The 56,911-nt window shown below is 42.7% G+C and carries 58 protein-coding genes, 1 tRNA gene and 1 other RNA gene (1 of these 60 cut by a window edge); 44 read left to right on the forward strand and 16 right to left on the reverse strand.

Annotated features, from left to right (window positions below; translation table 11 throughout):
- Window positions 1-142: 142 nt before the first annotated feature.
- Window positions 143-676 carry a hypothetical protein gene (locus tag ADG03_RS06155; RefSeq protein ID WP_003004327.1) on the reverse strand — a complete coding sequence of 178 codons (534 nt, stop codon included), beginning with the start codon at window positions 674-676 and terminating at the stop codon, window positions 143-145.
- A gap of 215 nt (window positions 677-891) precedes the next feature.
- Between ADG03_RS06155 and ADG03_RS06160 the strand changes: the two genes are divergently transcribed.
- From ADG03_RS06160 to ADG03_RS06170, 3 genes are all read left to right on the forward strand, one after another.
- Entirely contained in the window at window positions 892-1,422 is a 531-nt protein-coding gene (locus tag ADG03_RS06160) for a hypothetical protein (protein WP_024056220.1), read from the forward strand.
- A gap of 209 nt (window positions 1,423-1,631) precedes the next feature.
- Entirely contained in the window at window positions 1,632-2,219 is a 588-nt protein-coding gene (locus tag ADG03_RS06165; RefSeq protein ID WP_003004721.1) for a type IV toxin-antitoxin system AbiEi family antitoxin domain-containing protein, read from the forward strand.
- Window positions 2,212-3,033 (forward strand): nucleotidyl transferase AbiEii/AbiGii toxin family protein, encoded by an 822-nt coding sequence (locus ADG03_RS06170; protein WP_003004480.1) that lies wholly within the window; start codon window positions 2,212-2,214, stop codon window positions 3,031-3,033. Before ADG03_RS06165 ends, ADG03_RS06170 begins: the two co-directional genes overlap by 8 nt.
- 547 nt (window positions 3,034-3,580) lie before the next feature.
- Here ADG03_RS06170 and ADG03_RS06175 read toward each other — a convergent pair.
- Both ADG03_RS06175 and ADG03_RS06180 read right to left on the reverse strand, forming a co-directional pair.
- Window positions 3,581-4,096, reverse strand: coding sequence for an HdeD family acid-resistance protein (locus ADG03_RS06175; RefSeq protein WP_003004261.1), 516 nt, complete (start codon window positions 4,094-4,096; stop codon window positions 3,581-3,583).
- 218 nt (window positions 4,097-4,314) lie between these two features.
- Window positions 4,315-4,827, reverse strand: coding sequence for a helix-turn-helix domain-containing protein (locus ADG03_RS06180; protein ID WP_049473123.1), 513 nt, complete (start codon window positions 4,825-4,827; stop codon window positions 4,315-4,317).
- Between the two features lie 208 nt (window positions 4,828-5,035).
- Between ADG03_RS06180 and ADG03_RS11980 the strand changes: the two genes are divergently transcribed.
- The 4 genes from ADG03_RS11980 to ADG03_RS06195 are packed head-to-tail and all read left to right on the forward strand — an operon-like array spanning window position 5,036 to window position 7,582.
- Window positions 5,036-5,218 (forward strand): hypothetical protein, encoded by a 183-nt coding sequence (locus tag ADG03_RS11980; protein WP_080976925.1) that lies wholly within the window; start codon window positions 5,036-5,038, stop codon window positions 5,216-5,218.
- Between the two features lie 45 nt (window positions 5,219-5,263).
- Entirely contained in the window at window positions 5,264-6,241 is a 978-nt protein-coding gene (locus tag ADG03_RS06185; protein ID WP_049473122.1) for a replication initiation protein, read from the forward strand.
- 11 nt (window positions 6,242-6,252) lie between these two features.
- A complete protein-coding gene (locus tag ADG03_RS06190) occupies window positions 6,253-6,441 on the forward strand; it encodes a DUF3173 domain-containing protein (protein ID WP_002903611.1) in 189 nt (62 codons plus the stop codon).
- A 1-nt stretch (window position 6,442) separates the two neighbouring features.
- On the forward strand, window positions 6,443-7,582 hold the full coding sequence (locus ADG03_RS06195; protein WP_049473121.1) for a site-specific integrase: 1,140 nt from the start codon (window positions 6,443-6,445) through the stop codon (window positions 7,580-7,582).
- Between the two features lie 86 nt (window positions 7,583-7,668).
- Here ADG03_RS06195 and ADG03_RS06200 read toward each other — a convergent pair.
- The 3 genes from ADG03_RS06200 to ADG03_RS06205 form a co-directional block, all read right to left on the reverse strand.
- Window positions 7,669-7,741, reverse strand: a tRNA-Lys gene (locus ADG03_RS06200).
- 5 nt (window positions 7,742-7,746) lie between these two features.
- Window positions 7,747-7,939, reverse strand: a non-coding RNA gene (ssrS, locus tag ADG03_RS11085) — 6S RNA.
- Window positions 7,940-8,005: 66 nt separating this feature from the next.
- Window positions 8,006-9,277 (reverse strand): replication-associated recombination protein A, encoded by a 1,272-nt coding sequence (locus tag ADG03_RS06205; protein ID WP_049473120.1) that lies wholly within the window; start codon window positions 9,275-9,277, stop codon window positions 8,006-8,008.
- Window positions 9,278-9,391: 114 nt separating this feature from the next.
- On the opposite strand from ADG03_RS06205, the gene ADG03_RS06210 reads away from it, so the two are divergent.
- The 8 genes from ADG03_RS06210 to dtd all read left to right on the forward strand — a co-directional run bounded on the left by ADG03_RS06210 (window position 9,392) and on the right by dtd (window position 16,516).
- Complete coding sequence (locus ADG03_RS06210; RefSeq protein ID WP_049473119.1) at window positions 9,392-9,862, forward strand: DUF3013 family protein; 471 nt, start codon at window positions 9,392-9,394, stop codon at window positions 9,860-9,862.
- Between the two features lie 53 nt (window positions 9,863-9,915).
- A complete protein-coding gene (locus tag ADG03_RS06215) occupies window positions 9,916-10,458 on the forward strand; it encodes a hypothetical protein (protein ID WP_031574862.1) in 543 nt (180 codons plus the stop codon).
- A 49-nt stretch (window positions 10,459-10,507) separates the two neighbouring features.
- Window positions 10,508-10,942: an NUDIX hydrolase gene (locus ADG03_RS06220; protein WP_031574864.1), complete on the forward strand. Its 435-nt coding sequence runs from the start codon at window positions 10,508-10,510 to the stop codon at window positions 10,940-10,942.
- Window positions 10,939-11,412: a GNAT family N-acetyltransferase gene (locus ADG03_RS06225; protein ID WP_031574866.1), complete on the forward strand. Its 474-nt coding sequence runs from the start codon at window positions 10,939-10,941 to the stop codon at window positions 11,410-11,412. The genes ADG03_RS06220 and ADG03_RS06225 overlap by 4 nt, the downstream gene beginning before the upstream one ends.
- A 137-nt stretch (window positions 11,413-11,549) precedes the next feature.
- Entirely contained in the window at window positions 11,550-12,500 is a 951-nt protein-coding gene (gene prmA / locus ADG03_RS06230; RefSeq protein WP_152902933.1) for a 50S ribosomal protein L11 methyltransferase, read from the forward strand.
- A gap of 1 nt (window position 12,501) precedes the next feature.
- Window positions 12,502-13,245 carry a 16S rRNA (uracil(1498)-N(3))-methyltransferase gene (locus ADG03_RS06235; protein ID WP_049473118.1) on the forward strand — a complete coding sequence of 248 codons (744 nt, stop codon included), beginning with the start codon at window positions 12,502-12,504 and terminating at the stop codon, window positions 13,243-13,245.
- A 161-nt stretch (window positions 13,246-13,406) separates the two neighbouring features.
- Entirely contained in the window at window positions 13,407-15,626 is a 2,220-nt protein-coding gene (locus tag ADG03_RS06240) for a RelA/SpoT family protein (protein WP_049473117.1), read from the forward strand.
- Window positions 15,627-16,072: 446 nt separating this feature from the next.
- A complete protein-coding gene (gene dtd, locus ADG03_RS06245) occupies window positions 16,073-16,516 on the forward strand; it encodes a D-aminoacyl-tRNA deacylase (protein ID WP_049473116.1) in 444 nt (147 codons plus the stop codon).
- Between the two features lie 21 nt (window positions 16,517-16,537).
- Here dtd and ADG03_RS06250 read toward each other — a convergent pair whose 3' ends face one another.
- Window positions 16,538-17,191 (reverse strand): metal-dependent transcriptional regulator, encoded by a 654-nt coding sequence (locus ADG03_RS06250; RefSeq protein ID WP_049473115.1) that lies wholly within the window; start codon window positions 17,189-17,191, stop codon window positions 16,538-16,540.
- Window positions 17,192-17,315: 124 nt separating this feature from the next.
- Between ADG03_RS06250 and ADG03_RS06255 the strand changes: the two genes are divergently transcribed.
- Window positions 17,316-18,341 carry a DUF3114 domain-containing protein gene (locus ADG03_RS06255; RefSeq protein ID WP_049473114.1) on the forward strand — a complete coding sequence of 342 codons (1,026 nt, stop codon included), beginning with the start codon at window positions 17,316-17,318 and terminating at the stop codon, window positions 18,339-18,341.
- Window positions 18,342-18,623: 282 nt separating this feature from the next.
- Here the strand turns inward: ADG03_RS06255 and tpx are convergent, their stop codons facing one another.
- From tpx to ADG03_RS06275, 4 genes are all read right to left on the reverse strand, one after another.
- Complete coding sequence (gene tpx, locus ADG03_RS06260) at window positions 18,624-19,118, reverse strand: thiol peroxidase (RefSeq protein ID WP_049473113.1); 495 nt, start codon at window positions 19,116-19,118, stop codon at window positions 18,624-18,626.
- A gap of 79 nt (window positions 19,119-19,197) precedes the next feature.
- The gene (fimA, locus tag ADG03_RS06265; RefSeq protein ID WP_049473112.1) at window positions 19,198-20,127 is read right to left on the reverse strand and encodes a metal ABC transporter substrate-binding lipoprotein/fibrin-binding adhesin FimA; all 930 of its coding nucleotides are present in this window, start codon (window positions 20,125-20,127) and stop codon (window positions 19,198-19,200) included.
- A gap of 11 nt (window positions 20,128-20,138) precedes the next feature.
- Window positions 20,139-20,981, reverse strand: a complete 843-nt coding sequence (locus tag ADG03_RS06270) for a metal ABC transporter permease (RefSeq protein WP_049473111.1) — start codon at window positions 20,979-20,981, stop codon at window positions 20,139-20,141.
- Window positions 20,978-21,700, reverse strand: coding sequence for a metal ABC transporter ATP-binding protein (locus ADG03_RS06275; protein ID WP_049473110.1), 723 nt, complete (start codon window positions 21,698-21,700; stop codon window positions 20,978-20,980). Before ADG03_RS06275 ends, ADG03_RS06270 begins: the two co-directional genes overlap by 4 nt.
- A 148-nt stretch (window positions 21,701-21,848) precedes the next feature.
- On the opposite strand from ADG03_RS06275, the gene ADG03_RS06280 reads away from it, so the two are divergent.
- Window positions 21,849-23,744, forward strand: coding sequence for a M13 family metallopeptidase (locus tag ADG03_RS06280; RefSeq protein ID WP_049473109.1), 1,896 nt, complete (start codon window positions 21,849-21,851; stop codon window positions 23,742-23,744).
- A 305-nt stretch (window positions 23,745-24,049) separates the two neighbouring features.
- Here ADG03_RS06280 and ADG03_RS06285 read toward each other — a convergent pair whose 3' ends face one another.
- Entirely contained in the window at window positions 24,050-25,372 is a 1,323-nt protein-coding gene (locus ADG03_RS06285; RefSeq protein ID WP_053090707.1) for a DUF1958 domain-containing protein, read from the reverse strand.
- Window positions 25,373-25,537: 165 nt separating this feature from the next.
- On the opposite strand from ADG03_RS06285, the gene ADG03_RS06290 reads away from it, so the two are divergent.
- From ADG03_RS06290 to ADG03_RS06300, 3 genes are all read left to right on the forward strand, one after another.
- On the forward strand, window positions 25,538-27,514 hold the full coding sequence (locus tag ADG03_RS06290; protein ID WP_049473107.1) for a peptide ABC transporter substrate-binding protein: 1,977 nt from the start codon (window positions 25,538-25,540) through the stop codon (window positions 27,512-27,514).
- A 123-nt stretch (window positions 27,515-27,637) separates the two neighbouring features.
- A complete protein-coding gene (gene leuS, locus ADG03_RS06295; RefSeq protein WP_049473106.1) occupies window positions 27,638-30,139 on the forward strand; it encodes a leucine--tRNA ligase in 2,502 nt (833 codons plus the stop codon).
- Window positions 30,140-30,315: 176 nt separating this feature from the next.
- Entirely contained in the window at window positions 30,316-30,729 is a 414-nt protein-coding gene (locus ADG03_RS06300) for a YjdF family protein (protein ID WP_049473105.1), read from the forward strand.
- Between the two features lie 55 nt (window positions 30,730-30,784).
- Here the strand turns inward: ADG03_RS06300 and ADG03_RS06305 are convergent, their stop codons facing one another.
- Genes ADG03_RS06305 through cbiM form a run of 3 tightly spaced genes read right to left on the reverse strand, consistent with a single transcriptional unit; the run spans window position 30,785 to window position 33,287 of the window.
- Entirely contained in the window at window positions 30,785-31,510 is a 726-nt protein-coding gene (locus ADG03_RS06305; RefSeq protein WP_049473104.1) for an energy-coupling factor ABC transporter ATP-binding protein, read from the reverse strand.
- Window positions 31,511-31,522: 12 nt separating this feature from the next.
- Window positions 31,523-32,311 carry an energy-coupling factor transporter transmembrane component T gene (locus ADG03_RS06310; protein WP_049473103.1) on the reverse strand — a complete coding sequence of 263 codons (789 nt, stop codon included), beginning with the start codon at window positions 32,309-32,311 and terminating at the stop codon, window positions 31,523-31,525.
- The gene (gene cbiM, locus ADG03_RS06315; RefSeq protein WP_049473102.1) at window positions 32,304-33,287 is read right to left on the reverse strand and encodes a cobalt transporter CbiM; all 984 of its coding nucleotides are present in this window, start codon (window positions 33,285-33,287) and stop codon (window positions 32,304-32,306) included. The genes ADG03_RS06310 and cbiM overlap by 8 nt, the downstream gene beginning before the upstream one ends.
- A 292-nt stretch (window positions 33,288-33,579) precedes the next feature.
- Between cbiM and ADG03_RS06320 the strand changes: the two genes are divergently transcribed.
- From ADG03_RS06320 to glmS, 7 genes are all read left to right on the forward strand, one after another.
- On the forward strand, window positions 33,580-34,029 hold the full coding sequence (locus ADG03_RS06320; RefSeq protein ID WP_049473101.1) for a MarR family winged helix-turn-helix transcriptional regulator: 450 nt from the start codon (window positions 33,580-33,582) through the stop codon (window positions 34,027-34,029).
- A gap of 17 nt (window positions 34,030-34,046) precedes the next feature.
- Window positions 34,047-34,898: an SDR family oxidoreductase gene (locus ADG03_RS06325; RefSeq protein ID WP_049473125.1), complete on the forward strand. Its 852-nt coding sequence runs from the start codon at window positions 34,047-34,049 to the stop codon at window positions 34,896-34,898.
- Window positions 34,895-35,623 (forward strand): ABC transporter ATP-binding protein, encoded by a 729-nt coding sequence (locus ADG03_RS06330; RefSeq protein WP_049473100.1) that lies wholly within the window; start codon window positions 34,895-34,897, stop codon window positions 35,621-35,623. The genes ADG03_RS06325 and ADG03_RS06330 overlap by 4 nt, the downstream gene beginning before the upstream one ends.
- Window positions 35,616-37,136, forward strand: a complete 1,521-nt coding sequence (locus ADG03_RS06335; RefSeq protein WP_049473099.1) for an ABC transporter permease/substrate-binding protein — start codon at window positions 35,616-35,618, stop codon at window positions 37,134-37,136. Before ADG03_RS06330 ends, ADG03_RS06335 begins: the two co-directional genes overlap by 8 nt.
- Before the next feature lie 177 nt (window positions 37,137-37,313).
- Window positions 37,314-38,009: a gamma-glutamyl-gamma-aminobutyrate hydrolase family protein gene (locus tag ADG03_RS06340; protein WP_192832143.1), complete on the forward strand. Its 696-nt coding sequence runs from the start codon at window positions 37,314-37,316 to the stop codon at window positions 38,007-38,009.
- Between the two features lie 134 nt (window positions 38,010-38,143).
- Complete coding sequence (locus ADG03_RS06345; RefSeq protein ID WP_049473097.1) at window positions 38,144-39,529, forward strand: glycoside hydrolase family 1 protein; 1,386 nt, start codon at window positions 38,144-38,146, stop codon at window positions 39,527-39,529.
- A gap of 373 nt (window positions 39,530-39,902) precedes the next feature.
- Window positions 39,903-41,711, forward strand: a complete 1,809-nt coding sequence (gene glmS, locus ADG03_RS06350) for a glutamine--fructose-6-phosphate transaminase (isomerizing) (protein ID WP_049473096.1) — start codon at window positions 39,903-39,905, stop codon at window positions 41,709-41,711.
- Between the two features lie 57 nt (window positions 41,712-41,768).
- Here the strand turns inward: glmS and ADG03_RS06355 are convergent, their stop codons facing one another.
- Window positions 41,769-42,626, reverse strand: a complete 858-nt coding sequence (locus ADG03_RS06355) for a 5'-nucleotidase, lipoprotein e(P4) family (RefSeq protein ID WP_049473095.1) — start codon at window positions 42,624-42,626, stop codon at window positions 41,769-41,771.
- 436 nt (window positions 42,627-43,062) lie between these two features.
- Between ADG03_RS06355 and ADG03_RS06360 the strand changes: the two genes are divergently transcribed.
- The 17 genes from ADG03_RS06360 to ADG03_RS06440 all read left to right on the forward strand — a co-directional run.
- A complete protein-coding gene (locus ADG03_RS06360) occupies window positions 43,063-44,064 on the forward strand; it encodes a uroporphyrinogen decarboxylase family protein (protein WP_049473094.1) in 1,002 nt (333 codons plus the stop codon).
- A 17-nt stretch (window positions 44,065-44,081) separates the two neighbouring features.
- Window positions 44,082-44,282, forward strand: coding sequence for a hypothetical protein (locus tag ADG03_RS06365; RefSeq protein ID WP_049473093.1), 201 nt, complete (start codon window positions 44,082-44,084; stop codon window positions 44,280-44,282).
- A 99-nt stretch (window positions 44,283-44,381) separates the two neighbouring features.
- Complete coding sequence (locus tag ADG03_RS06370) at window positions 44,382-45,383, forward strand: uroporphyrinogen decarboxylase family protein (RefSeq protein WP_049473092.1); 1,002 nt, start codon at window positions 44,382-44,384, stop codon at window positions 45,381-45,383.
- Between the two features lie 27 nt (window positions 45,384-45,410).
- A complete protein-coding gene (locus ADG03_RS06375; RefSeq protein WP_049473091.1) occupies window positions 45,411-46,289 on the forward strand; it encodes a transporter substrate-binding domain-containing protein in 879 nt (292 codons plus the stop codon).
- 66 nt (window positions 46,290-46,355) lie between these two features.
- Window positions 46,356-47,048: an amino acid ABC transporter permease gene (locus ADG03_RS06380; protein WP_049473090.1), complete on the forward strand. Its 693-nt coding sequence runs from the start codon at window positions 46,356-46,358 to the stop codon at window positions 47,046-47,048.
- Between the two features lie 3 nt (window positions 47,049-47,051).
- The gene (locus tag ADG03_RS06385; RefSeq protein ID WP_003013778.1) at window positions 47,052-47,738 is read left to right on the forward strand and encodes an amino acid ABC transporter permease; all 687 of its coding nucleotides are present in this window, start codon (window positions 47,052-47,054) and stop codon (window positions 47,736-47,738) included.
- Window positions 47,739-47,757: 19 nt separating this feature from the next.
- Window positions 47,758-48,522 carry an amino acid ABC transporter ATP-binding protein gene (locus tag ADG03_RS06390; protein WP_003016067.1) on the forward strand — a complete coding sequence of 255 codons (765 nt, stop codon included), beginning with the start codon at window positions 47,758-47,760 and terminating at the stop codon, window positions 48,520-48,522.
- Window positions 48,523-48,630: 108 nt separating this feature from the next.
- Window positions 48,631-49,029 carry a DUF1310 family protein gene (locus ADG03_RS06395; protein ID WP_049473089.1) on the forward strand — a complete coding sequence of 133 codons (399 nt, stop codon included), beginning with the start codon at window positions 48,631-48,633 and terminating at the stop codon, window positions 49,027-49,029.
- A 191-nt stretch (window positions 49,030-49,220) separates the two neighbouring features.
- The gene (locus ADG03_RS06400) at window positions 49,221-49,607 is read left to right on the forward strand and encodes a DUF1310 family protein (protein WP_049473088.1); all 387 of its coding nucleotides are present in this window, start codon (window positions 49,221-49,223) and stop codon (window positions 49,605-49,607) included.
- Window positions 49,608-49,609: 2 nt separating this feature from the next.
- Window positions 49,610-51,211 (forward strand): alpha/beta hydrolase family protein, encoded by a 1,602-nt coding sequence (locus ADG03_RS06405; RefSeq protein ID WP_049473087.1) that lies wholly within the window; start codon window positions 49,610-49,612, stop codon window positions 51,209-51,211.
- Window positions 51,190-51,570 (forward strand): type III secretion protein, encoded by a 381-nt coding sequence (locus tag ADG03_RS06410; protein ID WP_049473086.1) that lies wholly within the window; start codon window positions 51,190-51,192, stop codon window positions 51,568-51,570. Before ADG03_RS06405 ends, ADG03_RS06410 begins: the two co-directional genes overlap by 22 nt.
- 18 nt (window positions 51,571-51,588) lie before the next feature.
- The gene (locus ADG03_RS06415) at window positions 51,589-51,888 is read left to right on the forward strand and encodes a hypothetical protein (protein WP_049473085.1); all 300 of its coding nucleotides are present in this window, start codon (window positions 51,589-51,591) and stop codon (window positions 51,886-51,888) included.
- Between the two features lie 356 nt (window positions 51,889-52,244).
- Window positions 52,245-54,374, forward strand: coding sequence for an AAA family ATPase (locus ADG03_RS06420; RefSeq protein ID WP_049473084.1), 2,130 nt, complete (start codon window positions 52,245-52,247; stop codon window positions 54,372-54,374).
- Between the two features lie 225 nt (window positions 54,375-54,599).
- Entirely contained in the window at window positions 54,600-54,845 is a 246-nt protein-coding gene (locus ADG03_RS06425; protein ID WP_003009969.1) for a hypothetical protein, read from the forward strand.
- Window positions 54,846-55,001: 156 nt separating this feature from the next.
- Complete coding sequence (gene yajC / locus ADG03_RS06430) at window positions 55,002-55,328, forward strand: preprotein translocase subunit YajC (protein WP_003004444.1); 327 nt, start codon at window positions 55,002-55,004, stop codon at window positions 55,326-55,328.
- A 154-nt stretch (window positions 55,329-55,482) separates the two neighbouring features.
- The gene (locus tag ADG03_RS06435) at window positions 55,483-56,232 is read left to right on the forward strand and encodes an isoprenyl transferase (protein WP_003009971.1); all 750 of its coding nucleotides are present in this window, start codon (window positions 55,483-55,485) and stop codon (window positions 56,230-56,232) included.
- A gap of 9 nt (window positions 56,233-56,241) precedes the next feature.
- Window positions 56,242-56,911, forward strand: partial view of a phosphatidate cytidylyltransferase gene (locus ADG03_RS06440; protein WP_023919527.1) — the 5' portion only. It continues 134 nt past the right edge of the window; only the first 670 of its 804 coding nucleotides appear in the window; the start codon lies at window positions 56,242-56,244; its stop codon lies beyond the right edge, outside the window.

The following is a 56,911-nucleotide window of genomic DNA, read 5'->3' on the forward strand; positions in this document are numbered from 1 at the left end:
CGAAATCGAATTCTAACGAATTACCGATTTCTGTCCCACTCTCTTTTCTTTGCTATAAAACGGTTATTCGGTATTCGTTCGTCAAATACTTGGAAAGATCTTGCTATTCTAAAATTCTAATGGAGGGCTTTTTTATTACATGCTAATAGAAAAAATCAATGCCGTAGTTTTCTTTTAGATAGGTCGCTAACTCGGCTTTTTCTTCCTCTCTAAATCGACAGAGGCTAAGGGCGAGACGCAATTTCAAGGTGCTTGTATTGATGATGATGTTTGATTTAGAAATATTTTCTAACTGGGTGACTTCTCTGAGGTTAAAATCTAAATAGCAAGCCTTGCTGTTGACATGATCAGGGTCGCTAACATCCACTTCGACATAAGATGCTCGCAACAATTCTTCTTTTGGAATGAAGATTTCTTTTGAGAAGAAAAGCCCAGGGTAGACATAAATACCTTCAAAGGTGAATTCAAAGGAGACTCTGTGGCTAGTTAGTCTTTTGATGCCTGCAATTGTTGCGTAGATAGCAGCGAAAAAGAGAATGGTTGAAATCACAGTGGGAAGATTTAGTTGAGAAAAGTCGATCAATCCATGAGCGGGAGAAAAGAAAAATTGAAAGGATACACCCGCCGCAAAGATTAGATAACCGACACCAACAAATTTTGAATAATAGATTTTCATTTTGGACTCCTTACATTTCAAATGCATGAAAACTTGGAATTTCAAGTACCCTTATCATAGCGGATTCGGTGAAGAGCTGTCAAATGTTTGGTAGGGTTCTTGTGATTAGATCATTTCAGGTTATGGTATACTAGATGGAAAGTGTGGCTAGGAGTGAAATGAAAAGCTGCTGTAGAAATCATAACCGGGTCAATGCTGGTAAGAAAGGAAGACAAATGGTAACACCCCTGATATTTATTATTTCTCTCGTCTTGCTTTTGCGTCGTTTTACAAGCAAACGTTCACGAAAGATCATTGGATTCTTATATGCTTCATTTGCAGTCTGGTTTGTTTATTCGATCCTTACTTATGGAAGCTACACCCTCCAGCCTGGTCAAAGTGTTCAATTGAGAGTTTATCCCAATACGGATCAGCTAGAATATAGGTCGGAACTCCAGTTTAAAAAATTTGATGATGCTAAGTTAAAATTGTCCGGTCGAAAAGGTTGGGGGATGAAAGATAGTCACATAGTCTATAATGTTGAAAAGCAAACAATAACGGAGCTCATTTTTTTAAAAGACAAAACAGAGCGTAAAGACTTACCAAATGATAAAAGTAAGAGTTTCTATTTAGAAAACGATGGAATAGTGATTCAAGGGGAAGTAGAGGAAGTATTTGGGGTGACGGAACGAAAGCCCTACAACATCACCATCACCAATGTAGACGATAAACCAGCCCACTTTGAAGCGCGAGTGGTGGACCGGTGAACTGTGAACTGGACCTCCATCTACTCCAGCCGCTTCAGTCCAAAGAATTGGGACGATGTGACCGTCAAGGATATTTGGAGAGAGGATTTTGGAAAGTGATGTCGGAGCTATTTGTCCGGCATCTTTTTATGAATAATCGTTATTGTTACTTTTGTGCGTGTGATATGATATAATAAAAGCACAGAAGTAACAACAATAGGAATGCTGAAATGATTCAAAAACAAATACAGGAAATGCTAGATCATCAGTCTATTATTAGAACATCTGATGTAGTTAAAAAAGGGATCCCAAAGCCTTACCTAAATCGAATGGTGGAAAATGGTCAACTCATAAAGGTTGCCAGAGGGATTTATATCACCGATTGGTCTCAGTATGATGAGTATGCCATTTTCCAACTCCAACATCAAAAAGTGATTTATTCTTATCTATCAGCATTGTATCTCCATGGGCTGATAGATGTTATCCCTAAATACAAAGAAGTGACGGTCTATACAGGTTATAATCCTCATCGATTTCCTAAGGAGGTAAAAAGGCATTTCATCCAGAAAGAATTGTATGAAGTCGGTGTGACAAAGCTACAAACGTCCTTCGGAAATGAAGTAAGGGTATATGATTTGGAGAGATCGATATGCGATCTCATTCGCGAGCGACAAAAGATAGATGTGGAAATATTTTCGACTTCTTTAAAGAGATATATTCAATCTTCAAAAAAAGATCTACGAAAACTCTACAAATATGCGCGAGAGTTTCATGTGCTCGAAAACGTCCAATCATTGATGGAGGTCTTATATGAATAAAGATAGATTGATTGCTCTGTGCCATAAAATTTCAAACGAAAAACAGGTAGATTTCAATGTTGTGCTAACTTATTATTTTCTAGAAACGATACTTGCAAAGATAGCATCTAGTCCGTATAGTCATAACTTTGTATTCAAGGGAGGATTTCTTTTATCCAATATTATTGGTGTTGAAAGTCGAACAACTTCTGATATGGATTTTATTTTAGAACAATTTAAGATGGACAAATCTCTACTAGAAAGTACTTTAAAGGAAATCCTAACTGATGATTTGGTTCATTATGAAATTACTAAGATAAGTGAAATTAAAGATGAAGATCCTTATGGTGGTTATCGAATCCATATTTTATGTCGGCTTGATAATATACGTCAGACAATTCCTTTAGATATTGCGACTGGTGATCCTATTACTCCCAAATCCGTTTCCTATCGTTATCATAGTCTCTTTCAAGAGATTGACTATGAGATCGTGGCCTATAATTTGGAGACAATATTGGCTGAAAAATTAGAAACGATTTATCGAAGATCTTTCTTTAACACTCGAAGCAAGGATTTTTATGATGTGTATGTAATTTATAGTATGGAAAAAAGCCGATTGGATAGTAAAAAGCTTCGATCAGCTTGCGAGGCAACATTTTCCTATCGTCAGACAACGTTAGATGTAGTAGATTTTCAAAATATGATTGATGAGATGAAGGATGATATAACATTGGCGCGTCATTGGGAAAATTATCAGTCTCATTACCCTTATGCAACTTCTATTTCTTTCAGGGATGTTTTGGAAGTTGTTCAACAGCTATTGTTAGAATTATGATACCTAATATAGACTTTCATTAACAAACTACCTCCGAGGTGGTTTTGAGATTATAACGATGTGTTAGATAAAAGCGAGCTTTGTCATGAAGCTCGCTTATTTGTATTCATAAAAAAGTGAGCTAGGTACTCTTAAGACAAGCAAAAAAGCCTTGGTTATCAAGGCTTTTACTGTTGGAGTTTGATGCCCCCTACATGGATTTGTAAGAACTTTTCATATTGAAAATAAACAAAAATGTTGAAATATAGCTGATTTTAGGGAAATACTTTTAGGTATTTTCAATGTCAGGATTTAAAAATGGGGCAAAAGCGGGGCAAAAACGAATGACTCGTATTTTGTTTGAAAACCTATAATACCTAATGATTATGCTATTCTAGATATATAGTTTTGTTATAAATAAATGTCAGTGCGAGATCAAATTGGAGAATAAAATGGAAAAACAAATTTCTACGTAGAATGGAATGCGAAAAAGTGATAATTAAAGAGACGAAAAAGCTGAGAATATGATTTCCCAGCTTTTTTGAATGCGATAGAAATAGCAACTAGACTATTTACGAAAGGCCTCAATAATGTAGGTGAAGCCAGTAACTAAAAATGAAAAGGCAATGACATAAACGACAAAGACACCTGTAGCCACTGGATTGAACAGAATCACTAGACCTAGTAAAAATTCAAGCAAGGCTACCCACATGATATTGCTACCAATAATAGGGAAAATCAATCTTAGACGATTGCCTTTAAAGAAAGCAATAATGGCTTCTACAATTAACCAAATTCCTACAATGGTCGGAATGACGACCGGCAGGGTCACAAAGCCATAAGCAACGAGGTAAAGAGCTAAGAGAAGACTAACAAATCCTTGGAAAAGATAAACAGGTGAGCGAAGCTCTTTTGGTGCAGAGAAATAGCCTAAAATAGCTGCTATAGAAGAAACCAGTAAACCAAATGAAATCCACCAGCTGTAAGCAACAAGATTAGCTACTGGGTTTGTAAATAGGAAAAGTCCTAAAAGGACAAAAACAACTCCTGCAAGGAATAGCAGTAAACGATTAGAAAATTTCATTTCAATACCCCCTATATAGTATAGTTTGCTAATAAAACTATTGTACTTATTTTTATAGAAAATGTCAATAAAATAAATAAACAATTTGGAAGTTTCAGTCTGACTTACAAAAAGAAAAGGAGTTTTCACTCCTTTTCACAGATTGAAGACAAAGTCCTTATAAAAGTGTCTTCTAAAGATTTTAACTTCAATCTGAAGCGAGGTTATCCTCGCTTTTTCTATTTATCAAACAATTCCTTATTTTCAATTAAGAGTTCTAGTGGGGATTTATCTCTTGCTACAATAAAACCAGGTTCATATTGGTTATGAAATGTTCTTTTCTGAGAAGTTGGATCAATATACAACTCATCTCCATCTTCTGTGTATAGCTGGTTGCCTCTTGTTAGGTAAAGTAAATCCTCTAAGTACTGTCCATCAGTTTGTAGAAAATGTTCGATGTATTTGACAGCCTTTAAGATCTCACTTACTTTATCAGAGTATTCATTCGATTCAAGAACACTCTTTTCTAATTCAATCTCCTTACTCGTTCCAAAAAGTTGAGTTGGAGTTGCATTAAAATATTCTGCTATCTTATCTAAATTTGCAAAGGTGGGGTAGCTTTTTTGTTTTTCGTAGTCAGAGATGGATTGTTTACCGATTCCTAAATCTTCCGCAAGTTGAGTTTGACTCACTCCTTTTTCTATGCGTAGTCGTGCCAAATTGGGTCCAAAATTTTGAATAATAAAGGTCATGATGAACTCCTGTTTTTTATTTTAAACTTATTCTATCACCTATAAACTTACAAATCAAGTTTTTAATTGACTTCCAAAAATATTTTTTGTAAAATATATTTATAACTTAAAAATAAGTTATAAATAATACAAAATAGTTCATCTGTTTAGGAATAGTGAGTGAGGAGGAAGTTGAAGACGAGACTATGACTTATGACTATTCGAAGCCTTGGAGCTAGAAATTGTGTGGACAAGGACAAGGGACGAGCCTGACGGGAAGTCAGGCGAAGTCCTGCAGACTGCCGTCCAGACAATTTCTAGCCAAGCAAAAACTGGCTATTCTAACAGCCAGCAAAAAGGTACACTTAGGACAACGTCCAAAGAACGACGGAACGAGCAAACGTTGATTTGACGGTGTTTCTGAGACCTAAAAAATCTAAAAGAAGGGGGGACAATTTTGTTGGTTTCTATACAAGATTTAAGAAGCATTCAAGAACGATGTGAAATAGGAGAATTAGTACAGAGGTTAGATGTCAGTATTGATAGATTAACGGTTATCTGGGATACAGACACGGGTTCCCTAAGACGAATTTTCAAAAATCTGAAACAGGCAATAAGTACAAGAGTTGACTCATTTGAAATACATGATAACGTGCGAGATGATGTCTTTACTTTAGCTAAAGATTTTAATGAGTATGATTCAATCAATATTATATTTTTTCAATTATCCACTTATGGAGGTGAACAATTGATTCGGATTGATTTCAATCCTAACACTTTAAAAGAATTTGATGGAATGAAAGTATGGAGGCAATTAATGTACTTTGCCAGATTGAATTCATTGACGGTACGTTTGTCTCGTTTTGATTTGGCATTTGACATTCTCAACAGGCCTGAGATCGTTAATTTGCAACATATTAAAGGTGGTGTTACCCATAAGGTCTTCTATGGTCGAGGGGGCGAATTAGAGACGAAATATTGGGGTTCTAGCGGTAGCAATGTACAAGTTAGGTTATATGATAAGAATAAAGAAATCATTGCTCACAAGCGTGAAGAGAAGCTAGATTTGGCTGTAAATCCGTTTTGGTGGAGACTAGAGTTCCAACTCAGAACCAAAGCGATTGGTGAGGAGATGGTCCAAGATATTATGAGTAGACTTGATAATTTCGGATTTTATAAGCTAGAACATATTCGAGTGGAGCAAAGAGCATTTACAATTATCTTTCTCAACAATCCTGAACTGTTGTCATTGGCTTTTCCAAATTTAAAATCAGATAGCATCAAAAAGAAAAAAACAAGAGTCCGCAAACTATTGAGAGAAGAAACGAACCAATTTGCGGAAGAATTAAAAGAAGTATTAATACAGAATCTCCCTAAATTAAATACAGAATTACAACTGCTTGTAGGCGAGTTTCTGAATTTAGAAAATCAATAAGGAGGATAACTATGGATCATAATTTAATTAGTAACAAAGAATTAATTGAAATGGGCTATCGCCCTCACACTGCAAATGATATTATCCATCAGGCAAGAGAATTACTTGTATCACGAGGTTATACATTTTATAATCGTAAACGTTTGATGGTTGTTCCAAAAAGTGTTGTAAATGAGATTCTAGGAACAGAGGTGGCGTAATATGGCAAGTGTTCGTTATCGAAAGCGAGGAGATAGTAACTTATGGACCTATGAAATTCGTAACGAAGGAAAAACTGTTGCTCATAATAGCGGTTTTAAAACAAAAAAACTTGCAGAGTCAGAAGCTGAGCCGATTCTGCAAGAACTTCGTTTAGGGAAAAGAATTTCTAGAGATATTTCTCTTGTCGATCTCTATCAAGAATGGCTTGAACTAAAAATTCTACCGAGTAGTAGGTCGGAAGAGACAAAGAAAAAATATCTTCTCCGTAAAAACACAATTGAAAGATTATTTGGAAATAAAAAAGTCACTCAAATTCGTGCGAGTGAATACCAAAGAATAATGAATAAGTATGGGCAAACAGTTGGTAGAAATTTTCTTGGTAGATTGAATACTGGAGTTCATCAGAGCATCCAAATGGCAATTGCAGACAAAGTTCTAATAGATGATTTTACACAACATGTCGAGTTATTTTCATCCAAAGAACAACAGGTGACAGAAGAGAAATATTTACATACAGAAAAGGACTATCTGGATTTACTTTTAGCAGTAAAGAGAAAATTTGATTACCAACGTTCAATTGTTCCTTATATCGTCTATTTTCTATTAAAAACAGGCATGAGGTTTGGAGAGTTAATAGCGTTAACTTGGAATGAAGTTGATTTTGACAGAGGACTACTAAAAACATATAGGAGGTTTAATACCCTTTCTCATAAATTTGTCCCTCCAAAAAACAAAACGTCTATTCGGATGGTACCGATAGATGAAGAATGCATTAAGATATTACAAGTCCTAAAAATTGAACAGGAGAAGGCTAATAAAGAGCTAGGAATCAAGAATAGGTATAAAATGATTTTCCAGCATTATGGATATATTCACTTGGTACCAGATATTGCAAGTGTCAATAAAGCTTTGAGTGTTCTCTTAAATGAGTTGGACATTTATCCAATTATCACGACAAAAGGAGCACGTCACACCTATGGAAGCTACCTCTGGCACAAAGGGTTTGACCTTGGAGTTATTGCAAAAATTCTAGGGCATAGAGATATTTCAATGTTGGTAGAAGTATATGGACACACTTTAGAAGAGAAAATTTTTGAGGAATTTAATCAAATCAGAGATATCTGGAAAGATTGCTCATAAAAAAATGTGGGGCAAACGATGGGGCAAATGCTCTTAAGACAAGCAAAAAAGCCTTGGTTATCAAGGCTTTTACTGTTGAAGTTTGATGCCCCCTACAGGGCTCGAACCTGTGACCCATAGATTAAGAGTCTACTGCTCTACCAACTGAGCTAAGGAGGCAAATATAAAAAGCTGTATTGGTGCCGAAACTTCACGATTTGTATTGAACCCGCGCAATTAAGCAGGTGGGCAACTCGCTCTGACTTAGCTGCTTCCGCGTGAAACGGCCTGCATACTGCCAGAAGTCTTTTGTTTCCCTAATAATACAAAAAATAGTCGGTCAACACTTAAGTGTGAGTTCGTACACCACAGCGTTTCTATATGTATATGATACCACATTTTGGAAATATTTCAAGAAAAAATCTCATTTTTTTGAAACCGATGTCACTTTTTCTTAAATTGATCAATCTTCTCCTTGGTGGCTCCGAGAGCACGCTCGTACTTGCCATTTTCATTGGGAATAAAGTAGGAAGCGTGTTTGAGCTTTTCTGGCAGGTAGTCTTGCTTGACCCAGTTGCCAGGGTAGTTGTGGGGATATTTATAGTTTTGCGCATTTCCCAGTTCCTTGCTTCCGGAATAATGACCATCGCGGAGGTGGCGAGGAATGGGAAGGTTGCCAGAACTTCTAAGATCAGCTAGCGCCTTGTCCATGGCAACGTAGGCTGAGTTGGACTTAGGCGAAAGGGCTAGATCGATGACGATGTTGGCGATGAGAATGCGGGCCTCAGGAAAGCCGATGCGCTCCGCTGCCTGAAGGGCTGTTACGGTATGGATCTGCGCATCTGGATTGGCCAGGCCGATATCCTCATAGGCGATGACGGTCAAGCGACGAGCTAGGCTGGGTAGATCTCCAGCTTCGATCAAACGAGCGGCGTAGTGAAGACTGGCATCGACATCCGAACCACGGATAGACTTTTGCAGGGCAGAGAGCACATCGTAGTGGCCGTCTCCATCTTTATCCATGGTGATGTAACTGCGCTGGAGGCTGTTTTCCATGATCTCTAGCGTAATATGACGGATGCCTTCCGCATTTTCAGAGGTCGACAGCACAGCCAGATCGAGAGAATTAAAGGCGGAACGAAGATCTCCATTGGTCGAGGTAGCGATGAAATCCAAAGCGTCCTCATCGAGCACGACTGGAAAATCAAAGCCACGCTCGGGATCATCTAGCGCCGTTTTTAGAGCTTGCTTGACCTCCTCCGTCGTCAACGGTTCCAGCTCAAAGATTTGTACGCGGCTACGAATAGCGGGTGTGACAGAGAAAAAGGGATTTTCAGTCGTTGCACCGATCATGATGACTAGACCGCTTTCGAGCAAAGGCAGGAGAAAATCTTGCTTGGTTTTATCAAGGCGATGGATTTCGTCCAAAAGCAGGACCAAACCACCAGAAAATTTGGCCTCCTCTGCGATTTCTTGGAGGCGTTTTTTACTGTCAACCGTTGCATTAAAGGTCCGAAAGGCATACTTGGTCGTTCCTGCGATCGCAGAAGCAATACTGGTCTTTCCGATGCCCGGAGGTCCATAGAGAATCATAGAGGACAGACGGTTGGCTTCGACCATGCGACGAATGATTTTGCCTTCTCCAACCAGGTGCTGTTGACCGATGACTTGATCGATCGTCCGTGGTCGCATACGGAGTGCGAGATTGTCAGGCATTTCCTTCTCCTTTCTAGCTTTGTCTCCTTTCAAAGAGGCAGTTTTTATGGTAAGATTGTAGTAACTATTGTAACATATTCCGCTCTAAGAGTGGGAAATTAGAAAGAGGACGCTATGTCTAAATACGGATTTTTGGATGTTTTAGAAGAGGAGATGGACAAGGTTTTTCCCTTTGATTTTGAGATCAATTGGGATAAGAAAAACCACGCGGTAGAAGTGGCTTTTCTCTTGGAAGCGCAGAATACGGGAGGGGTTGCACTGGTTGATGAAGATGGCGAAGAGTCTGATGAGGATATTTTCTTTGAAGAAGCCGTGCTCTTCTACAATCCTGCCAAGTCTTATGTGGAAGAAGATGCCTATTTAACAGCGATTCCTTATGAGCCTAAAAAAGGCTTGTCTCGTGAATTTCTAGCTTATTTTGCGACTTTCCTCCGAGATACAGCTGAGCTGGCCTTGGATGAGCTCATGGATTTCTTGGCAGACGAAGAAGCAGAGAGCTTTGAGATCGTCTGGAACCAAGAAGTTTTTGAAGAAGGCAAAGTTGGCCTAGAAGAAAGCACCTTTTATCCCTATCCGAGATATTAGAAAAGATTCTAAGTGTTTTTTTGAATACTGGATTCAAGGAGAAGGGGAAAACTATGCTAGAAAAAGTCAAACAGTTTTTCAGGAGAAGGTCAGATAAATCTGAGCAATCAGTTTGCATTCTGCCCCGCAATCGCTTTGCGAATTTAGATTTTGAGCGAGTATTGAAGTCAGGAACTCGTTGTTGTGTTGATGAAGATGGGCACTATGTTGAGGATGGTAAAATCACATTATTTGAATTTTCTATAGACTTTGCAGAATTTGAGTTCATAGGTGATTTCAAAATTGAGGAGGAAGATCAGTTTAAGCAACTATTAGCTCGTTTGAATAGTTTTGACAATGCCATTCAGTCCCATTTGGAAAGCGAGTTGCAACAACCCATCCCTCAGTATGCTAAGGATCTAGGCTATACTCAGAAGAGGTGGGAGAAAACCTTTTACTTCCATCCTTGGATATTAAGTTTTGAGGAAAACCCGCCTAATCTTCGCTATGTTGCAGATTATGTAAATGATGAGTTTACGGTTTATTTTGCTAAAAAACATGGCAGATGGCAAGCATACTGGGATGCAGAGTGCCAAAAAGTAATCGAAGAAAGCTAGCTCGTATTTTCCTAGAGAGTAATTGTTATCATAGAAAAGAGTAAATATCATGGAATTATTGGATAGCAGAATGGATTTCCAAGGTTGCAAGATTGCCTTGATTTGTGGGGATAAGGTCTTGACTATCTTACGTGATGACAAGGACGATATCCCTTGTCCCAACATGTGGGAGTTGCCAGGTGGTGGTCGTGAAGGAAACGAAAGCCCTTTCGAGTGCGCAGCGCGTGAAGTTTATGAGGAATTGGGAATTCATTTAGATGAAGACTGTCTGCTTTGGAGCAAGATTTATCCTAGCGTAATCTTTAAAGACAAGCAATCGGTCTTTATGGTTGGTCAGCTAAGACAAGAACAATTTGACAATATTACCTTTGGGAATGAAGGACAGGCCTATAAACTGATGCCTATTGAGGAATTTTTGAAGTCTAAACAGGCAGTGCCTCAGCTACAGGGGAGATTGAGGGATTATTTGGAGGAAGGTTTATGATAACACTTGTTCGAGCGGGAGCAGAGGATTTAGAAACTATTATTGCAATTCAGAGAGCTAGCTTTAAGGCTGTTTATGAAAAATACCATGATGAATATGACCCTTATCTCGAGGACCGTGAACGAATCAAATGGAAACTGGCAGAGCGTCCCAATAGCTATTACTACTTTGTAAAAAAAGATGAAGAAAACATCGGATTTTTACGAGTTCAGACCAATGAAGAGTTAACGGAAGCTTGGTTAGGGACCGCAGCGATTTTGCCTCCGTATCAGGGAAAAGGGTATGGTTCTGAGGGACTGAGATTGCTAGAAGAGGAATTGTCAACCATCACACAATGGGATTTGTGTACGGTATTACAGGATGCGAGAATGGTTGCCTTCTACGAGAAAAATGGCTACCGTCAAACTCATATCGAGCCTGAAAAAGAAGGTATGGATATGGTCTACATGAAAAAATTGATTGACAAATAGAAAGGATGGTTCGGTTAAATTTCTAAACTGAACCTGCCCTAAACACTGTGCCAAAAATATAAACTTCTCTTAGACACAAGTGTCTTCAGAGAGTGTCCTATTTTGGCTTTGTGTTTTACGGGCTTGGTATCTTAATGATGGAAACATGGCAAGAGTTAAAAGTTACAGTGAAGCGTGAGGGAGAAGAGCTGGTCTCTAATCTCTTGATCGAGTTAGGCGCCCAAGGGGTTGCGATTGAAGACAGTATGGACTATGTGGGAAATGTCGACCGCTTTGGTGAGATTTTTCCTGAGGTCGAGCAGCAAGAAGAAATCGTGGTGACGGCCTACTACCCGGAAACGGTTGATGTAGCAGCGGTTGAAGCGGATTTGCAGGCTCGCTTAGCAGAATTGACTGACTTTATGGATCTAGGAGAGATCAAGATGGGCACGACTGCCTTGGCTGAGGAAGACTGGGCGGACAACTGGAAGAAGTACTATGAACCAGCTCGCATTACCCATGACTTGACTATCGTGCCGTCATGGACAGACTATGAAGCGACTGCTGGAGAAAAGATTATCAAGCTGGATCCTGGTATGGCCTTTGGAACAGGAACCCATCCGACAACCAAGATGAGCCTCTTTGCCTTAGAGCAGGTTCTCCGTGGTGGCGAAACGGTGCTAGATGTAGGGACAGGTTCAGGTGTCCTTTCCATTGCTAGCTCCCTTCTCGGTGCCAAGGAAATCTTCGCCTATGATCTCGACGATGTGGCGGTTCGCGTCGCTCAGGAAAATATTGAGCTCAATCCGGGCATGGAAAACATTCATGTAGCCCCAGGCGATTTGCTGAAAGGCGTGGAGATTGAGGCAGATGTCATCGTGGCCAACATCTTGGCGGATATTCTTATCCATCTGACAGATGATGCTTATCGTTTGGTCAAGGACGAAGGCTACCTGATCATGAGTGGCATTATCAAGGACAAATGGGACATGGTACGTGAGTCGGCTGAGTCGGCTGGATTTTTCCTTGAAACCCACATGATCCAAGGGGAATGGAATGCCTGCGTCTTCAAGAAGACCAAGGATGTCTCCGGTGTGATTGGAGGCTAGCATGCAGCAGTATTTTGTAAAAGGCTTGGCTAGCTCACCTGTCACCATCGAGGACAAGGAAACCAGCAAGCACATGTTTCAGGTCATGCGCTTGAAAGAAGACGATGAGGTGACTTTAGTCTTTGATGATGGGATTAAGCGCTTGGCGCGCGTGGTCAATGTGGAGTCCCGTCAATTGGAGCTGATTGAAGAATTAGCTGACAATGTGGAACTGCCAGTTCAAGTGACCATTGCATCAGGCTTTCCCAAGGGAGATAAGCTGGAGTTCATCACTCAAAAAGTAACAGAACTCGGTGCCAGCCAAATCTGGGCCTTCCCTGCAGACTGGTCAGTGGCCAAGTGGGACGGCAAAAAATTGGGTAAAAAGCTCGAAAAACTAGAAAAAATCGCCCTTGGAGCAGCAGAGCAAAGCAAGCGTAACTTCGTTCCAAGTATCACCCTTTTTGAGAAAAAGGCAGACTTTCTAGCACAGCTTGATCAGTTTGATCGCATCGTGGTGGCCTATGAAGAGTCAGCTAAAGAGGGGGAGGCAGCTACTCTGATTCAGTCGCTGACCGGATTAGAAGCTGGAAGTAAACTACTCTTTATCTTTGGACCAGAGGGCGGTCTATCCCCTGCAGAAATTGAAAGTTTTACAGCTCAGGGAGCAGTGTTAGCAGGACTTGGTCCTCGCATCCTACGAGCAGAAACAGCCCCACTCTATGCTCTCAGTGCCGTGAGCGTTGTTACAGAATTAATGAACTAACGAAGTGAAGGAATCGCTTCGTTATTTTTTTACAAGAATGATGAAAGCAAGGTGGCTCCCAGAATGATCTTCGAGAAGTATCCGTATATTAAAGTAGCTTCATTGGTTCCCATCTGCTTCTAAAAGTGTTAAAATAGTATCCAAGAAATTGGAGAAAACGAATGCCGAAAGAAGAGAATTTAACAGGGGACCAAGTCGTTGCCCTTACAAAAAAATATTTATCACCTGAAGATGTTGCTTTTGTACAAAAGGCTTTGGTCTATGCGGTTGATTGCCATAATGGGCAATTCCGTCAGTCTGGCGAGCCTTATATCATTCACCCGATTCAAGTAGCAGGGATCCTTGCCAAGCTGAAACTGGATGCTGTGACGGTCGCCTGTGGCTTTTTGCATGATGTCGTGGAAGATACGGATGCGACTTTAGATGATTTAGAGCGCGAATTTGGTCATGATGTGCGCGTGATTGTCGATGGGGTGACCAAGCTCGGGAAGGTCAAGTACAAGTCCCATGAAGAGCAGTTAGCGGAAAACCATCGCAAGATGCTCATGGCCATGTCTCAAGATATCCGTGTCATTTTGGTCAAATTGGCAGACCGCTTGCATAATATGCGTACCCTCAAGCATTTGCGCAAGGATAAACAAGAGCGCATTTCGCGTGAGACCATGGAGATCTATGCACCGCTAGCCCACCGTCTCGGGATTTCCAGCGTCAAGTGGGAGCTTGAGGATTTGTCCTTCCGTTATCTGAATGAAGTCGAATTCTACAAGATTTCGCATATGATGAAGGAAAAACGTCGCGAGCGAGAAGAGTTGGTCGAAGAGGTTGTCCACAAGATTGAGACCTATGCTGGGGAACGCCATCTGCATGGGAAAATTTATGGTCGACCAAAGCATATCTATTCGATCTATCGCAAGATGCAGGATAAGAAGAAACGCTTTGATGAAATCTATGACTTGATTGCCATCCGCTGTATCCTGGACACTCCAAGCGATGTCTATGCTATGCTAGGCTACATCCATGAGCTCTGGAAGCCAATGCCAGGGCGTTTTAAGGACTATATTGCCAACCGGAAGGCCAATGGCTATCAGTCTATCCATACGACTGTATATGGCCCTAAAGGACCGATTGAATTCCAGATCCGAACCAAGGAAATGCACGAAGTCGCTGAGTATGGGGTTGCGGCTCACTGGGCCTATAAAAAAGGGATCAAGGGTCAAGTCAACAGCAAGGAATCGGCTATTGGGATGAACTGGATCAAGGAGATGATGGAACTCCAAGACCAGTCAGGCGATGCCAAAGAATTTGTTGAAAATGTAAAAGAGGACATCCTGGCAGAAGAAATTTACGTCTTCACACCAGATGGAACCGTGCGCTCGCTTCCGAAAGATTCCGGACCGATCGATTTTGCCTATGAAATCCACACTAAGGTTGGGGAAAAAGCGATTGGTGCCAAGGTCAACGGCCGGATGGTGCCCCTCAATACCAAACTTCGGACGGGAGATCAGGTGGAGATTATCACCAATGCCAACTCCTTTGGTCCGAGCCGTGACTGGCTAACCCTTGTCAAAACCAGCAAGGCGCGTAACAAGATCCGTCAGTTCTTTAAAAATCAAGATAAGGAATTGTCGATTAACCGGGGTCGTGACCTCTTGATGGCCCAATTCCACGAGCATGACTTGGTAGCCAATAAGTTCATGGACAAAAAGCACATGGACAAGGTCTTGCAAAAGACCAGTTACAAGACCGAAGAGGCCTTGTTTGCAGCCATCGGTTTTGGAGAAGTGGGAGCTATTTCTATCTTTAACCGTTTGACGGAAGAAGAGCGTCGCGAAGAAGAGCGGGCTAAGGCACGCGCAGAAGCAGAAGAGCTGGTCAAAGGTGGCGAGGTCAAGGTTGAAAATAAAAAAGATACCTTGAAGGTCCGTCATGAAGGTGGCGTGGTTATCCAAGGAGCTTCTGGCCTCTTGATTCGGATTGCTAAGTGCTGTAACCCAGTTCCAGGCGATGAAATTGTCGGCTACATTACCAAAGGGCGTGGGGTCGCCATTCACCGCCGAGACTGTATGAATCTTCGTGCTCAAGACAACTACGAGCAACGCTTGATTGATGTAGAATGGGAAGATAACAACACGACCAAAGATTATATCGCCCACATCGATATTTACGGACTCAACCGTGCCGGACTTCTTAACGATGTACTCCAAGTCCTCTCCAATACAGCTAAGATGGTCTCAACCGTCAATGCCCAACCAACCAAAGACATGAAATTTGCCAATATCCACATTTCCTTTGGAATTCCAAACCTGTCTATGTTGACAACAGTTGTGGATAAGATTAAGAGTGTGCCGGAGGTGTACTCTGTTAAGCGTACCAACGGCTAGTCTTCTGCGAAAATCGACTTCATACTGCGTTAGTTTCGACTGGCCTTACTACAGTTATGCCTGCGTCTCACTGCCTTGTCTGATGTCGATTTTCTTTGAAGAAGCTAGGACGTGCTCAGAACTCTTTTATTGCTTCGTTAGCTCGTCTCGCCGTACTACAGTACTGTCTTCGTCTCGCTGCCTCGCACTAAAAGCAACTGAACAGCCTTTACTTTTCAGATTGTGTGCCTGCGTCTCACTGCCTTGTCTGATGTCGATTTTCTTTGAAGAGGCTAGGACGTGCTTAGAACTCTTTTATTGCTTCGTTTCGTTGCCTTACTCTAAAAGCAACTGAACAGCCTTTGATTTTTAGATAGTGTGCCTGCGTCTCACTGCCTTGTCTGTGGTTGATGTTCTTTCAAGGGTAGCAGTGAATGCTCAATAGATTTATAAAATAGGATAATAAAATGAAATTAGTGATTCAACGGGTCAAGAGTGCCTCGGTTTCCATTGATGGTCAAGTCTACAATGCGATCCAGCAAGGCTTGCTGCTCTTAGTGGGAGTAGGGCCTGAGGATGACCAGAAGGATTTGGAGTATGCGGTCCGCAAGGTATCGCAGATGCGTATTTTCTCAGATGAGGAAGATAAGATGAATCTTTCGGTCAAAGATATTCAAGGAGAAATCTTGTCGATCTCTCAATTTACCCTCTTTGCGGAGACAAAAAAAGGCAACCGTCCTGCTTTTATAGGGGCTGCCAAGCCAGATATGGCCAGTCAGTTATATGATGCCTTTAATGATCAATTAGAAAAAGAAGTCCCTGTCAAACGAGGGATCTTTGGAGCCGATATGGCGATTGAATTGATCAATGATGGTCCAGTGACGATTTTGCTAGATACAAAAAATCCATAAATAAGAAAACATGCAGTCGGATTAGACTGCATGTTTTTCGATATAGAGTTGTTGGGCGATCACTTGGTTGATAGAAATTTCTTGTCCATGGATAACGAAGTGATAGAGCCCTGTGTAGTCATCGTACCGTTGAAACGCGATGGTATCGCCGATTTGGAGATGAATCTGGTCTAAGAATTTTAACAATTCATAGGTGTCATAGACCCTTTGCAGAATATACAGACCAGGCTCAGTTGTTTCGCTGAGACGGTCTTGGTAGGCTTCTACAAGCCTTTCGCCTTTCTTTGGAATTGTCCCACCGTGAGGGCAAGTTTTAGGGTTTCCAAGCATGTGATCCAGCCGGTCGATGAAATGTTCAGAAACAGTATGCTCGAGAACTTCTGCCTCTTCATGGACTTCTTCAGTTGTGTAGCCAAGTTTTTCCAGCAGAAATACTTCGATCAAGCGGTGCTTGCGGTAGAGATCAGAGACCAATTGCGAGCCCAGATCTGTTAGTAGATAGCCATGGGTTTTATCTTTCACTAGGAGACCCTCATAGACCATCCGCTTAATCATCTCAGTCACAGCGGGTGGAGAGACCTGCATGCGACTAGCGATTTCCTTATTACTGATTTTTTCTACTTCTGTGCCAATTTCATAAATACACTTGAGGTAATCTTCTTTGTTTGGTGTCATGCTTTCCTCTTTTCTTCGCTCACTTCTAGTATATCAAAAAAATCCTCAAAAACGCTAGTGGAGTAATGAGAATTGTCTCAAGCTCCAAAAGATGGTAGTATAGAATCATAGAAAGGACGGCATCATGAACAGACGGGAATTAGCGAGACTAGGCTGGAGAGAAAATAGTTTAGCCTATCTAGAGAAGCACTTGCAGGGATACAAAGATCCACAAGCCTACCAAGAACAATATCAGTCTGTCTTTTTCTTTGCCAGTCCTCTGTTTCAAAACATGTGGTTTCAAGAGATCAAGGATCTAACGGAAACTGCTGCCCAAGACTTGCTGAGGGGCGTCATGAAAATTCTCCTCATGCCGAGTGACTTGTCTGGAACTTGTGAAGAAACAGCCTTTCTTCTGAGTAGGATGGGTCCCGATTGTCCACCAGGTTCCGACTTTTGGAAGGCTTTTTCACGCGTCGTGCAGGTGGCCTTTGAAAAGGATCCCTTAGCAGATCAGTCGGGAGACCAGCTCTTGAAACGCCAGGTTCACCAGTTGCGCTACCTACTTTCAAGTTACCAGGCACAATGGATTCGGACGCATGAGGCCAGAACTGGACAGACTGACGAGGAGGCCTTACAAGCTTACCTACAGGAGGCTAGAGCGGTCACGGTGGATGCTTATGCGGCTGCTCGTCTTCATAACAAGGTCTCCCTAAGGCCAGATGGTCACCTTCATTATCCATCAGGGGCCTCCCAACAAGTTAATTTCAAGGTCTTGTTAAATTTTCATACGGAGTATATCCTCGATCAAGCTGGGCATTTCCTCAATGAAGTCGATCCAGTAGAAGTTTCTGAAAATGGCATTGTCAATGGTGCCAGTTTTAACTACGGGTTGGCTAGGGGCCGGACCCATAAGGACTTAGATATTGACCCCGTCAAAGCGTGGGACCCAGCCTTTCGCAAGCAGGTCCTCTATCAGCAAGGTGTTCGCTATCTAGCTCCGAAGAATGACCGAGGAGAGCAAGGTTATTGGAGTCGAAAAGGAGTTTTTGCACAGGGAGGTAAGAGCTATAAGCAACAAGTGGCAAAGCGCGTGCGAAGCTTCCTACAAGGCATCCCTCGCTTACGCTGGCGGGTCCTCCTCCAAAATGGGCTCCATCGGATTTTATAGCAACGATAGAACTGTTATTTTACATAAAATAGCCTAAGAGATTCTTAAAAGAAGTTAAAACAGTTAAGTTCTTAGAGCTGATCTATCAGGTGATGGGCCTTTCCGCTGTGAGAAAAGTGCTTGAAACATGGTTGTTTCAAGTACTCGGGAGTTTTGAAACGTTAGGTTCAAAACTAAGTCATGGAACTTCCTAGAAGTTCGCTGACGTCCGTACTCACTAAAGGAAAGGTTCTGAACAGATTTTGTAGATATAGAAAAGAGGTCGCAGACCTCTTTTTATGTTTATCCAAGTGCTTTGACAGCTTCGATTGCAGCGTCATAATTGGGTTCGCTGTTGATGTTGTCTAGGTACTCAACGTAAGTCACCTTGTTGTCTGCATCTAAGACCAAGACAGCGCGCGCAAGCAAGTGCCATTCATTGATCAAGAGGCCATAAGCCTTCCCGAAGGAATGGTCGTAGTAGTCTGAGAGCATGATAGCATTGTCGAGTCCTTCAGCAGCGCACCATTTACCTTGAGCAAAAGGAAGGTCGACAGAGACCGTCAAGACGACAGTGTCGTCCAAGTCCGACAAGGTCTTGTTGAAGTGACGTGTTTGCATCGAACAAATCCCTGTGTCGATGGATGGGATGATGCTGAGGACTTTTTTCTTGCCAGCAAAATCAGCTAAAGATTTCTTTTCAAGAGCTGGAGTGATCAATGAAAAATCATGAGCCATTTCCCCTACTTGAAGTTGAGATCCGGTAAAGGTAACAGGGTTTCCTAAAAATGTTGCCATAAAAAGACTCCTTTTTTTGTTTTTATTGTACCGCAATACCGGAGGAGGGGCCACTGATTTGTTTAGAAATCTGAAGGGGCTACTGACTCAAACCTTCTGCGATCTTGTCTAAGTTCCACTTCATCATGCTGTAGTAGCTATCGCCCTTTTCTCCTTCTTTGGCAATGGAATCAGTGAAGATCTTTGCATAGATTGGGATGTCGGTATCTTTAGACACAGTTTTCATAGGACGTTCATCGACACTGGATTCAACAAAGAGGGCAGGCACCTTGGTTTGACGGAGCTTTTCTACCAGCGTTTTGATTTGGTCAGGTGTGCCTTCTTCTTCCGTATTGATTTCCCAGATATAGGCAGATGGGACGCCATAGGCTTTGGAGAAGTACTTGAAGCAACCTTCGCTGGTTACGATCATCTTCTTGTCTGCTGGGATGTTATTGAATGCTTGCTTGGCTTCTTGGTCGAGCTTACTGAGTTTTTCAGTATAAGCAGCTAGATTCTTTTCGTAGAAGTCCTTGTTTTTCGGATCTTTGGCGATCAATTGTTTGGCAATGTTTTTAGCGTAGATGATCCCGTTTTCGAGATTGAGCCAAGCGTGAGGGTCTTCTTTTCCAGCTTGGTTTTGGCCTTCTAGGTAGATGACGTCGACTCCCTCGCTCACTGCGAAATAATCCTTGTTTTCTACTTTATTGGCATTTTTGACCAACTTGGTAAACCAAGCATTGCCACCGGTTTCGAGGTTGATGCCGTTGTAGAAAATCAGGTCTGCTTGTGAAGTTTTTTTGACATCTTCTGGGAGCGGTTCGTATTCGTGGGGATCTTGACCGACAGGGACAATACTGTGGAGCTCGATTTTGTCCCCGGCGATATTTTTGGTGATATCTGCGAGGATGGAGTTGGTGGTGACCACTTTCAATTTGCCAGAAGCTCCAGAAGAAGCCCCCTTGCTACAGGCTAGAAGGCCAAATAAGAGCGCCACAAAGAGGGCGAGGAAAGAAGCGATTTTTTTCATGTGTTTCTCCTTTAATGAGATGAAAGAGCGTGCCTGTTCTTTCTTTGCTTAGGAGCTATAAAGAAGCTGATGAGAAAGAAGACGGCAGAAGTGAGGACAATACAAGACCCGACGGCGATGTTTAAGCTATAACCAATAAAGAGTCCCAAAATGGATGCAAGAGCACCTAAGCTAGAGGACAAGAGCATCATGGACCAGAGGCTATTGGCATAGAGATAAGCCGTCGCAGCGGGTGTAATAAGCATGGCGACGATGAGAATGGTTCCGACACTTTGCATAGCAGTAACAGAAACCAAGGTCAAGAGCACCATAAGGAGGTAGTGGTAGACCTTGACCCGGACGCCCATGGATTGAGCCAAAACCGGATCAAATGAAGTGAGCAGCAAGGGGCGAAAAAGCAGGACAATCACCAGCAAGACCGCCACCCCAATACCGATGGTCATCCACATATCCTGGTCTTGCACGGCCAAGATATTCCCAAAGAGGATGTGGAAAAGGTCGGTGGAACTTTTTGCGACTCCAATCAGGATGACTCCTAAGGCGAGGAAAGAAGAAAAGGTAATCCCTATCGCTGTGTCGCTCTTGATGATGGAGTTGCTCTTGATATAGGTGATAAGGATGGAAGCTAGAAGCCCAAAGACAATGGCGCCAATAAAGAAATTGATACCAAGGATAAAGGACAGGGCCACCCCTGGAAGGACTGCGTGCGAGATAGCATCTCCCATGAGAGACATGCCTCGCAAAATAATGAAGCATCCGACCGCACCGGCGACGATCCCAATGGCAATAGCTGTAATGAGAGCGTTTTGGAGGAAATGAAATTGTTGTAATCCATTGATAAATTCTGCAATCATCTGATTTCACCTCCTATAAAGAGTTCATGCCCGTAGGCTGCATGCAGATTCTCTTTGGTAAAGGTTTCCTCCGTTTTTCCGAAGGCAATCAGCTTGCGATGAAGAAGCAGAACTTGATCAAAATAAGCTGGAACCTTGCTGAGATCGTGATGGACGATCAGGATGGTCTTGCCTTCCTTTTTCAGGGTTTGGAGTGTCTGCATGATGATGTCTTCGCTAACGGAGTCAATTCCAGCGAAGGGCTCATCCAAAAAGATGACATCTGCTTCTTGGACCAAGCAGCGGGCGATTAGAACCCGTTGGAATTGCCCTCCTGAAAGCTGGCCAATCTGGCGATCCGCTAGATCAAGGAGATTGACAAGTTTTAGGGCATCTTCCACCTTTTGGAGATCCTCTTTGCTTTTTCTCTTGAAAATAGAAAGATGGGGGTAGAGGCCCAGTGAGACACACTCTCGCACCGTGATGGGGAAGTGGAAATCAATAGCTGTCTTTTGTTCGACGTAGGCCACTCGTTGAAGAACTTGGCCGAGATCTTTTTGATCGAGCAGGACTTTTCCCGAATGAGGGAGAAGTCCTAGCATAGCCTTGATCAGGGTTGATTTTCCAGCTCCGTTGGGGCCAAGAATTCCTAGGATGGTTGGCCCCTGGATGGTGAGGGAAAGATCCTCCAAGGCTAGTGTTTGCTGATAAGCAACACTTAGATGTTCAATTTGAATCATGATTTTGCTCCTTTACCATTAATATACATAAATAAAAAAATTAAGTCAAGTTAATTTTTAAAATAATTTAGATTAACTTACTTGTAATCATTGAAAAAAGTTCCTATTTTTGATAAGGTTAATAGAAAAGAATGAAAGCGAGAAGATCATGGTACGTTTACAAGATGATTTTTATGATTACGTCAATGGGGAATGGGCTGAGACAGCTGTGATTCCTGATGACAAACCGTCAACTGGTGGTTTTATGGACTTAGATCGAGACATCGAAAACTTGATGTTGGATATCACTGGGAAATGGCAACGGGGAGAAGAGCTGCCTGAAGACAGCATTCTGCAAAACTTTGTCAAATACCATAAAATGGTGGCAGATTTTGATGCGCGAGAAGCAGCTGGTGTAGCACCAGTCATGCCCTTGATCAATGAAATCAAGGCCTTGTCTTCTTTTGAAGACTATACCAGCAAGTTAGGCACCTATGAACTAGCTGGCAAACCAAATCTCATGCCATTTAGCGTGTCACCAGACTTTATGAATGCCCAAATGAATGTCTTGTGGGGAGAGTCTCTTGCTCTCATCTTGCCAGATACAACCTATTATGAAGAAGGCAACGAAAAAGGCCCAGAATTACTGGCTATCTGGCGCCAAATGATGGAAAAACTCTTACCTAAATTTGAATTCTCAGAGGCAGAAATCAAGGATATCCTGGATAAGGTCATTGCGGCGGATGCAGAATTGGCCAAATATGTTTTGTCAAATGAAGAAAGATCAGAGTACAACAAACTCTATCATCCTTATGAGTGGGCAGATTTCAAGGCCTTGGTCCCAGAATTGCCACTCGATGCCTTCTTTACTGAAGTGATCGGACAAACACCAGATAAAATCATCGTGCCAGAAGAGCGTTTCTGGAAGGAATTCGCACCAAAATACTACTCGGCAGCCAACTGGGAAACCATTCATGCCAAATTGAAACTTGGTGCAGCTTTAGATTGGACGTCTTTCTTGACGGAAGAAATCCGTGTCTTGTCTGGTGAATATGGACGGATCATCACGGGGATTCCAGAAGCACGTCCGAAAGAAAAAGCCGCTCTGGCCTTGGCAGAAGGACCTTATAGCCAAGCACTTGGACTCTGGTATGCGGGAGAAAAATTCTCACCAGAAGCAAAAGCAGACGTAGAGCATAAAGTAGCGACCATGATTGACGTCTATAAGGAGCGCTTAGAAAAAGCAGACTGGCTCGCTCCTGAAACTCGTGAAAAAGCCATTGTCAAACTCAATGTCATCACACCACATATCGGCTACCCTGAAAAATTACCAGAAACATACGCCAAAAAGATCATCGACGAAAGCAAGACCTTGGTTGAAAATGCTCAAGCCCTTTACGAAATTTCCATTGCCCATACTTGGAGCAAGTGGAACCAACCGGTTGATCGAAGCGAATGGCACATGCCAGCCCACCTGGTCAATGCCTACTATGATCCGCAACAAAACCAAATCGTCTTCCCAGCAGCGATTTTACAAGCACCTTTCTATGACCTTCACCAATCATCATCAGCCAACTACGGCGGAATCGGTGCAGTCATTGCCCATGAAATCTCCCACGCCTTTGACACCAATGGAGCATCCTTTGACGAGAACGGTAGCTTGAAAGACTGGTGGAAACCAGAAGATTACGAAGCCTTTACCGCTCGGACTCAAAAAGTCATCGATCAGTTCGAAGGCCAAGATTCTTACGGTGCCAAGATTAACGGGAAATTGACCGTTTCTGAAAACGTGGCAGACCTCGGAGGAATCGCTGCAGCCCTTGAAGCGGCTAAGAAAGAGGAGGATTTCTCAGCAGAAGAATTCTTCACCAACTTTGCCCGCATCTGGCGCATGAAAGCCCGGACAGAGTACATGCAACTTCTCGCAAGTGTCGATGTCCACGCACCAGGAAAACTCCGTACCAATGTTCAGTTACCAAACTTTGATGAATTCTTTGAAACCTTTGATGTCAAAGAAGGCGACGGCATGTGGCGCGCACCAGAAGACCGTGTGATCATTTGGTAAATCAAGATACTAAGCCCGTAAAAAAAGCGAGAAGAAAATAGGAGATTGACCATGTGGGCCATACCCACCAGTCAATCTCTCTTTTTCTCGACGCTTTTAGGGCGAGTTCAATTTCGCGGAACTAGTTTCGTTGATCAAAGGAAGTAGTCTCGATTCGAGAAAGAAAGAGATTAGTTCATTAATAGAGGCTGTTGAACATATAGACAGCCATACTCCCATAGTAACCTTATCTGAGTTATAAAATGTGACTAAAAAAGAGTCGGGACAGTTTTTCTGTCTCGACTCTTTTTTAGAATGTGGTACCATTATTTTCTTCTTTTTGGATCGGTTTGTTTAAAGATCAGGTATAAAATTCCGGCAGGCAAGAAGCAGAAGAGCCACATAACATCGAGTCCCTTGCTTTTACTGCTAGAGGTCGTTGCTTTAGACTCACTGACGGCCACTCCCGGTTTAATGCTTGGAGATACCTGTTGCAAGCCGTTCTGGACGACTAGGCGGTTATTTTCTAGTTTTAGCGCTGGCTTCGTCCCCTTCTTAACGGTCGCATAGAAGTCTTGCTTCAAGTGAATTGTCTTCCCGTCGATGGTATGATCGCCTGCAGAGAGGATTTTTTTATACTGGTAGTCTGCGAACATTTTCTCAGCCAAGGTATTCCCGATTTGATTGCGGTAGCTTTCGGCGATCTCGACATCGTAGTTCCCAACCCCCAAAATCACTTCGATAATCCGCTGTTTACCCCGCTTGGTTGTCGCGGTGTAGTTGTAGTCAGCAGTCGGGCTGGATCCAGTTTTGAGTCCATCTGTTCCTTTAAGGGCGAATTTTCCACCTTCGAGGGAAGTGTTGTAATTATCGTAGCTTTGCTCGTAAGGGGTTCCTTCCATGATCGTAGTATGAGCTTGCTTGGTGTATTCCAACATTTCTGGCAGGTCGTTTACGATGTGATAAGCCAGAATAGACATGTCCCGCGCTGTGATTTCGTTATTGGCATTGACGTCGTAGCGCTGAGGATTGTAGTAGCCCTGAAGGACCGAAATCATCGCCCCATTTGGATTGTGCCATTTGGTATGGCTCATCCCCATTTCTTGTGCGTACTGATTCATTAAGTCCAAAAACTTATCGGGATCATTGTCAGTAACGGCGTTGGCCAGCATAATCACGGCCGCACTGGAAGATGGAACAAAGAGCATCTTGATCAATTCAGATACTTTGTAGTCAACACCAGCTACAATAGGTGAGTTACTTAACAGATTGTTTTCCGAGATGGCTTGGTCTGCCTCTGTTGCTGTAACCACGGTATCATATTTGATCTTGCCTTCTTTGAGGGCCCGAAAGACTACATAGGCACTCATGAGTTTGGCCATGCTTCCTGAGTCCCGGACCGTGTCGATATTGTCTCCGTACAATATAGCTCCAGTATTGGCGTCGATGACGATGTCAGCCTTAGGCTTGTAAAAATCATCCAATACCAGTCCAGCATCAGCTGCGATTTTCATGACATCTTCTTGCTGGTAGATGTCGTCCGCAAAGGCAGTGGAAATAGGGCCTAATGTCAAGACTCCTACAAGGAGGGACAAGAGGCTGTGTTTTAGTCGTTTGTGTAAATGTCTCACATAATTCATAGATTCCATTATATCATACAGGCCAGAGATTCAACTTGAAAAAATTCTAGAAAAAGTAGAAATTGAAAAAATAAAGAAAAAATAGAATAATTTCGCAGTAAAAGCGTTTACATTTCCCTAGAAAGTGCTATAATTTAAATTGAGTATAACATTTTTTACAATGAGGTGATTTATATGAACAAAGGGAAGGTACTCTTAGCTACCAGCGCTCTGCTTTTATCAGCTGGTGTACTGGCAGCCTGCTCAGGAGGAAAATCTAGTAGCTCTGGTGGTCAGACATTTAGCTATGTCTATACCCAGGATCCGGATACACTCGACTATTCGATTTCTAATAAAAAATCGACTTCCGAGTTTACAGGAAATGCGATAGATGGCTTGTTGGAAGTGGACAAGTATGGGAATTTGATCCCATCGCTTGCTAAAGACTGGACTGTTTCCAAGGATGGCTTGACCTATACTTATAAACTCCGTAAAGGGGTCAAATGGATGACTTCTGAAGGGGAAGAATATGGAGAAGTCAAAGCCCAAGACTTTGTCACAGGCCTCAAACACGCGGCAGACAAGAAATCACAAGCGATTTACTTGGTCCAAAAATCTGTCAAAGGCTTGGATGATTATGTTTCAGGGAAGACATCTGATTTCTCAACTGTTGGTGTGAAAGCTATTGACGATTACACAGTCCAATATACCTTGAGCCAACCAGAAAGTTTCTGGAATTCTAAGACTACGATGGGGATCTTGATGCCGGTTAACGAAGAATTCCTGAAATCTAAAGGAGATGACTATGGTCAAGGGACTTCTCCATCTAGTATCCTCTACTGCGGTCCTTATTTGATCAAGTCCATCACTTCTAAATCTTCTGCGACCTTGGAAAAGAACCCAACATATTGGGATGCGGATAATGTCAAGATCAGTAAAGTCAAGTTGACCTATTATGATGGACAAGATTCAGAATCCTTGATCCGTGGATTTGATAAAGGCGACTATACGGTTGCCCGTGTCTTCCCAAGTGGCTCTAACTATAAGAGTGTAGAGAAGAAGCACAAAGACGATATCGTCTTTAGTGACCAAGGTTCCTCAACCTACAACCTTTCCTTCAACATTGACCGTCAGTCTTATGAAATTACAGCCAAGACCACAGATGCTCAAAAGACTTCAACTAAGAAAGCAATTTTAAATAAAGACTTCCGTCAAGCCATTATGTTTGCCTTCAACCGTAAGGCATATGTAGCTCAGGCGAACGGGGAAGCTGCTGCCAATAAGGTCATCCGTAATACCTTTACGCCACCAAACTTTGTTCAAATCAATGGCCAACAATTTGGGGATGCAGTAGAAAAAGACTTGGAAGCTTATGGGGATGAATGGAAAGGGGTCTCTGTCGCAGATGGAAAAGATACCCTCTACAATCCAACTAAGGCCAAAGAAGAGTTTGCCAAAGCTAAGGCAGATTTGCAGGCTCAAGGAGTTGAATTCCCAATTCATTTGGACCTTCCAACTTCTTCAACTTATACAGAAGGAATCAAACAAGCCCAATCCTTCAAACAGTCGATCGAGTCAACTTTAGGAGCAGAAAATATTGTTATTGATCTGAAAATGATCTCAGATGATGATCTTCAACGGGTCACCTACTTTGCTGAAAATGCTTCGCAACAAGACTGGGATTTGAACAATAACTTGGGTTGGGGACCAGACTATACGGACCCATCTTCTTACATCGACATCACTAGTGGTAAATCTGGCGAAAATGCCAATGCCTACTTTGGATTCGATGCTGGTACGGATAATGCGGCCGCAAAAGCAGCTGGTTTTGATGAATATGATCAGTTGATTGAGGATGCTCAAAAAGAAACCACAGATGTGAACAAGCGTTACGAAAAATATGCTGCGGCTCAAGCTTGGTTGACCGATAGTGCCCTCTTGATTCCGATCCATTCAGATGGGGCTTCTCCAGGCGTCCGTAAGACTGTGCCATACTCTGCAGCCTTTGCTTGGACAGGCCACAAGGGTCAATCCTTCAACTATAAATATTTGGAAGTTCAAGACAAGGTCGTATCGGCAAAAGACTACGACAAAGCGCGTGAACAATGGAAGAAAGAAAAAGAAAAATCCAATAAAAAAGCGCAAGAAGAACTTGAAAAGCATGTAAAATAGACTTTTCTTGAAGAAAACAGGAAAGACAGGTCCCATATGGGACCTGTCTTTTTCTTTGTCTGAACCTTTAAAAATCGCCTAAAAATGGTATAATAGGAGCATCACGAAAATTGGAGAGACGCTATGAGTTTTTACGATCATAAAGAAATCGAGCCTAAGTGGCAAAAATACTGGGCTGACCATCACACCTTTAAGACAGGAACAGATGCTTCAAAACCTAAGTTTTATGCATTGGACATGTTCCCTTATCCATCTGGAGCGGGTCTTCACGTAGGACACCCAGAAGGTTACACAGCGACTGATATCCTCAGCCGTTTCAAACGTGCCCAAGGCTACAATGTCCTTCACCCAATGGGATGGGATGCCTTTGGTTTGCCTGCAGAGCAATACGCTATGGATACAGGGAATGACCCAGCGGAATTCACAGCAGAAAACATTGCTAACTTCAAACGCCAAATCAATGCGCTTGGCTTCTCTTACGACTGGGACCGTGAAGTCAATACGACAGATCCGAACTACTACAAGTGGACACAATGGATCTTCACTAAGCTTTACGAAAAAGGCTTGGCCTATGAAGCGGAAGTGCCAGTCAACTGGGTTGAGGAACTAGGAACAGCTATCGCCAACGAAGAAGTTCTTCCAGATGGAACATCTGAGCGTGGTGGCTATCCGGTTGTCCGCAAACCAATGCGCCAATGGATGCTTAAAATCACGGCCTATGCGGAACGTTTGTTGGCGGACTTGGATGACCTTGACTGGCCAGAGTCTATCAAGGACATGCAACGCAACTGGATTGGGAAATCAACTGGTGCCAATGTCACCTTTAAAGTAAAAGGAACAGACAAGGAATTCACCGTCTTTACGACACGTCCAGATACTCTTTTTGGTGCGACCTTCACTGTCTTAGCGCCTGAGCATGAACTAGTAGATGCTATCACGACACCTGAACAAGCTGAGGCTGTATCTGACTACAAACACCAAGCTAGCCTTAAATCAGACTTGGCTCGTACAGACCTTGCTAAGGAAAAAACAGGGGTTTGGACTGGTGCTTATGCCGTCAACCCTGTCAATGGTAAAGAAATCCCAATCTGGATTGCGGACTATGTTCTTGCCAGCTACGGAACAGGTGCTGTTATGGCCGTACCTGCCCATGACCAACGTGACTGGGAATTTGCTAAACAGTTTGGTCTTCCAATCGTAGAAGTACTTGAAGGTGGGAACGTTGAAGAGGCTGCCTACACAGAAGATGGACTTCACGTCAACTCTGACTTCTTGAACGGTCTCAACAAAGAAGAAGCGATTGCTAAAATCGTGTCTTGGCTAGAAGAAAAAGGCTTTGGTCAAGAAAAGGTTACCTACCGTCTCCGCGACTGGCTCTTTAGCCGTCAACGTTACTGGGGTGAACCAATCCCAATTATTCATTGGGAAGATGGAACTTCAACAGCTGTTCCAGAAAGTGAATTGCCACTTGTCTTGCCAGTGACCAAGGACATCCGCCCTTCAGGTACTGGGGAAAGCCCATTGGCCAACTTGACAGACTGGCTGGAAGTGACTCGTGAGGATGGAGTCAAAGGTCGTCGTGAGACCAACACCATGCCACAATGGGCAGGTTCAAGCTGGTATTACCTCCGTTATATCGATCCACACAACACTGAGAAATTAGCCGATGAGGACCTCCTCAAACAATGGTTGCCAGTCGATATCTACGTGGGTGGTGCAGAACACGCCGTGCTTCACTTGCTTTACGCTCGTTTCTGGCACAAATTCCTCTATGATTTAGGTGTCGTTCCAACTAAGGAGCCATTCCAAAAACTCTTTAACCAAGGAATGATCTTGGGAACTAGCTACCGTGACCACCGTGGTGCTCTTGTGGCAACTGACAAGGTTGAAAAACGTGACGGTTCTTTCTTCCATGTGGAAACAGGAGAAGAGTTGGAGCAAGCGCCAGCTAAGATGTCGAAATCTCTCAAGAACGTGGTCAACCCAGACGATGTGGTGGAACAATACGGTGCGGATACCCTTCGTGTCTATGAAATGTTCATGGGACCACTCGATGCTTCCATCGCTTGGTCTGAAGAAGGTCTGGAAGGAAGCCGTAAATTCCTTGACCGTGTGTACCGTTTGATCACAAGTAAAGAAATCGTTGCGGAAAACAATGGCGCTCTAGACAAGGTTTACAACGAAACTGTTAAGGCTGTTACAGAGCAAATCGAGTCTATGAAATTCAACACAGCCATTGCTCAACTCATGGTATTTGTCAATGCGGCGAATAAGGAAGACAAACTCTATGTGGATTATGCCAAAGGTTTTATCCAATTGATCGCTCCATTTGCACCTCACTTGGCAGAAGAACTCTGGCAAACAGTGGCAGCAACAGGCGAGTCTATCTCTTATGTGGCTTGGCCAACATGGGACGAAAGCAAATTGATTGAAGACGAAATCGAAATCGTCGTTCAAATCAAAGGAAAAGTCCGTGCTAAACTCATGGTCGCAAAAGACCTGTCACGCGAAGAATTGCAAGAAGTTGCTCTCTCTGACGAAAAAGTCAAAGCAGAGATTGATGGCAAAGAAATCGTGAAAGTGATTAGTGTCCCTAATAAGCTTGTTAATATTGTTGTGAAATAAATTTAAAAGTCCTTCAGAGTTCAGCTCTGGAGGACTTTTTGTATTGCTATATGCTATAATAGTCCCAACTAAGATAAAAACACAGTTCTGGTTGGTAGTCCAGACGTAGGCAAGCCTATCAGTAACCTTCCTCCTTGGTTGTCCATTCTTAGGGATAGATTTAAGGAGGTGCTGTCGTGGAAACAATTTCAATTGGATTGACAGTTTATTTTGAAGATGGATTTTGGCATGGTTTGTTCGAACAAGTGTATCGAGAAACTTATCAAGTTTGTCGTGTGACATTTTGTCAGGAGCCAAAAGATGATGAAATTCTAGAGATGTTACAGACTCAGTTTACTCATTTATCTTTTAGTCCAGAAGCTACAGTTAAGCAACATGTAAAAATCAAGAATCCTAAACGATTACAGCGAGCTGTGAAGAAACAAGTAAAGAAGAAAATTTCTTCCAAGTCGAAAGAACTATTGCAGTTGCAGTATGAGGAAAGGAAAAAGATTTCAAAACATCAATCTAGTGTCCAAAAGCAATTGCTCAAACAAGAGAAATTCGAACGCAAACAGCAAAAACGAAGAGACAAGCATAAAGGACATTAACCCTTATCTCTTTCATCAAAAAAAGCTTCGGTAGGAAGAATCCTACCAAGGCTTTTTAACATGTCGAAAACGATTGTTGAATATCTGGATGATGTTCCCAATCAGCTCGATCGTAGCTGCCTGTAATGGTGTGCTCTTCAGAAAAGAGCAGAACCCGTTCCACAATCGGAGCGATTTGGTCGAAATGGTGGGAGGAAATCACAATTGTTTTTCCTGCTGTTTTGAGATCTTGGAGTAAGTCGACGATCAGTTTTTGGTATTTGGGGGAGAGGCCGTTAAAGGGCTCATCAAATAGCAAGAGACTAGGATTCATAGTGAGGACACTGGCGATAGCGACTAGCTTCTTCTCCCCTCCGGAGAGATGGTAGGGAATGCGATCTCTCAGGTGTTCAATCTCTAAAAGAGCGAGTGTATCATTGACGCGTTGGTCGATTTCAACTGCAGCTAAGCCGAGTTGACGTGGGCCAAAAGCGAGTTCATCATAGACGCTTGTGTTGAATAGTTGCGTATCGCTATTTTGAAAAATAAGCCCGACTTGTTGAAATAGCTGACCAGCACGATGGGGATCTTTTAAGAAAGTGTCATCTATCGTCCAATCCTTAAAGTGGTAGTGACCAGAAGACAGGGGTAAAAGTCCAACTAGAATTTTGAAAAGTGTGGATTTTCCTGCTCCATTCGGTCCCATCAAAGCGATCGTTTCTCCTTGCTTGATCTGTAGTTGGATATCGTGGATTCCAATCTCATCTGTGTAGTGGTAATTTCCATCTTGAATGGTAATCATAGGCTATCCTTTCTAACGGAGTAGAGTGGTGACGGCGATAAGGAAGACTAATTCCAGTAGTAAAAGGCCATCTTCTTTTTTCCAACAGAAGGGCTCTTTTTGTTTCCTGTCCATGCCATATCCTCTCAGCAACATGGCCTCGTAGACCTCTTTGGTATGGTTCTTCGTTGAGAGATACAAGAGACCTAGCAGAGAACCAAAAAGATGGAGGCTCACTTTTTGACCAACAGTCCTAAGTTGCACACACTCAATTTGTTGGTGAAGGTGTTTTCCCAAAATATAACTATATTTTAGCGTAATATCAATGGTCTGGACAAAGGTCTTTGGGACATGCAACTGCCTTAGGGCCTCCACCAGTTGGATGCTTGTGGTAGTGGCTAAAAAGAGAGAAATATTGAGGACAATGACCCCCGCACGCAACAAAAAGAGTCCACCGTTTTGAAATCCTTGAAATAAGATACTCGGTAAAATCACAATGGCAGAGAAAAGAAGGACCTTGACGAGGACTTTAAACAGGTGAAGAAGGGTTTCTCCCGGCAGCATGGCAATGTGAAGTAGTAAGAGTATACCGAGGATCCAGAGCTGGATCGTATGGTGGGCTGTTGTAATAAGAATGGCTAGGGTTAAAAAGTAAACAAGCCGCATCCAAGAGGAAGTTTTGGCCTTGAATGCGGGTGTCGTTTGTTTCATTTTGCCAAGAAAATGGCGCAATGTGTGAAGGTTCATTTGTAAATAGTGATGGCTTTTTGAAGCTTCTAGAGTCGCTTGCTCTTGAAGGAGCCAGTCAGGAAGTTTACGCATGAGAAGTTTTTGCTCCGTTTATTGATCTAATCATTTTGCTAATGATATAGAAAATGAGAACAGCTGTAATGGCTGATAGAATATAGCCAATCGCAATTTTAGTTCCAGGAATGGTGTAATCACTGAACAAGGCTTCAAAAGAAAAACCATTTTTGATACCAGCTGGAACTTTCCCTTTGAGCAAGGATCCTAATTCTTCAGAAGACCATTCTCCGAAAGCTGTACCATCTGCCAGGAGACCGAGAGGGCTCAAAACGATCAGCCCCAAGAGGACCCAGCGGATTTTTTTGACAAATGAAGTCGTATTTTTGCTACTTGGTGTATACAATTCAGCTGGGGCTACTTGTTTGACAAAGCGGTAAATCACATAGGTGAAGAAGGCTTCGACCCAGCCAGCTACCACAAGATGGGCAGCCATCATGGCAGGAATCGTGACTTCTAATCCATAAGGATTGTAGAGAGGTTGTCCAGCTTCGGATGCAATCAAAGGTTGCAGTCCAAGTTCTATCCCTGTTAAGAGAGCTGCGGCGTTGATAGCGACATAGGACCCCACGATCACTCCAAGAGATTCATGATGGTGTTTGCGGAACCAACTGTAAATCCCATAGCCGATAAAAGGCATGGCAACGGCCATATTGAAGATATTGGCTCCAAGGGCTAAGATTCCTCCATCTCCAAATAAGAAGGCCTGGAGGATCAAGGCAACAGATAAGGCAAGGGAAGCTGCATAGGGACCAATCAGGATGGCCAGAAGAGCACCACCGACAGCGTGTGCCGTTGTCCCCCCTGGAACTGGAACATTAAACATCATTAACAAGAAGGATAAAGAGGCTGCAACGCCAAGCATAGGGGCCAACTCTTTATTTTCCTTTAATTGAACTTTGACTTTGGCAATGGATACGCCAATCGCAGGGGCAGCCGCTACAGCTAAGAGGGCACAACTTGCAGGACTCAAATAATTATCTGGGATATGCATCGCAAATACTCCGATCTTTCTATCATATAGTTAACAGATTACCACATCGTAAAACCAAGTGTCGTTACAAAAGGAGTTTAACATTTGTTACTATTATAGCGAATTTTTGACCGTATTCCAAAGAAGTTTGTGTAAAAGGAGTAAAAAGTCTGGTCATTTGGAGCTGTGCAAGAATCCTTTGAAGAGCCACTTGTCAAAAAAATACTATTTCTATATCGAAATAGTTGACAGATGTAACAGGCAGTGGTACAATGAATTTGATATTTCGATATAGAAATAAAAAGGAGACAAAATGGACAAGATGCAAGGGGGATACCAAGCTTTACAGATACGCTTATTGAACGGGCGACTTTTTCAAAAACTCTTGAGCAAGGAACCAGATGCTCAATACAGAAGTGAACAAGGGAAAATTTTAACGATTTTGTGGAAGCAAGAGTTGGGGTGCGCTACTGCGACAGATATCGCTCTTGCGACGGGTCTAGCCAATAATACATTGACCAGTATGGTTAAGAAATTGGAAGAACAAGGCTTGGTCACGATTCAACCTTGCACGCAGGATAAAAGGAAAAAATATATCTCTTTGACAGACCTCGGTTGGGCGCAAAAGGAAATTGGAGACCGTGTCAGCAAAGAACTGGGTGAGATTTTTTATCAAGGTTTTTCAGATCAAGAAATCCGAGAATTTGAAGTCTATCAAGAGCGTATTATTGACAATCTAAAAGCTAAAGAGAGTGAATTATAGTAGAGGGGAAAATGCTTATGATTGGGATGACAGGTGTAACAGGAAAATTAGGTTCTTATGTAGCTGATCTCATAGATCAGAAAGGAATTGCTTCTATCCATCTGGCAAGAAGGCCAGAGCGTGCAAAGGTCTATGCGTCTGCGAAAATTCGTAAGATGGTGTATGCCAATACTCCAGAGGTGGTTGAGGCCTTAAAGGGTATCGATACCTTGTTGATGGTCTCTGCCCGGGAAAATCCAGAGCGTGTCAAAGAGCACAAGGACTTTTTAGATGCCGCAAAGCTAGCTGGAGTGCAACATATCATTTATACCTCCTTTTATGGGGCAGGTGAGAAGGCAACTTTTACCTTGTCTCGTGATCATGCCCAGACAGAAGCCTATATCAAGGAGTTAGGGTTCACCTATACTTTTCTAAGAGATAATTTTTACTTGGACTTCTTTATTGATATTGCTCTTGAAAATGGAGAAATTCGTGGTCCGGCTGGCAGGGGCCGTGTGTCAGCTGTTGCCCGTAAGGACACTTCTAGGGTCGCAGCAGAGATTCTCTTAAACCCTAAGGAATGGGAAAATCAAACCTTGAATCTAACAGGACCAGAGGATCTTTCTATGGAAGAAATCGTAGCGCTTCTCTCAAAAGAGAGCGGTAATGCCATCACGTATGTAGACGAATCGGTAGAAGAGGCCTATGAGTCACGGAAAAAATGGCCAGCACAAAACTGGGAGTACGATGCTTGGGTCAGTACCTATACAGCTATCAAAGTTGGGGAACAAGCTGGGGTTTCAACAGATGTCGAAAAAGTCTTAGGACGTCCAGCTATGAGTTTAATAGATGTTTTGAAAGAAAGACAGTTGCTTGAGGATGATTTATGATTGAATACAAACATGTAGCCTTGCGCTACACGGATAAAAACATTTTAAAAGATGTTAATCTCCGCATTGAAAATGGAGAATTCATGGTGCTAGTGGGTCCTTCAGGATCTGGTAAGACCACCATGATCAAGATGGTGAACCGCCTTTTGGAGCCGACAGATGGCAATATCTATATGGATGGGAAACGCATCAAGGACTATGATGAACGGGAGTTACGTCTCAGCACCGGCTATGTCCTTCAAGCTATTGCCCTATTTCCTAACTTGACGGTTGCGGAAAATATTGCTCTCATTCCTGAGATGAAGGGTTGGAGCAAGGAGCAAATCGCTTCTAAAACAGAGGAACTCTTGAACAAGGTTGGCCTGCCTGCTGCAGATTATGCTCATCGTTTACCAAGCGAGTTATCTGGTGGCGAGCAACAGCGGATTGGTATTGTGCGGGCTATCATTGGGGAACCAAAGATTCTATTGATGGACGAGCCTTTTTCAGCCTTGGATGCCATCTCCCGTAAGCAGTTGCAGGCTTTGACTAAAAAATTGCACAAAGAGTTTGGTATGACCACCATCTTCGTTACCCATGATACGGACGAGGCTTTAAAATTAGGCGACCGGATTGCAGTACTGCAAGAAGGAGAGATTGTACAAGTAGCGGATTCTGAGACCATTCTTGCCCAGCCAGCCAACGACTTTGTCGCAGATCTATTTGGAGGTGCTCACCATGTCTAAACTACTTGCAACCTTTCAAGAACGCTTTGGCGACTGGGTCACTGCACTGGGGCAACATTTGCAACTGTCATTACTGACCTTGCTTCTTGCGATTTTTCTGGCTGTTCCATTAGCTATTTATTTAAGTACACGCAAGAGAGCCAGCAACTGGGTCTTACAGTTAGCTGGGATCTTCCAGACCATTCCTTCCATGGCTCTTTTGGGCCTCTTCATTCCCATCATGGGAATCGGGACGCTTCCGGCCTTAACAGCTCTCGTCATCTATGCCATTTTCCCCATCCTTCAAAATACCATCACCGGTTTGCAAGGGATAGATCCAAGCCTCGAAGAAGCAGGAATTGCCTTTGGGATGACCAAGTGGGAGCGACTCAAGAAGTTCGAGATTCCCTTGGCCATGCCTGTTATCATGTCTGGGATTCGGACGGCAGCCGTGATGATTATCGGCACAGCTACTCTAGCTGCCTTGATTGGAGCAGGGGGACTTGGTTCCTTTATCCTTCTGGGGATTGACCGCAATAATGCCAGTCTGATTTTGATCGGTGCCCTATCTTCTGCCTTCTTGGCCATCGCCTTTAACCTTCTTCTCAAATGGATGGAAAAGGCCAAATTACGGACCATCTTTGCAGCCTTTGCTGTGATGGTTATTGGATTAGGAGCTTCTTATACGCCAAGTCTTCTTCCCAAACCGAAAAAAGAAAACCTGGTCATCGCTGGAAAGTTAGGACCAGAACCTGAAATTCTAGCCAATATGTATAAGATCTTGATCGAGAAAAATACGGATATGACAGTGACTGTCAAACCGAATTTTGGCAAGACCACCTTCCTCTATGAAGCCCTGAAAAAAGGGGATATCGCTATCTATCCAGAGTTTACAGGTACGGTGACCGAAAGTCTCCTCAAGCCAGCACCACAAGTCAGTCATGATCCAGAAGCAGTCTACAAAGCTGCTCGAGATGGGATCAAGCGACAAGACGACCTGGCCTTGCTCAAACCTATGGCTTATCAAAATACCTATGCTGTAGCAGTGCCTAAGAAAATTGCCCAAGAATATGGACTCAAGACCATTTCAGATTTGAAAAAGGTGGAAGGACAACTCAAGGCAGGCTTTACGCTTGAGTTTAACGACCGCGAAGACGGAAACAAGGGCTTGCAGAAGATCTATGGTCTCAACTTACAAGTCTCCACCATGGAGCCAGCCCTTCGCTACCAGGCGATCCAGTCTGGGGATATTCAAATAACGGATGCCTACTCAACAGATGCCGAGCTGGCTCGTTATGACCTGGTGGTCCTTGAAGATGACAAGCAACTCTTCCCACCTTATCAAGGGGCGCCCCTCATGAAAGAAGCTCTTCTTAAGAAACATCCCGAATTAGAAGCTGTTCTCAATAAGTTGGCGGGTAAAATTACGGAAGCCCAGATGAGCCAGATGAACTACCAAGTCGGAGTAGAAGGCAAGCCTGCTGCTAAAGTAGCGCGTGACTTTTTGGTAAAAGAAGGGTTGATAAAAAATTAACAAACCATTCTCAAGTCTTTGCACTTGAGAATTTTTTAATAGAAAGCAATTTTATATCCTTTCAGCAAGCTTTTGGGGTAGAGGGATAGACCTTCTCTTCAAAAAATCTCCATTGAGTCTGGCTTAAAATTGTGTTACAATAAGCCTTGAAAATGAATGAAAGTATATGGAAAAAGTATGAAAAAACAACCAGTGATTGGAATTACAGGAAATGAAAGACCCTTCCCGGATGATCCAGACGCGAACATGAGTTATGCGGCGACTGGTTTTGTCGAAGCGGTCAAAGAGGCAGGAGGGATTCCATTGATCTTGCCAATTGGAGATGCGGCCTTGGCCAAAGACTACATATCGATGATTGATAAGCTCATCATCACCGGTGGACAAAATGTCTTGCCCAAGTTTTACGGAGAAGAAATCACCATCGACAGTGATGATTACCTCTTGAAACGCGATCTCTTTGAGTTGGCCTTGATTGAAGAAGCGCGTGCGGCTAAAAAAGCGATCTTTACCGTCTGCCGTGGGACCCAGCTCTATAATGTCGCTCTAGGGGGAACTCTGTATCAAGACATTGAACATCACTGGCAGGACAATCCAGGTCAGTACACCAGCCAAGAGTTGGTGACCAAGGATCAGACGATCCTGCAAGAGATCTATGGTAAGACCAGTCGCATCAATTCTTTCCATCATCAAAGTATTAAAGACTTGGCAGATGGCCTAGAAGTGATCGCGCGGGATCCTAAAGATGACATCATAGAAGCCGTTCAATCCACAGATGAGAGTCGTTTCCTCGGCGTTCAGTGGCATCCGGAACTGCGTTTTGACAAGAGTCCAGCAGATCGCAAGCTCTTTGAATATGTCGTGACTCAATTGTAAAGAGGACCAGCTCCCTTAGGAATTTTTCCTAAGGGGCTTTTTCTTTAATCTGCGTAAGAAAGACTGTAAATTGTGCCTAGGTTTTGGGGGAGGATGCGCTACAATAGAGCTAGTAGAATGAGGAGGATTAGGACATGTATCAATTTCCAAAGGATTTTTTATGGGGGAGTTCGACCTCGGGCCCTCAAACAGAAGGACGTCTAGCCCAGGATGGAAAGGGAGACAATCTCTGGGATTACTGGTATAGGATCGAGCCCAACCGCTTTTATCAAGGGCAAGGACCAGAGAAAACATCGACTTTTTATGAACACTGGGAAGAAGATCTGGACCTCTTATTAGAAACTGGGCACACCGCCTTTCGAACCTCTATCCAGTGGTCACGTATTTTCCCAGAAGGACGAGGGGAAATCAATCAAGCAGGTGTTGATTTCTACCGCCGTGTCTTTGAAAAGATCAAAGAAAAAGGGATTCACCTCTTGGTCAACCTCTATCATTTTGATTTACCGATGGCTCTTCAAGAGCAAGGGGATGGTTGGGAAAATAAAGAAACGGCCTATGCTTACCAAGAATATGCGCGTTTTTGTTTCAAGACCTATGGGGATCTGGTTGATCAGTGGATCACCTTTAATGAACCCATTGTCCCTGTAGAGTTTGGTTATTTTTATGATGCCCATTTTCCTCATAAGGTAGACGCGGCAGCAGCAGTTAAAGTAGCCTACCACACCCAGTTGGCAAGCTCTCTAGCAGTCAAGGCCTGTCACGAGGTGGATCCTAACTATCGTATCGGGATTGTGCTCAATCTAACACCGGCCTATCCTCGGAGCCAGCATCCAGAAGATGTGAAAGCTGCGCGCATTGCCGAGCTCTTTCAAGCCAAATCCTTCTTAGATCCATCTGTTCTTGGTCATTATCCTGAAGAATTAGTGGAGATCCTACGGGAGCGTGATCTCTTGCCGGATTATGATCCTTTTGAATTGCGCTTGATCGAGGAAAATACGGTGGATTACCTAGGGGTTAACTATTACCAACCACTCCGTGTGGCGGCTCCTCGTTATGCTCCAAATCCAGCATCTCCCCTACTCTTTGAACAATTTTATGAACCTTATGTTATGCCAGGCCGCAAGATCAATCCCCACCGTGGTTGGGAAATCTATGAGCAAGGCTTGTATGACATTGCCCAAAATATCAAGGAAAACTATGGCAATATCGAGTGGATCCTGACAGAAAATGGAATGGGGGTTGAAGGAGAGGAAAAATTCCGCAAGGATGGCGTGATCCAAGACGACTACCGGATTGACTTTGTCAAAGACCACCTTCGTGAGCTCCACCGGGCTATTCAAGATGGTGCCAACTGTAAAGGCTATTTGATCTGGACCTTTATTGACTGCTGGTCATGGCTCAATGGCTACAAGAACCGCTATGGTTTAGTTGAGTTGGACCTCGAAAGTCAAAAACGAACCCTCAAAAAATCCGGTCATTGGTTTAAAGAACTAAGCCAAGTCAATGGATTTAAAGACTAAATCAAAATCCGCAGCCTGTGTTCCGTTCAATTTGAGCCTCCTCACATTGTCGTTTTAAAGATTGGAGTCAAACAGTTCCCCAAACGGTTTGCCTCTCAATCATTCCGAATGTCTGAAACAAATATGTTTCAGGCATTTTTCTTACAGTGGAAATTTTCTCAAACGACTTTGCCTCTAATCTTAACCCTAACTTAACTAGACCAATTTTCTTGAATTTCCTAGTTGACAAACTAGAAGAAGCATTGTATACTGACTCCGCTGGTTGCTTTTTGGCCAAATTAGACTAGACCAATTTTAAAGTAACTGAGAAATCGACCATGGGTCGTTTGACTAAGTAAAGGGGAAAGTATAGCAAGGCTATATCGTAAAAACTATGTGCGGAATCGTTGGTGTTGTAGGAAATACAAATGCTACTGATATTTTGATTCAAGGACTTGAAAAACTCGAATACCGAGGCTATGACTCTGCGGGTGTTTTCCTGGCTAGTGAAGGCAAGAGCCAATTGGTAAAGGCAGTTGGCCGCATTGCAGAATTGTCAACTAAGGCAGAAGGTGTTGAAGGGACAGCTGGGATCGGACATACCCGCTGGGCCACTCACGGAAAACCAACTGAGGACAATGCCCACCCACACCGCTCTGAAACAGGTCGCTTTGTTTTGGTCCACAATGGGGTCATTGAAAACTACCTTGAAATCAAGGAAGAATACCTAGCAGGTCACCATTTCAAGGGGCAAACAGATACAGAAATCGCCGCCCACTTGATCGGAAAATTTGCTGAAGAAGATGGCTTTTCTACGCTGGAAGCCTTCAAAAAAGCCCTCCACATCATCCGTGGGGCCTATGCTTTTGCTTTGATGGATGCGGAAGATCCAAGCACCATCTATGTAGCGAAAAATAAATCACCACTCTTGATCGGTCTTGGAGATGGTTACAATATGGTCTGCTCTGATGCCATGGCCATGATTCGTGAAACCAACCAATACATGGAAATCCATGACCAAGAGTTGGTCATTGTCAAGGCTGATAGCGTTGAAGTGCAAGACTATGATGGAAACGTCAAAGAACGGGCTAGCTATACGGCTGAACTTGACCTTTCTGATATTGGAAAAGGGACTTACCCATACTACATGCTCAAGGAAATCGATGAGCAACCAACTGTCATGCGTAAGTTGATCCAAGCCTATACAGATGAATCTGGTCAAGTAGTGGTAGACCCAGCTATTATCAAGGCTGTTCAAGAAGCAGACCGCATCTATATCCTTGCGGCTGGTACCTCTTACCATGCTGGATTTGCGTCTAAAAAAATGTTGGAAGAGTTGACGGATACCCCAGTAGAACTCGGTATTTCATCTGAGTGGGGGTATGGTATGCCACTTCTCAGCAAGAAACCACTCTTCATCTTTATCAGCCAATCTGGTGAAACAGCCGATAGCCGCCAAGTGTTGGTCAAGGCCAATGAAATGGGGATTCCAAGCTTGACAGTGACCAATGTTCCAGGTTCAACTCTTTCACGTGAAGCAGACATGACCATGTTGCTCCATGCTGGTCCTGAAATTGCGGTAGCTTCTACTAAGGCTTATACGGCTCAAATCGCAGCCCTTGCCTTTCTTGCTAAAGCTGTTGGGGAAGCCAATGGCAATGAGAAGGCCAAAGCATTTGATTTGGTGCACGAATTGTCTATCGTTGCCCAATCGATCGAATCAACCCTTTCAGAAAAAGAAGTCATCGATGAAAAAGTTCGTGGCTTGTTGGAAACAACCCGCAATGCTTTCTATATCGGACGTGGTCAAGATTACTACGTTGCCATGGAAGCCAGTCTGAAACTAAAAGAAATTTCTTACATCCAATGTGAAGGCTTCGCTGCGGGTGAGTTGAAACACGGTACCATCGCTCTGATCGAAGACGGTACACCGGTCATCGCCCTCTTGTCTGATCCAGTCCTAGCCAGCCACACACGTGGAAACATCCAAGAAGTGGCAGCACGTGGGGCTCATGTCTTAACCATTGCAGAAGAAAATGTTGCTAAAGAGACAGATGATTTGGTCTTGACAGCGGTTCACCCTTACCTTTCTCCAATCTCAATGGTGGTGCCAACCCAATTGATTGCCTACTTTGCAACCCTTCATCGTGGACTCGATATCGACAAACCACGGAACCTTGCTAAGTCTGTAACAGTTGAATAAATTTGTTAATATAGAAAAAACATCCTCGTTAGGTTTTTCCTAGCGAGGATGTTTGCTTTATTTTTCAAAACCTTGCAAGGCTTTGAGGCGTTCTTCTGTTTGTCCCTTGGCATCTAGTTTTTTACCTTGGTAGACAGCAGATTCCCATGATCCATACATTGGATTTGGGAAGATGATGAATTTTTCACCAAATTCTTTTTGCAATTCGTCCAATTTCTTGTCGCGATCAGCTTCAGAGGTCTTAGAGAAGTCTGCAAAGTCGACCAGGTTGTCCCCGAAGAGCAAGACAAGGTTGGTCTTTTCTTGCACAGCTTGGCGACGGCCTTCTTTTGATTTGACGCCATCTTCTAAGAACATGAGGTGGTCACGTCCTTGAACAGGAATGCCTTCTTTTTCAAGGTTCTTAATGGTATCATCTACTTGAGAGCTTGTACGGTCAGAAATGTAGTAGATTTGAACCCCGTTTTGATCCGCATATTGAAGGAAATCTTTGGCACCTGGCACCGCTTTTGCGGCTGCTTTTTTCACCCAAACATCCCAATCTTTAGGATTGAAGGCTGTACCATCTTTGACGTTTTGAACTTGGTAAGGGCTGTTGTCTAAAACAGTTTCGTCCAAATCCAAGACGATGGAATAAGGCTTATCAGAAGGAGTTTGGAGGATCTCTTTCAAACGGTCAGTAGCGACATTGTAGCCTTGTAAATACAAAGCCTTGGTTTCTGCTGCCTTTTGGTACCAGAGAACAGACATGGTATTTTCTTGTGAGCGCTGCTGATCATAGGTCATTGTCACCTGATTTTTAGTGCTGCTTGCTTTTGTCTCTTGCGTTTTGTTGGTGTTGCTTCCACAACTTGTCAGTAAAATGACAGAAGCAAGAGCAGAAACGATGGTAAAGGTGGTTTTTGTTGTTTTCATAAACCGTACACTCCTTAAAATTATTCTATAAAAATTATACTCCTTTCAATCTTGCCTGACAAGAAAGAGGAGAAGGCGATCCAGGGAATGGTAAAATGTATAGGAAGAAAGAAATGCTGATATGAAGGGCTTTTTCACATCAACATATGACATTTTTTCCTTTAAAAGAAGGGGTATAGTTTTCTGCTATAACCGGATCAAGAAAAGATCAAAGCGGTCCTTTTCTTCTAAAATGAAGCAATAAAGAAAGATACTCGCAGGTCCCTATTTTCAAGGGCTTGCGTTTTTTTGATGCCTTCCTTAATAAAGAAATTTTAAGGACTTGATAGGGAAAATATATTAGTCAGCTACTTTTCGAGGTGATATCATGGTTACAAATTCCAGAAGGAAAGCAGTTAGTCTTTCTGTTGGAGAAATATTGAGGAGGATTCACAGAATGAGTAAAAAAGAATTGGTTCTTCGGGCCATTCGAGGCGAAGCGGTAGAGCGAATCCCTGTAGGTTTTTGGCTCCATTATGTGACCCAAGAAGAAAAAGAATTGGGTCTAGACAATCCGACTGTAGTAGCAAAAAGTATTAAGGGCCACCAACAGTATGTAGAAGAAATTTCACCTGATTTTGTCAAGATCATGAGCGATGGCTTCTTCCGCTATCCGAGTGCTCTTTATTCGAGAGAGATCCAATCGATCCGAGAATTGAAGGATATTCAACCGATTGGAGAGCATCATCCTTGGATTGAAAAACAAATCGAAGTGGTCAAGGAGATTCGTTCTCGTTTCCATGAGGAGATTGCTTCTTTCTACAATATCTTCTCGCCTATTTCTTATTTGAAACGCTGGTTCCGTACGGATCAATCCCGTGGAGACCAAGTGATTGCAGACTTTATCAAGGAAGATCCAGAAACATTAGCTCATGTCCTTGACGTGATTGCAGGAGACATCGCTACTTTAAGTCGCCGCTTGATCCAAGAAGCAGGTATTGAAGGGATTTACTTCTCAACCCAACAGATCCAAGATGAGCGTGTGACAGATGAAGAATACCGCAAGTTCATTGAACCGAGCAACATCGCTGTCCTAGAAGCAGCCAATGAAGCTGGGGGCATCAATATCCTTCATATCTGTGGTTTTGAAGGGGCCAGCAATGAAGTGGAACTCTTCAAGGATTATCCAGCTCAAGTCATTAACTGGGCGACCCATCATGAAGGCCTTAGCTTAGCCGCAGGTCGCAAGCTTTTCGGTGATCGTGCCGTTTTGGGTGGCTTTGTCAATGGCAAGAAAGGTTTGCTCTACCAAGGGGAACGAGAAGCTATTGAGCAAGAAACGCGTCGCTTGGTGGCAGAAGCCGGAAGTCGTGGTTTGATCCTTGGAGCAGACTGTACCGTGCCAGATGATTTCCAATTGGAACGCTTAGATTGGGTACGTCAAGCAGCTGTATTGTAAGAAGAAAGGAGAGGGAGATGAAAAAGATCAATGTATGGTGTATCCTGGTAACCGTTTTGTTTTTGCTTCTCGGGCTTAGTAAAGCTGCTCTAGCAAGTAGTCAGGGGAAAGCAAAAAAAGATCCAGATATGGCAAGACTGGAGAAGATTCCAGCTCATAGTTTCTCCCTCATCCGCCCATCTGATCTAGCAGGAATTCTTCTTCTCGAAGATCAGTGATAAAAAAAGATGAAGAGCTTGATAAAAAATATATATTAGTCAAACAATTATCGAAGTGATAAGATAACAAACAAGAAAAGAATAGAACGAGGTAAGAACATGTCATCAAAAAGAGAATTAGTCTTAAAAGCTTTCAAAGGAGAAGCAGTTGACCGTGTGCCAGTTGGATTTTGGCATCATTTTACAACAGAAGAAGAATGGTTGAAAGGATTTTCTAATCCGGAAATTATTGAAAAAAACCTCAATGGCCATAAAAACTTCCTTCACAAGGTCAAACCAGACTTTGTCAAACTCATGAGTGATGGTTACTTTGCTTATCCAAACCCAGCCATTCACAAAGGCCTTGAAAATATCTCTGACTTAGTAGGGATTGAACCACTCGGAGCAGATCATCCATGGATCACAGAGCAGGTAGAGCTGGTTAAAAAAATCCGTGCCGGTTTTGAAGAAGACATTGTGGCTATCTACAATATCTTTGCTCCGGTGACCTACTTCAAATGGTTGGTCGGAGAAGTTTCAGGAGGAGATGACTTGATCGCCAACTTTATCGATCAAGATGCAGCAACTCTTAAAAAAGTATTGGATACGATTGGCCAAGATATTGCAAGTCTGAGCCAACGAATCATCAAAGAAGCAGGGGCAGACGGGATCTACCTCAGTGTTCAAAGTATCCAGGATGCGCGCGTGAGCCAAGAAGTTTACAAACAAGTCATCGCACCGAGTGAACTCCATGTCTTAGAAACAGCCAATGAAGCAGGGGGCGTAAACATTCTTCATATCTGTGGCTACGAAGGAGCTCGCAATGATATCCATCTCTTCACAGACTACCCAGCCCAAGTCATTAACTGGGCAGTCGGGCCAGAAGGAATCAGCCTAGCAGAAGGACGCGAAATCTTCGGTGGACGCACGGTTCTTGGTGGCTTTGAAAATGGAAAAAATGGACTTCTTTACACAGGAGATAAGGCTGCGATCCAAGCAGAAACCAAACGCATCATCGCAGAAACTGGAACCACAGGCTTGGTCATTGGTGCCGATTGTACCATCCCAAGTGACATTGATGAAGAACGAATCGAATGGGTTCGTGAAGCTGCAGCAGAATAAGGAAAATAGAAAGAGGGAGAACAGAGTATGAGTAAAAAAACATGGATTATCGGTGGGGTGGCCGTTCTTGCCCTTGCAGGTGCAACCATTCTTGGTCGAAGCTTGAACCACGCAAACGAAAGTAAAGGATCAACAGGATCTAATAAAGTAACAACCTTGAAAGTAGCCCACACTCAAAACTATGTGCCTTACGATTTCGTCGATGAAAAAGGGGAATCAGATGGTTATGAAGTAGCCGTGCTCAAAGCCATTGACGAAAAACTACCAGACTACAAGTTTGAGTACACTGGAACAAGTGATGACGATCTCTTGATCGGTCTAGAATCTGGTAAATACGATATCGGAACCAAAGGAGCTTGGTATACCGAAGAACGTGCCAAGAAATTTATCATTCCAAAAGAACCAATCGGTGCAAGTATCATCGGATTTACCGTACGGAAAGAAGATGCGGATAAATACAAGAACATCGATGACTTCGCTAAAGAAAAAGGAAAATTGGTTCCAATTTCACCACAAAATGCGCAGTGGAATGTTATTAAAGAATACAATGAAAAGCATAAGGACCAACAAATCGAATTAACAGCTGCGGAATCTTTCAAAGTCGCAGATGCTTATGCTTGGGTTCTTGAAGGACGTTACGATGCCTTCTTTGACATCAAACTTTCCTTTGAAAAAGCTGTCACAGATAAAGATGGTTCTTACCACCAATATGCGGACAAACTGAGCTGGTTTGCCTACAAAGGAATTCCAACTTACCCATTGATCCATAAGGATAAGAAAAACGAAAAATTTGCGGAAGAATACAGCAAGGCCATCAAAGAATTAGAAAAAGATGGCACACTTGCTAAATTGTCGAAAAAATATTTCGGTGAAGATGTCTTCAGTTATGTAGATAAAGAGAAATAAGATGGAACTGGGTGCGCATAGCCCCAGCTTCCTTATTTCTATACGGATACAGAAAGGAAAAGAAACATGGTCTCATACGACATTTCCAAGGTCTGGTCATTTCTTCCAACCTTGGTCCAAGCCCTGCCAGCGACCCTTGCTTTGATGGTTTTAACGACGGTTCTCGGTTCTGCATTTGGCTTGGTTTTGACCTGGGCACAAGTATCAGAAGATAAGGTAGGAGCAGGTCTGGCAAAAGGTTATGTCTTTACCTTGCGTTGTACCCCTCCGATTGTCTTGCTCTTTTTGGTCTTTTATGGACTTCCCCAATTTTTGAACTGGTGGTTGGGCATTGACATTGACCACTGGTCCAAGTTTGTCTTTGTCCTTGTTGCCATGTTTCTTCTCTTTGCCGCTATGATCTCTGAGGTTTTCAAGGCAGCCTATTTGGCCATTCCAAAAGGTCAGATGGAAGCGGGCTTGAGTATCGGCTTGACGCCGGCTCAAACCATTTGGCGGATTGTCCTTCCCCAAGCCTTTCGTGTGGCTCTTCCAAATATGACGACTGCCATCTTAAACCTCATGCGCGACGCCGCTTTGGCTTATACCATTGGCTTTATCGATATCATGGGAGCAGGAAATAACTTGATCAGCCGCAATCTTGGGAATTATTCCCTCGAGACCTATACAGCTGTAGCAGTGATCTACTGGGGAATTGCCCTTGTCATCTCCCTCTCAGCTCAACTCCTTGAGAAACGACTCAGTGTAACAGAAAGGTAGCTTATGGATTTCAATTTTATTAGTAAAACATTTCTAGCCACCTTGGGTGGTGTTCCAGTGACCCTTCTGATCATGGTCGTATCGATCCTCTTGAGTTTTTTTCCAGCTCTCTTTTTGGCACTCGGTCAGATTTATAAGGTCAAAGGGGTTCGCAGTTTCTCAGTGATTTACTTAGCCTTTATCCGCGCGACGCCTCCGATTCTCTTGATTCTCTTCTTTTATAGTCTCTTTCCCAGCCTCTTAAATAGCTTTTTTAAGAGTATTGGTAGTCACTTTAATGTCTTTGAGATCAATCCCATTTACTATGCCTTTATCATTTTTAGCTTGATGACAACAGGGAGTCTGGCTGAAATTCTCCGGTCAGCTATTCTGACGGTGGATAAGGGCCAGCTAGAAGCAGCGCAAGCCATTGGTTTGACTAATCGCCAAGCCTATATCCGCATTGTTTTTCCACAAGCCTTGCGTTCAGCCCTTCCTAATTTGTGTAACTTGGTTATCAACTTGGTCAAAGGAACCTCCCTTGTCTTTGTCATGACCATCAAGGATATCACCGCCATTGCCAAGGTTGAAGCCTCTTATGGCTATCAATATTTTGAATCCTATCTAGTGATTTTTATTCTTTATATTGTCATTTGTGGGGTGATTCAATGGGGATTCAATCTCTTAGAAAAACGCCTGACACTCGCTTAGAAGAAGGAGAAATAAGAAGATGTTAGAAGTAGAACACGTATCGAAAAAATTTAAGGACCACCAGGTCCTGGTAGATGTTAATCTCAAGGTCAACCAAGGGGATGTCGTCGTTATTTTAGGTCCATCTGGATCAGGAAAAACAACCTTCCTTCGCTGCCTTAACCACTTGGAAAAGGCAGATACAGGACACCTCACCCTAGGTGGAAAAGAGTATGACCTCTCAAAACTCAGCAAAAAAGAGATTCTAGAAATCCGCCAAAAGACAGCTTTTGTCTTCCAGCATTACAATCTCTTTGCCAACAAAACAGCGCTTGAAAATATCTTAGAAGGCCTGGTTGTAGCCCGTAAGATTCCAAAAGAAGAAGCCATCCAACGGGCAGAATCAGCCCTTGAAAAAGTTGGTCTCCTCGCTTACAAGGATTACTATCCTTCTCAATTGTCAGGGGGTCAGCAGCAACGGATCGGGATCGCGCGTGCCATCGCAGTGAAACCAGATGTGATCTTGCTGGACGAGCCGACTTCAGCGCTAGACCCAGAGTTGGTCGGTGACGTCCTAGATGTCATGAAGCAATTGGCCCAAGAAGGAGTGACCATGGTTGTCGTAACCCATGAGATGGGCTTTGCGCGTGATGTGGCTAACCACGTTATCTTTATGGATGGCGGACACATCATCGAAGAAAATGAACCCCATGAATTCTTCAACAGTCCAAAAGAAGAACGAACCAAACAATTCCTTTCACGGATTCTATCCGATGCCACTTATAGCGTCGAATACATGATTTAACAAGAGACACACCTAGTAAGGGTGTGTTTTTTAGGTTCTGGAAAAAATTTTTAAAAATTGGGTCATTTTTTAAAAATCATTACGAATAATATAAGTGAGAGGGAACATATGACTGATAAAAAACAACGATTAATGCTACTATTCTTACTGACTTTGTTTCTAGGAGGCTGCAGTCTTTTTACAGATAAAGCTGCTGAGAGAAGGGAAATGATTCAGATTGCAGAAAGCACGAAAATGGAGCGAGCGATAAAACACTTGTTAATCAGTATCGATCCGAAAGCTTTCACTTCAGAAGGAGTCATTCACTCCTATACCCTGATAAAAGGTGAATTGGAATACAATCCAATGGGAGGGATGAATGTCTATCTCGTTATCAATGGCGATAAAAAGTTAACGATCGATACGACTGTTCAAATGGAAGATTCAGGACAGTTCGAAGCAGGTAGTTACGGTATTTCAGCAAAATTAAGTGATCTGTTAAGTGAAGCAGAAGAGGCTGGGAAATAAACTCATTTAGGTAAACACCCCTAATCTAATATAGTTAAATAGAAACATTTATGGATCAAAACCAATATGTTACATCAATAGCTAGTGCTTGTAACGATTTGGCAACATTTTTTAACAAAAGTAACATTTCAGGTATGAATAGAATTTTGTATAATAAATTCTAAGAAACCTGAAGAAAGAATGGGAAGAAGATGAAAAAAAGTAAATTTATTGTGTTGATAATGGTAGTATTTAGCCTGAGCTTAGGAGGCTGTAGCTTTTTTAATGGACAATCTGCCAAGAAACAAGAAATGATTCAAATCGCAGAGAGTAAGAAGATGAAAGTGGCGATTGAAAATATGTTGAAAAAATTAGATCCTAAAGCTCTTACTCCAGAAGGAAAAATAAAATCATATAAAATTTCTAAAGATGATTTAGATTATAATCCGATGGGAGGGCTATTAGTAAAAATAGTTATAAATAATGATGAAAAATTAGTTTTAAGCACAACTATACAAGAGGACGCTACAACAGGGAAATATGAAGAGACCTATTTTGGGGAAACAGAGGAGTTAAGTGATTTATTAGATAAGGAGTGATAATGGCTAATAATTTAAATTTCAATGATCAACAAAATGTTAAAGCTGCTCTACTTGAATACGAAAAAGATGTCAAAATAAATGGAAAGTTTAAAATTGGGACGAAGAAAGACGAATACATTGGTAATGTTGCCCATATTTATGATAACGTAAATGACAATGAGGAGCAGGTCTTCGTTCTTACTAATAATGGCCAAGGCGCGCAACAAAATGCAGTCCCCTATACTGCTTCAGATGAAGAACGTGCCCAAATCCATGACGTGACTGTCTTGATGAAGGGATCTGAAACTGAAATAAGTACACAAAAATTACTCCATGATACATATACGGATTGGGTAAAGACAGATTTGCCAGCAGCTTCCAATATTTTGAACCCTGGTGGTGCGAGCGAGTATGCAACCGAATATGCGAAGAATTATGCGCGAGATAAGGCTAAGGATAGTTTTAATAATTTTGTAGAAGCTTTTGAAGATGCGATTATTCCTACTTCTGTTAATCTTCCTCCGGAGGCCACACCCTTAGGTAGGTTTATGAAAAAAGCGCTGGATAATCCTGTCAGCAATTTCGTACAGGAAAAAGCATCAGATGTGGTCGGCTTTTTTGCAGAAAGGACAGCCGAAGAACAGGTTAAATTTCCCGCTTTAGTGGGAGCTGCTTTTTTAAAAAAATACAATGATGAAAACGGGACTTTCCCGCCTCCGCAGTTTAAAGATGCTGCAGCTCATTTGAAAGAGGTGATCCGAAAATACCCCAATGCCAAGATCGATCTATACGGTCACTCTCTGGGTTCTATGAATATTCAGTATGCGCTTGCCTGTTTGACGGAAGAGGAAGCTTCTCATATTGGGACCGTACACCTATATAATGGCCCTAATGCCTATCCTATCTTAACACCTGAGCAAAAAGTGCGTATAGATTCGCTGAAGTACAAAATCTACAACCACATTGACCATAAAGATTTGGTTAGCTTGGGCTATCAGGATTCTGGAAGCAAGGAATCCAGTGGGATTGTCAAGCACCTCAAAACTAAGAATTTGATAAATACGGGCCTTCAGCACATGATGCATGGTTATATCTATGATAAGGACGGGAATTTGGTTCTTGAAAAGGGAACGGAAGCCATCACTCGCAAGGAAATCATTGAAGAGCGGATGAAGGTTTACTATCGCCTAAAGGATAAATTGCAAAAAACAGGTGGTGGACTGAGCTCAAGTGAACGGATCTATCTGGATGCTTTGCAGGCGCGCTTGGCTTCTGATGAGCTGATTCGAGTAGTGGATGAAGGGCTGGAGCAAGCTCAGAAATCTAAGGCACAACTGGATACAGATTTAGAAGCTTTGGAGAAAGTATTACAGACCGTTCCGAAAGGCTTCATTCTCAATCTTGTGGAAGTAGAAGAGGCCTATGCACAGGCTGGTGCAACAAAGCAAACAATTGTCACTGAAGTAAGAGAAAGGTTTGACAATCGTTTGGCTACATATCAGTCCTTATCGAATGAATTCCATGCTTTAAACGAGCAAGTGAATGCAGGAATTGAGCTCTTAAAAGCAAAAGATCAAGAAATAGCAGGAGAAATGAACCAGTGGGAACAACTAGCTTATTAATTTCATCTACTTTTTCAAAAAAGGAAAAGAAACTAGATCACTTGGAAAGAGAGTTCCAAAAAGCGCGTTTGGAGCTAGATGAAAAGCGTTGCCTAGTGGAAAGAAAACAGCAGCTCTTCACCCAGATGCTGGAAGAAGAGTTTGCGATGGCAGCTTCCTTCTTACAAGAGCAGGAGGTTGATGTCAATTGTGGATGGGAGTCCCTCCATCGCTGTATCGAAGAGTATGATCTCGAAGCTAGAGAAGCTGCACAAGTAGCCTTAAAACAGATCGAAATCGAGGAAGAGAATTTATGGCAATCCTACCGGAAAGATAGACGCCAACTGGAAGAGGAGTTTGCACAAGATAAAGTTTCATAGTATAGAAGAGGAGGAAGTATGGGTGATAGTCCAGTCAAAGATTTTTTTGATTTAGATATGAAAGATAAGATGAGGATCATCGAAAGCCGAAAGAAACTTGAAAAAGATTTAATCCGTGTTGTCTATGCGCCCATTTTATTGGCCTGCAAGGCAGGAGTTGAGAAACGTTACAATGATGGATTGACTGCGATTGCAACAGTAGCCGAAGAAGACGTCCAGGTAGTTGGAAAGCAACTGGATCAGTCCATGGTGGGTCAATTTGCTAAAAATGTACAGACGGTTATTCAAGAAAAAGCTGGTAAATTTAAATCTATCTAGCCAAGAACTTCTATTTAAATATGGAATCTGGAGTGACTCCAGATTTTTTTAATAAATTTAAAAAATTATGTAAAAAAGTGTTGACAAAGAAATCAGTCTGCGTTATAATAATTTATGTAAACAAAAAGAGGTTGGAAAAACCTACTGGTTTACAAGATCAATAGTGGAAAGGAGATGGTGATATGCTATTTCCAGAATTAAGACAACTAATTGATAAAAGGAAAAATAGAAACTGTTAGCCTGTAGGGCTATTATTAAATAAATGAATTAAAATTATGTAAACAACCAAACAGCAGCCAATTGGTCTGCTAATTTTCAAAAACGAATTAAAATTATGTAAATTAGAGGTAACAACTATGAACAACAACTTTAACAATATGGATGATCTTTTCAATCAACTAATGGGCAACATGGGTGGTTTTCGTTCTGAAAGCCGTCGCTACATGATTAATGGTCGTGAAGTGACACCAGAAGAATTCGCTATCTACCGCCAAACTGGTCAACTTCCAAATGAAGGAAGTGAGCAAGCGCAACACCACCAAGGTAAAGGAATGAAACAAGATGGGATCCTTGCAAAACTTGGTCGCAACTTGACAGAAGAAGCACGTGAAGGAAAACTGGATCCGGTTATCGGACGCAATAAAGAAATTCAAGAAACGGCTGAAATCTTGTCTCGTCGTACCAAGAACAACCCTGTTCTTGTAGGGGATGCCGGTGTTGGTAAAACAGCAGTTGTAGAAGGTTTGGCACAAGCTATTGTGAACGGGGATGTTCCAGCTGCTATCAAGAACAAAGAAATCATCTCGATTGATATTTCTGGTCTAGAAGCTGGTACGCAATACCGTGGTAGCTTTGAAGAAAATATTCAAAATCTGATCCAAGAAGTCAAAGCTATGGGAAATGTCATTCTCTTCTTTGATGAAATCCATCAAATCCTTGGTGCAGGTAGCACAGGTGATGGTCAAGGATCTAAAGGTCTTGCGGATATCATCAAACCTGCTCTTTCACGTGGGGAATTGACAGTCATTGGGGCAACTACTCAAGATGAATACCGTAACACTATCTTGAAGAATGCGGCTCTTGCTCGTCGTTTCAACGAAGTGAAGGTCAATGCTCCTTCTGCTGAAGATACTTTCAAGATTCTCCAAGGGATTCGTGATCTTTACGAAAAACACCACAATGTCATCTTGCCAGATGAAGTCTTGAAAGCAGCGGTTGATTATTCGATCCAATACATTCCACAACGTAGCTTGCCTGATAAGGCCATTGACTTGGTCGATGTAACAGCTGCTCACTTGGCGGCTCAACATCCGGTAACAGATGTCCACGCTGTGGAACATGAAATTGAAGAAGAAAAAACCAAACAAGAAGAAGCTGCGGCTAAAGAAGATTACGAAGCAGCTTTGAAAGCAAAAGTTCGTATCGAAGAACTTGAAAAGAAAATTGAAAACCATACAGAAGACCATAAAGTAACAGCAACAATCAACGATGTGGCTGAATCAGTAGAACGGATGACGGGTATTCCAGTGTCACAAATGGGTGCAACTGATATCGAACGGTTGAAAGATATGGGTCACCGTTTGCAAACTAAGGTTATCGGTCAAGATAAAGCCGTTGAAGCAGTGGCACGTGCTATCCGTCGGAACCGTGCAGGATTTGACGAAGGGAACCGTCCAATCGGTAGCTTCCTCTTTGTAGGTCCTACTGGTGTCGGTAAGACTGAGTTGGCTAAACAATTGGCTCTTGATATGTTCGGTACCAAAGATGCCATCATCCGTTTGGACATGTCAGAATACAGCGACCGCACAGCTGTTTCTAAATTGATTGGTACAACAGCTGGTTATGTTGGTTATGATGACAATAGCAATACTTTGACAGAACGTGTTCGCCGTAACCCATACTCTATCGTCCTTCTTGACGAAATTGAAAAGGCGGATCCTCAAGTGATCACCCTTCTCCTTCAAGTCTTGGATGATGGTCGTTTGACAGATGGTCAAGGGAACACGGTCAACTTCAAGAACACTGTGATTATCGCCACTTCAAACGCTGGATTTGGTTACGAAGCTAACTTGACAGAAGATGCGGATAAACCAGAACTCATGGATCGTTTGAAACCTTACTTCCGTCCAGAATTCTTGAACCGTTTCAACGCTGTCATTGAATTCTCACACTTGAGCAAGGAAGACCTTTCTAAGATTGTTGATTTGATGTTGGTAGATGTCAATAAGACCCTTTCTAAGAAAGAAATCGACTTGGCAGTGAGCGATGCAGCTAAAGAATATATGACTGAAGAAGGTTATGATGAAGTGATGGGTGTTCGTCCACTTCGTCGGGTAGTCGAACAACAAATCCGTGACAAAGTCACAGACTTCCACTTGGATAACTTGGATGCCAAACATCTCGAAGCAGACATGGAAGATGGTGTCCTTGTGATTAGAGAAAAAGACACAAAGAAGGAAGAAAACACTGATAAACAAGCAGACTAAGGCGAATTAGTTTGTGAAAAATAGAGGCTGCTATCATATAGCAGTCTTTATTTTTTCTTCCCACCTGGGGGAAATTATTCGCCGTATAAGGCCAAAATCCTCCTATTTGGGGTGGAAAAACATCAATAATTAGTGAAATTAATCCAATTTGAGCAAAATTATTAATAAATAAAGAAAATAAGTATATAATCTATACAAGAATAAAATTTGAGGAATGGAAGTAAGATGAGCAATACAATTGATATCTACTCAACTCCCGAATACAGAAAAGTGGAAGCCGTTGTTCAACTGATGGTTGACGGTCGCTTGACGAGCTATCGTGTCGCAACTGAAACAAACATCAGCAAAATGAGCTTGGCGACTTTGACGAAGGGAACGAGTAAAATCAAAAATATTACCTATCAAACGGCTTTGGCCTTGATTGATTGGTATGATGAGAATCATGAAAAGTATGGCATTACGATTGACTAGTCAGTAGCCCACTTTTCGTGGTTTTTTTCTTTTTCATCAAAACTTGCCTCCTCTCTGAGACTGGAGCCTGATTTTGCTTGAAGAGGATGGGAAAACTTGAAAAGACGGGCGAAATTTGATATAGTATAGCATATATGAAAATTAAAGGAGAAACATATGCAAGGCGGAAGTTTGCTAATTATGCTCGTTCTTATGGTCGGTTTGATGTACTTCATGAGCCGTAGCCAAAAGAAACAGTACCAAAAACGGATGGAAAGTTTGAATAAACTTCAAAAAGGAAATGAAGTCATCACGATTGGTGGCTTGTACGGAACCATCGATGAAGTCGACACAGACCGCAAGACCGTTGTCTTGGATGTTGATGGTGTCTACCTGACCTTTGAATTGGGAGCGATCAAAACAGTTCTTCCTGTATCAGAAGGGATTTCAGCTACTGCTACAGAAGGTGCTAGCTCAGATGCCGATTCAGCCATCGAAGAATAATCATTAAAGAAGAGGCAAGGGCCTCTTTTTTGGTGGGCAAATAGGACGATGTGATGAAGGAAAGTCCTGCTGGTTCAAAAAAGAGGCCAGAGTCCCTATTTTATGGGGATTTATGGTATAATGAAGCGATAAATATTGAAATAGGTAGAAAAACATGTTTCGTTTTAAGAAAAAAGAAAAAATCGAGATACCTTTAGAAGTCCCGAAACACATTGGGATCATTATGGATGGCAATGGTCGCTGGGCGAAAAAGCGGATGCAACCGCGTGTCTTTGGTCATAAGGCGGGGATGGAAGCTCTCCAAGAAGTGACCATTGCAGCAAAAAATATGGGGGTACAGGTCTTGACGGTCTATGCCTTTTCTACGGAAAACTGGACACGCCCTGAAGATGAAGTCAAGTTCATCATGCACTTGCCGGTCGAATTTTATGATCGTTTTGTCCCCGAATTGCATCGCAACAATGTCAAGATTCAAATGATCGGTGATACCAAGAAATTACCAAAAGAAACGCTGGAGGCTTTGGAAAGAGCAGAAGCGATGACCCATCTCAATACAGGCTTGATCCTGAATTTCGCGCTCAATTATGGTGGACGTGCTGAGATCACCCAGGCCGTGAAGCAGATCGCCCAAGAAGTCTTGGATGCGAAGTTTAGCCCAGAAGATATCACAGAAGAGATGATCGCTGATTCTCTCTATACCGAGAGTTTGCCACGCGTCCTAAGGGATCCGGATTTGATTATCCGTACCAGCGGAGAGATCCGTTTGAGTAATTTCCTTCCTTGGCAGGCTGCTTATAGTGAGTTGTATTTCACAGATGTGATGTGGCCAGATTTTGGAGAGGAAGCACTACGAAGTGCCATAGTAGAATATAGCCATCGCCATCGGAGATTTGGTGGTGTTTAGGAGAAGATGATGACGAAAGATTTACAAAAACGTGTGATTTTTGGAGGAATTGCCCTGCTCTTTTTCATTCCAACAGTAATGGTTGGAGGAGTGTTCTTCCAGATTGTGATTGGCTTGATCGCCATGCTAGGGGTTCATGAATTGCTCAAGATGAAGGGGCTTGAGACAGCGACTTTTGAAGGAGCGCTGGCCATGTTAGCGGCCTTCGTCCTGACTTTGCCGATCGAGGACTACCTCCCTTACCTTCCAGCAGATGGCAATATGATTGCCTATGGTCTGGTTGTCTTGATTCTCATGGGGACAACTGTTCTTGCTCAGAATTATAATTATGAAGATGTGGTTTACCCCATTGCGTCCAGCTTTTATGTTGGACTTGGCTTCCATTCCTTAGTAGATGCGCGAATTGCTGGTATTGATAAGGTTTTGTTAGCCCTCTTTATTGTCTGGGCTACAGATTCAGGTGCTTATCTGGTAGGAAGCCGGTTTGGGAAACGCAAGCTCATGCCTGCGGTTTCTCCTAATAAAACGATTGAAGGCAGTCTTGGGGGAATCTTGTCTGCAGTAGCGGTAACTGTGATCTATATGATCGTGGATCGTTCTGTGGCGGGTGGACATGGTTTTCTTGCGATGATCTTCTTTACCATCCTCTTTAGTATTGCAGGTCAGTTTGGCGACCTCG

The organism is Streptococcus parasanguinis, from assembly GCF_001069785.1.
GTDB lineage: Bacteria > Bacillota > Bacilli > Lactobacillales > Streptococcaceae > Streptococcus > Streptococcus parasanguinis_T.

Excerpts from the sequence above, each read along its gene's own strand:
- ADG03_RS06380 (WP_049473090.1), top strand. The coding sequence starts at position 46,356 with ATGGTCTCATACGACATTTCCAAGGTCTGGTCATTTCTTCCAACCTTG.
- ADG03_RS06195 (WP_049473121.1), top strand. The coding sequence starts at position 6,443 with ATGGCAAGTGTTCGTTATCGAAAGCGAGGAGATAGTAACTTATGGACC.
- ADG03_RS06340 (WP_192832143.1), top strand. The coding sequence starts at position 37,314 with ATGAAAAAACAACCAGTGATTGGAATTACAGGAAATGAAAGACCCTTC.
- ADG03_RS06210 (WP_049473119.1), top strand. The coding sequence starts at position 9,392 with ATGTCTAAATACGGATTTTTGGATGTTTTAGAAGAGGAGATGGACAAG.
- ADG03_RS06175 (WP_003004261.1), bottom strand. The coding sequence starts at position 4,096 with ATGAAATTTTCTAATCGTTTACTGCTATTCCTTGCAGGAGTTGTTTTT.
- ADG03_RS06420 (WP_049473084.1), top strand. The coding sequence starts at position 52,245 with ATGAACAACAACTTTAACAATATGGATGATCTTTTCAATCAACTAATG.
- ADG03_RS06310 (WP_049473103.1), bottom strand. The coding sequence starts at position 32,311 with ATGCGTAAACTTCCTGACTGGCTCCTTCAAGAGCAAGCGACTCTAGAA.
- ADG03_RS06385 (WP_003013778.1), top strand. The coding sequence starts at position 47,052 with ATGGATTTCAATTTTATTAGTAAAACATTTCTAGCCACCTTGGGTGGT.
- glmS (WP_049473096.1), top strand. The coding sequence starts at position 39,903 with ATGTGCGGAATCGTTGGTGTTGTAGGAAATACAAATGCTACTGATATT.
- ADG03_RS06155 (WP_003004327.1), bottom strand. The coding sequence starts at position 676 with ATGAAAATCTATTATTCAAAATTTGTTGGTGTCGGTTATCTAATCTTT.
- fimA (WP_049473112.1), bottom strand. The coding sequence starts at position 20,127 with ATGAAAAAAATCGCTTCTTTCCTCGCCCTCTTTGTGGCGCTCTTATTT.
- ADG03_RS06250 (WP_049473115.1), bottom strand. The coding sequence starts at position 17,191 with ATGACACCAAACAAAGAAGATTACCTCAAGTGTATTTATGAAATTGGC.
- ADG03_RS06280 (WP_049473109.1), top strand. The coding sequence starts at position 21,849 with ATGGTACGTTTACAAGATGATTTTTATGATTACGTCAATGGGGAATGG.
- ADG03_RS06355 (WP_049473095.1), bottom strand. The coding sequence starts at position 42,626 with ATGAAAACAACAAAAACCACCTTTACCATCGTTTCTGCTCTTGCTTCT.
- ADG03_RS06325 (WP_049473125.1), top strand. The coding sequence starts at position 34,047 with ATGATTGGGATGACAGGTGTAACAGGAAAATTAGGTTCTTATGTAGCT.
- ADG03_RS06335 (WP_049473099.1), top strand. The coding sequence starts at position 35,616 with ATGTCTAAACTACTTGCAACCTTTCAAGAACGCTTTGGCGACTGGGTC.
- ADG03_RS06180 (WP_049473123.1), bottom strand. The coding sequence starts at position 4,827 with ATGACCTTTATTATTCAAAATTTTGGACCCAATTTGGCACGACTACGC.
- ADG03_RS06270 (WP_049473111.1), bottom strand. The coding sequence starts at position 20,981 with ATGATTGCAGAATTTATCAATGGATTACAACAATTTCATTTCCTCCAA.
- ADG03_RS06305 (WP_049473104.1), bottom strand. The coding sequence starts at position 31,510 with ATGATTACCATTCAAGATGGAAATTACCACTACACAGATGAGATTGGA.
- prmA (WP_152902933.1), top strand. The coding sequence starts at position 11,550 with ATGGAAACATGGCAAGAGTTAAAAGTTACAGTGAAGCGTGAGGGAGAA.
- ADG03_RS06275 (WP_049473110.1), bottom strand. The coding sequence starts at position 21,700 with ATGATTCAAATTGAACATCTAAGTGTTGCTTATCAGCAAACACTAGCC.
- tpx (WP_049473113.1), bottom strand. The coding sequence starts at position 19,118 with ATGGCAACATTTTTAGGAAACCCTGTTACCTTTACCGGATCTCAACTT.
- ADG03_RS06160 (WP_024056220.1), top strand. The coding sequence starts at position 892 with ATGGTAACACCCCTGATATTTATTATTTCTCTCGTCTTGCTTTTGCGT.
- ADG03_RS06415 (WP_049473085.1), top strand. The coding sequence starts at position 51,589 with ATGGGTGATAGTCCAGTCAAAGATTTTTTTGATTTAGATATGAAAGAT.
- ADG03_RS06220 (WP_031574864.1), top strand. The coding sequence starts at position 10,508 with ATGGAATTATTGGATAGCAGAATGGATTTCCAAGGTTGCAAGATTGCC.
- cbiM (WP_049473102.1), bottom strand. The coding sequence starts at position 33,287 with ATGCATATCCCAGATAATTATTTGAGTCCTGCAAGTTGTGCCCTCTTA.
- ADG03_RS06395 (WP_049473089.1), top strand. The coding sequence starts at position 48,631 with ATGACTGATAAAAAACAACGATTAATGCTACTATTCTTACTGACTTTG.
- ADG03_RS06170 (WP_003004480.1), top strand. The coding sequence starts at position 2,212 with ATGAATAAAGATAGATTGATTGCTCTGTGCCATAAAATTTCAAACGAA.
- ADG03_RS06205 (WP_049473120.1), bottom strand. The coding sequence starts at position 9,277 with ATGCCTGACAATCTCGCACTCCGTATGCGACCACGGACGATCGATCAA.
- ADG03_RS06400 (WP_049473088.1), top strand. The coding sequence starts at position 49,221 with ATGAAAAAAAGTAAATTTATTGTGTTGATAATGGTAGTATTTAGCCTG.
- ADG03_RS06215 (WP_031574862.1), top strand. The coding sequence starts at position 9,916 with ATGCTAGAAAAAGTCAAACAGTTTTTCAGGAGAAGGTCAGATAAATCT.
- ADG03_RS06330 (WP_049473100.1), top strand. The coding sequence starts at position 34,895 with ATGATTGAATACAAACATGTAGCCTTGCGCTACACGGATAAAAACATT.
- yajC (WP_003004444.1), top strand. The coding sequence starts at position 55,002 with ATGCAAGGCGGAAGTTTGCTAATTATGCTCGTTCTTATGGTCGGTTTG.
- ADG03_RS06405 (WP_049473087.1), top strand. The coding sequence starts at position 49,610 with ATGGCTAATAATTTAAATTTCAATGATCAACAAAATGTTAAAGCTGCT.
- ADG03_RS06255 (WP_049473114.1), top strand. The coding sequence starts at position 17,316 with ATGAACAGACGGGAATTAGCGAGACTAGGCTGGAGAGAAAATAGTTTA.
- leuS (WP_049473106.1), top strand. The coding sequence starts at position 27,638 with ATGAGTTTTTACGATCATAAAGAAATCGAGCCTAAGTGGCAAAAATAC.
- dtd (WP_049473116.1), top strand. The coding sequence starts at position 16,073 with ATGAAATTAGTGATTCAACGGGTCAAGAGTGCCTCGGTTTCCATTGAT.
- ADG03_RS06375 (WP_049473091.1), top strand. The coding sequence starts at position 45,411 with ATGAGTAAAAAAACATGGATTATCGGTGGGGTGGCCGTTCTTGCCCTT.
- ADG03_RS06345 (WP_049473097.1), top strand. The coding sequence starts at position 38,144 with ATGTATCAATTTCCAAAGGATTTTTTATGGGGGAGTTCGACCTCGGGC.
- ADG03_RS06435 (WP_003009971.1), top strand. The coding sequence starts at position 55,483 with ATGTTTCGTTTTAAGAAAAAAGAAAAAATCGAGATACCTTTAGAAGTC.
- ADG03_RS06290 (WP_049473107.1), top strand. The coding sequence starts at position 25,538 with ATGAACAAAGGGAAGGTACTCTTAGCTACCAGCGCTCTGCTTTTATCA.
- ADG03_RS06390 (WP_003016067.1), top strand. The coding sequence starts at position 47,758 with ATGTTAGAAGTAGAACACGTATCGAAAAAATTTAAGGACCACCAGGTC.
- ADG03_RS06235 (WP_049473118.1), top strand. The coding sequence starts at position 12,502 with ATGCAGCAGTATTTTGTAAAAGGCTTGGCTAGCTCACCTGTCACCATC.
- ADG03_RS06360 (WP_049473094.1), top strand. The coding sequence starts at position 43,063 with ATGAGTAAAAAAGAATTGGTTCTTCGGGCCATTCGAGGCGAAGCGGTA.
- ADG03_RS06190 (WP_002903611.1), top strand. The coding sequence starts at position 6,253 with ATGGATCATAATTTAATTAGTAACAAAGAATTAATTGAAATGGGCTAT.
- ADG03_RS06165 (WP_003004721.1), top strand. The coding sequence starts at position 1,632 with ATGATTCAAAAACAAATACAGGAAATGCTAGATCATCAGTCTATTATT.
- ADG03_RS06240 (WP_049473117.1), top strand. The coding sequence starts at position 13,407 with ATGCCGAAAGAAGAGAATTTAACAGGGGACCAAGTCGTTGCCCTTACA.
- ADG03_RS06225 (WP_031574866.1), top strand. The coding sequence starts at position 10,939 with ATGATAACACTTGTTCGAGCGGGAGCAGAGGATTTAGAAACTATTATT.
- ADG03_RS06365 (WP_049473093.1), top strand. The coding sequence starts at position 44,082 with ATGAAAAAGATCAATGTATGGTGTATCCTGGTAACCGTTTTGTTTTTG.
- ADG03_RS06320 (WP_049473101.1), top strand. The coding sequence starts at position 33,580 with ATGGACAAGATGCAAGGGGGATACCAAGCTTTACAGATACGCTTATTG.
- ADG03_RS06370 (WP_049473092.1), top strand. The coding sequence starts at position 44,382 with ATGTCATCAAAAAGAGAATTAGTCTTAAAAGCTTTCAAAGGAGAAGCA.
- ADG03_RS06285 (WP_053090707.1), bottom strand. The coding sequence starts at position 25,372 with ATGGAATCTATGAATTATGTGAGACATTTACACAAACGACTAAAACAC.
- ADG03_RS06425 (WP_003009969.1), top strand. The coding sequence starts at position 54,600 with ATGAGCAATACAATTGATATCTACTCAACTCCCGAATACAGAAAAGTG.